Annotated in this window: 53 protein-coding genes (1 of these 53 only partly in view); 30 read left to right on the forward strand and 23 right to left on the reverse strand. The window is 65.0% G+C overall.

Translation table 11 applies throughout. The features are described from left to right. Positions 1-344, reverse strand: the 5' portion of a protein-coding gene (locus tag AC4NN3_RS10780; RefSeq protein WP_491927098.1) for an NADPH-dependent FMN reductase. 202 nt of this gene lie to the left of the window's left edge; the window shows 344 of its 546 coding nt (coding positions 1-344); the start codon lies at positions 342-344; its stop codon lies beyond the left edge, outside the window. Positions 345-454: 110 nt separating this feature from the next. Here AC4NN3_RS10780 and AC4NN3_RS10785 point away from each other — a divergent pair, with 110 nt between their 5' ends. After that, the gene (locus AC4NN3_RS10785; RefSeq protein WP_491927099.1) at positions 455-862 is read left to right on the forward strand and encodes a VOC family protein; all 408 of its coding nucleotides are present in this window, start codon (positions 455-457) and stop codon (positions 860-862) included. 113 nt (positions 863-975) lie between these two features. Here AC4NN3_RS10785 and dnaJ read toward each other — a convergent pair whose 3' ends face one another. The 5 genes from dnaJ to AC4NN3_RS10810 form a co-directional block, all read right to left on the reverse strand. Next, positions 976-2,112, reverse strand: a complete 1,137-nt coding sequence (dnaJ, locus tag AC4NN3_RS10790; RefSeq protein ID WP_491927100.1) for a molecular chaperone DnaJ — start codon at positions 2,110-2,112, stop codon at positions 976-978. 232 nt (positions 2,113-2,344) lie between these two features. After that, the gene (locus AC4NN3_RS10795) at positions 2,345-3,394 is read right to left on the reverse strand and encodes an alpha/beta hydrolase (RefSeq protein ID WP_491927101.1); all 1,050 of its coding nucleotides are present in this window, start codon (positions 3,392-3,394) and stop codon (positions 2,345-2,347) included. A 329-nt stretch (positions 3,395-3,723) separates the two neighbouring features. Further along, entirely contained in the window at positions 3,724-4,185 is a 462-nt protein-coding gene (locus AC4NN3_RS10800) for a hypothetical protein (RefSeq protein WP_491927102.1), read from the reverse strand. Positions 4,186-4,266: 81 nt separating this feature from the next. Beyond that, positions 4,267-6,180 (reverse strand): molecular chaperone DnaK, encoded by a 1,914-nt coding sequence (dnaK, locus tag AC4NN3_RS10805; RefSeq protein ID WP_491927103.1) that lies wholly within the window; start codon positions 6,178-6,180, stop codon positions 4,267-4,269. A gap of 250 nt (positions 6,181-6,430) precedes the next feature. Then, positions 6,431-6,763: a hypothetical protein gene (locus tag AC4NN3_RS10810; protein ID WP_491927104.1), complete on the reverse strand. Its 333-nt coding sequence runs from the start codon at positions 6,761-6,763 to the stop codon at positions 6,431-6,433. 130 nt (positions 6,764-6,893) lie between these two features. Here AC4NN3_RS10810 and pabB point away from each other — a divergent pair, with 130 nt between their 5' ends. The 3 genes from pabB to AC4NN3_RS10825 all read left to right on the forward strand — a co-directional run bounded on the left by pabB (position 6,894) and on the right by AC4NN3_RS10825 (position 10,039). Continuing rightward, positions 6,894-8,666, forward strand: coding sequence for an aminodeoxychorismate synthase component I (gene pabB, locus AC4NN3_RS10815; RefSeq protein WP_491927105.1), 1,773 nt, complete (start codon positions 6,894-6,896; stop codon positions 8,664-8,666). A gap of 19 nt (positions 8,667-8,685) precedes the next feature. Next, complete coding sequence (pncA, locus tag AC4NN3_RS10820) at positions 8,686-9,321, forward strand: bifunctional nicotinamidase/pyrazinamidase (protein ID WP_491927106.1); 636 nt, start codon at positions 8,686-8,688, stop codon at positions 9,319-9,321. Positions 9,322-9,466: 145 nt separating this feature from the next. Continuing rightward, complete coding sequence (locus AC4NN3_RS10825) at positions 9,467-10,039, forward strand: hypothetical protein (RefSeq protein WP_491927107.1); 573 nt, start codon at positions 9,467-9,469, stop codon at positions 10,037-10,039. A gap of 77 nt (positions 10,040-10,116) precedes the next feature. On the opposite strand, the gene grpE is transcribed toward AC4NN3_RS10825, so the two are convergent. Continuing rightward, positions 10,117-10,713 (reverse strand): nucleotide exchange factor GrpE, encoded by a 597-nt coding sequence (gene grpE / locus AC4NN3_RS10830; RefSeq protein WP_491927108.1) that lies wholly within the window; start codon positions 10,711-10,713, stop codon positions 10,117-10,119. Positions 10,714-10,806: 93 nt separating this feature from the next. Then, entirely contained in the window at positions 10,807-11,877 is a 1,071-nt protein-coding gene (hrcA, locus tag AC4NN3_RS10835) for a heat-inducible transcriptional repressor HrcA (RefSeq protein ID WP_491927109.1), read from the reverse strand. A 139-nt stretch (positions 11,878-12,016) separates the two neighbouring features. Between hrcA and rph the strand changes: the two genes are divergently transcribed. From rph to AC4NN3_RS10860, 5 genes are all read left to right on the forward strand, one after another. Beyond that, a complete protein-coding gene (gene rph / locus AC4NN3_RS10840) occupies positions 12,017-12,733 on the forward strand; it encodes a ribonuclease PH (protein WP_491927110.1) in 717 nt (238 codons plus the stop codon). Further along, positions 12,730-12,915, forward strand: coding sequence for a hypothetical protein (locus tag AC4NN3_RS10845; protein WP_491927111.1), 186 nt, complete (start codon positions 12,730-12,732; stop codon positions 12,913-12,915). The genes rph and AC4NN3_RS10845 overlap by 4 nt, the downstream gene beginning before the upstream one ends. Further along, on the forward strand, positions 12,912-13,553 hold the full coding sequence (locus AC4NN3_RS10850) for a non-canonical purine NTP pyrophosphatase (protein ID WP_491927112.1): 642 nt from the start codon (positions 12,912-12,914) through the stop codon (positions 13,551-13,553). Before AC4NN3_RS10845 ends, AC4NN3_RS10850 begins: the two co-directional genes overlap by 4 nt. Continuing rightward, positions 13,543-14,700, forward strand: a complete 1,158-nt coding sequence (hemW, locus tag AC4NN3_RS10855) for a radical SAM family heme chaperone HemW (protein WP_491927113.1) — start codon at positions 13,543-13,545, stop codon at positions 14,698-14,700. The genes AC4NN3_RS10850 and hemW overlap by 11 nt, the downstream gene beginning before the upstream one ends. Before the next feature lie 108 nt (positions 14,701-14,808). After that, complete coding sequence (locus AC4NN3_RS10860; RefSeq protein ID WP_491927114.1) at positions 14,809-15,162, forward strand: hypothetical protein; 354 nt, start codon at positions 14,809-14,811, stop codon at positions 15,160-15,162. A gap of 12 nt (positions 15,163-15,174) precedes the next feature. Here the strand turns inward: AC4NN3_RS10860 and AC4NN3_RS10865 are convergent, their stop codons facing one another. Further along, complete coding sequence (locus tag AC4NN3_RS10865) at positions 15,175-15,981, reverse strand: MBL fold metallo-hydrolase (protein ID WP_491927115.1); 807 nt, start codon at positions 15,979-15,981, stop codon at positions 15,175-15,177. Between the two features lie 57 nt (positions 15,982-16,038). Then, positions 16,039-17,253, reverse strand: a complete 1,215-nt coding sequence (locus AC4NN3_RS10870) for a type 1 periplasmic-binding domain-containing protein (RefSeq protein ID WP_491927116.1) — start codon at positions 17,251-17,253, stop codon at positions 16,039-16,041. Between the two features lie 109 nt (positions 17,254-17,362). Between AC4NN3_RS10870 and rsmI the strand changes: the two genes are divergently transcribed. Next, entirely contained in the window at positions 17,363-18,250 is an 888-nt protein-coding gene (gene rsmI / locus AC4NN3_RS10875) for a 16S rRNA (cytidine(1402)-2'-O)-methyltransferase (protein ID WP_491927117.1), read from the forward strand. Then, positions 18,219-18,602 carry a YraN family protein gene (locus AC4NN3_RS10880; RefSeq protein WP_491927118.1) on the forward strand — a complete coding sequence of 128 codons (384 nt, stop codon included), beginning with the start codon at positions 18,219-18,221 and terminating at the stop codon, positions 18,600-18,602. The genes rsmI and AC4NN3_RS10880 overlap by 32 nt, the downstream gene beginning before the upstream one ends. On the opposite strand, the gene AC4NN3_RS10885 is transcribed toward AC4NN3_RS10880, so the two are convergent. Then, positions 18,599-19,714, reverse strand: coding sequence for an endonuclease/exonuclease/phosphatase family protein (locus AC4NN3_RS10885; protein ID WP_491927119.1), 1,116 nt, complete (start codon positions 19,712-19,714; stop codon positions 18,599-18,601). The genes AC4NN3_RS10880 and AC4NN3_RS10885 overlap by 4 nt on opposite strands. Before the next feature lie 180 nt (positions 19,715-19,894). Between AC4NN3_RS10885 and gshB the strand changes: the two genes are divergently transcribed. Both gshB and AC4NN3_RS10895 read left to right on the forward strand, forming a co-directional pair. Next, positions 19,895-20,836 (forward strand): glutathione synthase, encoded by a 942-nt coding sequence (gene gshB / locus AC4NN3_RS10890; protein ID WP_491927120.1) that lies wholly within the window; start codon positions 19,895-19,897, stop codon positions 20,834-20,836. Further along, entirely contained in the window at positions 20,836-21,216 is a 381-nt protein-coding gene (locus tag AC4NN3_RS10895; protein ID WP_491927121.1) for a hypothetical protein, read from the forward strand. Before gshB ends, AC4NN3_RS10895 begins: the two co-directional genes overlap by 1 nt. Here the strand turns inward: AC4NN3_RS10895 and AC4NN3_RS10900 are convergent. After that, the gene (locus AC4NN3_RS10900; RefSeq protein WP_491927122.1) at positions 21,213-21,929 is read right to left on the reverse strand and encodes an HAD family hydrolase; all 717 of its coding nucleotides are present in this window, start codon (positions 21,927-21,929) and stop codon (positions 21,213-21,215) included. The genes AC4NN3_RS10895 and AC4NN3_RS10900 overlap by 4 nt on opposite strands. A gap of 107 nt (positions 21,930-22,036) precedes the next feature. Here AC4NN3_RS10900 and AC4NN3_RS10905 point away from each other — a divergent pair, with 107 nt between their 5' ends. Beyond that, entirely contained in the window at positions 22,037-22,669 is a 633-nt protein-coding gene (locus AC4NN3_RS10905; protein ID WP_491927123.1) for a MarC family protein, read from the forward strand. A 295-nt stretch (positions 22,670-22,964) separates the two neighbouring features. On the opposite strand, the gene AC4NN3_RS10910 is transcribed toward AC4NN3_RS10905, so the two are convergent. Together AC4NN3_RS10910 and AC4NN3_RS10915 are read right to left on the reverse strand one after the other, a co-directional pair. After that, positions 22,965-23,087, reverse strand: coding sequence for a hypothetical protein (locus tag AC4NN3_RS10910; RefSeq protein ID WP_269802206.1), 123 nt, complete (start codon positions 23,085-23,087; stop codon positions 22,965-22,967). A 109-nt stretch (positions 23,088-23,196) separates the two neighbouring features. Continuing rightward, positions 23,197-24,036: a glycoside hydrolase family 25 protein gene (locus tag AC4NN3_RS10915; protein WP_491927124.1), complete on the reverse strand. Its 840-nt coding sequence runs from the start codon at positions 24,034-24,036 to the stop codon at positions 23,197-23,199. Between the two features lie 182 nt (positions 24,037-24,218). Between AC4NN3_RS10915 and AC4NN3_RS10920 the strand changes: the two genes are divergently transcribed. Next, entirely contained in the window at positions 24,219-25,742 is a 1,524-nt protein-coding gene (locus AC4NN3_RS10920; protein ID WP_491927125.1) for a YifB family Mg chelatase-like AAA ATPase, read from the forward strand. A 63-nt stretch (positions 25,743-25,805) separates the two neighbouring features. Here AC4NN3_RS10920 and cfa read toward each other — a convergent pair whose 3' ends face one another. After that, on the reverse strand, positions 25,806-26,921 hold the full coding sequence (gene cfa, locus AC4NN3_RS10925) for a cyclopropane fatty acyl phospholipid synthase (protein WP_491927126.1): 1,116 nt from the start codon (positions 26,919-26,921) through the stop codon (positions 25,806-25,808). Positions 26,922-27,081: 160 nt separating this feature from the next. Here cfa and AC4NN3_RS10930 point away from each other — a divergent pair, with 160 nt between their 5' ends. Next, positions 27,082-27,711, forward strand: a complete 630-nt coding sequence (locus AC4NN3_RS10930; protein WP_491927127.1) for a DUF1294 domain-containing protein — start codon at positions 27,082-27,084, stop codon at positions 27,709-27,711. Between the two features lie 4 nt (positions 27,712-27,715). Here AC4NN3_RS10930 and aceA read toward each other — a convergent pair whose 3' ends face one another. Further along, a complete protein-coding gene (gene aceA / locus AC4NN3_RS10935; RefSeq protein ID WP_491927128.1) occupies positions 27,716-29,011 on the reverse strand; it encodes an isocitrate lyase in 1,296 nt (431 codons plus the stop codon). Positions 29,012-29,183: 172 nt separating this feature from the next. Continuing rightward, positions 29,184-29,411 (reverse strand): hypothetical protein, encoded by a 228-nt coding sequence (locus tag AC4NN3_RS10940; RefSeq protein WP_491927129.1) that lies wholly within the window; start codon positions 29,409-29,411, stop codon positions 29,184-29,186. Between the two features lie 151 nt (positions 29,412-29,562). On the opposite strand from AC4NN3_RS10940, the gene AC4NN3_RS10945 reads away from it, so the two are divergent. The 3 genes from AC4NN3_RS10945 to AC4NN3_RS10955 all read left to right on the forward strand — a co-directional run bounded on the left by AC4NN3_RS10945 (position 29,563) and on the right by AC4NN3_RS10955 (position 31,672). Then, positions 29,563-30,972 (forward strand): helix-turn-helix domain-containing protein, encoded by a 1,410-nt coding sequence (locus AC4NN3_RS10945; RefSeq protein ID WP_491927130.1) that lies wholly within the window; start codon positions 29,563-29,565, stop codon positions 30,970-30,972. A gap of 71 nt (positions 30,973-31,043) precedes the next feature. Next, the gene (locus AC4NN3_RS10950; protein ID WP_491927131.1) at positions 31,044-31,403 is read left to right on the forward strand and encodes a VOC family protein; all 360 of its coding nucleotides are present in this window, start codon (positions 31,044-31,046) and stop codon (positions 31,401-31,403) included. Beyond that, positions 31,400-31,672, forward strand: a complete 273-nt coding sequence (locus AC4NN3_RS10955; RefSeq protein ID WP_491927132.1) for an ArsR/SmtB family transcription factor — start codon at positions 31,400-31,402, stop codon at positions 31,670-31,672. The genes AC4NN3_RS10950 and AC4NN3_RS10955 overlap by 4 nt, the downstream gene beginning before the upstream one ends. Before the next feature lie 19 nt (positions 31,673-31,691). Here the strand turns inward: AC4NN3_RS10955 and AC4NN3_RS10960 are convergent, their stop codons facing one another. The 3 genes from AC4NN3_RS10960 to AC4NN3_RS10970 form a co-directional block, all read right to left on the reverse strand. Beyond that, the gene (locus tag AC4NN3_RS10960) at positions 31,692-32,408 is read right to left on the reverse strand and encodes a helix-turn-helix transcriptional regulator (protein ID WP_491927133.1); all 717 of its coding nucleotides are present in this window, start codon (positions 32,406-32,408) and stop codon (positions 31,692-31,694) included. 117 nt (positions 32,409-32,525) lie between these two features. Continuing rightward, positions 32,526-33,644, reverse strand: a complete 1,119-nt coding sequence (locus AC4NN3_RS10965) for an epoxide hydrolase family protein (protein ID WP_491927134.1) — start codon at positions 33,642-33,644, stop codon at positions 32,526-32,528. A gap of 173 nt (positions 33,645-33,817) precedes the next feature. Next, positions 33,818-34,828: an aldose epimerase family protein gene (locus tag AC4NN3_RS10970; RefSeq protein ID WP_491927135.1), complete on the reverse strand. Its 1,011-nt coding sequence runs from the start codon at positions 34,826-34,828 to the stop codon at positions 33,818-33,820. A 121-nt stretch (positions 34,829-34,949) separates the two neighbouring features. Here AC4NN3_RS10970 and AC4NN3_RS10975 point away from each other — a divergent pair, with 121 nt between their 5' ends. The 3 genes from AC4NN3_RS10975 (at position 34,950) to xylA (ending at position 38,853) form a co-directional block, all read left to right on the forward strand. Next, a complete protein-coding gene (locus AC4NN3_RS10975) occupies positions 34,950-35,993 on the forward strand; it encodes a LacI family DNA-binding transcriptional regulator (protein WP_491927136.1) in 1,044 nt (347 codons plus the stop codon). 92 nt (positions 35,994-36,085) lie between these two features. Beyond that, positions 36,086-37,549, forward strand: coding sequence for a xylulokinase (gene xylB, locus AC4NN3_RS10980; RefSeq protein ID WP_491927137.1), 1,464 nt, complete (start codon positions 36,086-36,088; stop codon positions 37,547-37,549). Further along, entirely contained in the window at positions 37,546-38,853 is a 1,308-nt protein-coding gene (xylA, locus tag AC4NN3_RS10985) for a xylose isomerase (RefSeq protein ID WP_491927138.1), read from the forward strand. The genes xylB and xylA overlap by 4 nt, the downstream gene beginning before the upstream one ends. Positions 38,854-38,891: 38 nt before the next feature. Here xylA and AC4NN3_RS10990 read toward each other — a convergent pair whose 3' ends face one another. Further along, a complete protein-coding gene (locus AC4NN3_RS10990; RefSeq protein ID WP_491927139.1) occupies positions 38,892-39,977 on the reverse strand; it encodes a PAS domain-containing protein in 1,086 nt (361 codons plus the stop codon). A gap of 149 nt (positions 39,978-40,126) precedes the next feature. On the opposite strand from AC4NN3_RS10990, the gene AC4NN3_RS10995 reads away from it, so the two are divergent. From AC4NN3_RS10995 to AC4NN3_RS11030, 8 genes are all read left to right on the forward strand, one after another. Further along, complete coding sequence (locus AC4NN3_RS10995; RefSeq protein WP_491927140.1) at positions 40,127-41,737, forward strand: glycoside hydrolase family 43 protein; 1,611 nt, start codon at positions 40,127-40,129, stop codon at positions 41,735-41,737. 147 nt (positions 41,738-41,884) lie between these two features. Continuing rightward, positions 41,885-42,700 (forward strand): DUF2189 domain-containing protein, encoded by an 816-nt coding sequence (locus AC4NN3_RS11000; protein WP_491927141.1) that lies wholly within the window; start codon positions 41,885-41,887, stop codon positions 42,698-42,700. 88 nt (positions 42,701-42,788) lie between these two features. Next, complete coding sequence (mutS, locus tag AC4NN3_RS11005; protein ID WP_491927142.1) at positions 42,789-45,494, forward strand: DNA mismatch repair protein MutS; 2,706 nt, start codon at positions 42,789-42,791, stop codon at positions 45,492-45,494. After that, positions 45,475-48,270, forward strand: a complete 2,796-nt coding sequence (locus AC4NN3_RS11010) for a [protein-PII] uridylyltransferase (RefSeq protein ID WP_491927143.1) — start codon at positions 45,475-45,477, stop codon at positions 48,268-48,270. Before mutS ends, AC4NN3_RS11010 begins: the two co-directional genes overlap by 20 nt. Before the next feature lie 15 nt (positions 48,271-48,285). Beyond that, positions 48,286-49,845 (forward strand): murein biosynthesis integral membrane protein MurJ, encoded by a 1,560-nt coding sequence (murJ, locus tag AC4NN3_RS11015; protein ID WP_491927144.1) that lies wholly within the window; start codon positions 48,286-48,288, stop codon positions 49,843-49,845. Between the two features lie 63 nt (positions 49,846-49,908). Then, positions 49,909-50,940 (forward strand): tryptophan--tRNA ligase, encoded by a 1,032-nt coding sequence (gene trpS, locus AC4NN3_RS11020; RefSeq protein WP_491927145.1) that lies wholly within the window; start codon positions 49,909-49,911, stop codon positions 50,938-50,940. 12 nt (positions 50,941-50,952) lie between these two features. Continuing rightward, complete coding sequence (locus AC4NN3_RS11025; RefSeq protein WP_491927146.1) at positions 50,953-51,423, forward strand: universal stress protein; 471 nt, start codon at positions 50,953-50,955, stop codon at positions 51,421-51,423. Between the two features lie 101 nt (positions 51,424-51,524). Continuing rightward, positions 51,525-52,091, forward strand: a complete 567-nt coding sequence (locus tag AC4NN3_RS11030; RefSeq protein WP_491927147.1) for a NifU family protein — start codon at positions 51,525-51,527, stop codon at positions 52,089-52,091. 163 nt (positions 52,092-52,254) lie between these two features. Here AC4NN3_RS11030 and AC4NN3_RS11035 read toward each other — a convergent pair whose 3' ends face one another. Together AC4NN3_RS11035 and pnp are read right to left on the reverse strand one after the other, a co-directional pair. Next, on the reverse strand, positions 52,255-52,884 hold the full coding sequence (locus AC4NN3_RS11035) for a L,D-transpeptidase (RefSeq protein ID WP_491927309.1): 630 nt from the start codon (positions 52,882-52,884) through the stop codon (positions 52,255-52,257). A 251-nt stretch (positions 52,885-53,135) separates the two neighbouring features. Beyond that, positions 53,136-55,268: a polyribonucleotide nucleotidyltransferase gene (gene pnp / locus AC4NN3_RS11040; protein WP_491927148.1), complete on the reverse strand. Its 2,133-nt coding sequence runs from the start codon at positions 55,266-55,268 to the stop codon at positions 53,136-53,138. Positions 55,269-55,319: the final 51 nt, after the last annotated feature.

The raw sequence follows: 55,319 nt of genomic DNA on the forward strand, positions 1-55,319 counted from the left end.
CTGACCCCGCCAATGCCGAAAATGGCGTGGCGGAACGGGCTCGGCTTCTGCCGGCTGATCCAGGTAATGGCATTGACCAGCAGCGGCGGCACCCCGCCATTATATTCGGGCGTGGCGATGAAGACGATGTCGTGGCTGCGCCACAGCGCCGCCAGCCGCACCGCCGCCGCCGGCACCTGGTCGGCCTCGAGATCCTCGTTGAAGATGGGCAGGTCGAAATCGCCCAGGTCGAGCGCGGTGACGGCGACCCCGGCGGCGTCGAGCTGGCGGCCCATATGGGCCTGCAATTTGCGGTTCTGCGAGCCCCTGCGGATGGAGCCCGAAAGCGTCAGTGCGGTCTTCATCTTGCATTCCTGTTGCGCAGATGTCGAAATTGACCGCTCTGGCGCGTCGCTGCAAGACAATTGGCAGGCCCGCGCTCATTCGGCAGCTTGCCACCACAGGGAGACCAGCAATGGCCGCTTCGATCTTCGTCAATATTCCGGTGCGCGACCTGCCCGCATCAATGGCCTATTACAAGGCCCTCGGTTTTGACCACAATGCCCAATTCAGCAACGAGACCGGCGCCTGTATCGTGTTCAGCGAGGCCATCTACTTCATGCTGCTGACGCATGAGAAATTTCTGAGCTTTTCGCCCGCGCCCATCCCTGATCCCAAGACGCACACCCAGGCACTTTATGCCTTGTCGCGCGACAGCCGGGAAGCGGTGGACGCCATCGCCGCGGCGGCGCTCACGGCGGGCGGCACCGAAGTGCGCGAGGCGCAGGACCATGGCTTCATGTATGGCCGCTCCATCGCCGATCTGGACGGCCATGTCTGGGAATATTTCTGGATGGAGTTCAGCCCGCAGCAGGGGGCGTGAAACGCTAAAGAGAAGCAAGGGGCCGGAAAGGGCGACAGCGTCGTGCCATTCGAGCCTGGCTCTCATGGCCTTGAGGCGGGAAATCGCTCCACCGGAGCGATTTCTCTTCCGCCTCAAGCCTCAAACATCTTCTTGAGCTTGTCGAAGAAGCCGCCCGAGGTCGGGTTGGTTTCCTGCGTTTCGAGCTTGGCAAATTCCTCCAGCAGCTCGCGCTGCCTGCGGCTGAGTGCCTGCGGCGTCTCGATATCGAGCTGCACATACATGTCACCGACATCCTTGCTGCGCAGCACCGGCATGCCCTTGCCCTTGAGCCGCACCCTTTGCCCCGGCTGGGTGCCGGCGGCCACCTTGACCTTGGCGCGGGCGCCATCAAGCGTCGGCACCTCGAACTCGCCACCAAGCGCCGCAGTGGTCATGGCGATGGGCACGCGGGCGAAGAGATCGGCGCCGTCGCGCTGGAACAGGTCATGCGGCCGCAGCGAAATGAAGATGTAAAGATCGCCCGGTGGGCCGCCGCGCAGCCCCGCCTCGCCCTCATTGGCCAGCCGGATACGGGTGCCGTCCTCGATGCCCTGGGGAATGTCGACGCTCAGCGTGCGGTTTTCCTGGCGCCGGCCCTGGCCACCGCAATCGGTGCAGGGCTGGTCCATCATCTGGCCGCGGCCCTGGCAAACCGGGCAGGTCCGCTCGATGGTGAAAAAGCCCTGGGCGGCGCGCACCTTGCCATGGCCATTGCACTGCCGGCAGGTATGGGTGCCGGTGCCCGGCTTGGCGCCCGAGCCCTCGCAGGTGGTGCAGCCCACCAGGGTCGGCACGTCGATCTCGACCGTGCGGCCCTCAAAGCTCTCTTCGAGACTGATTTCCAGATTATAGCGCAGGTCGCTGCCGCGCAGCTTGGCCGCGCCGCCGCCACCGCGCCGGCCGCCCCCACCACCCATGAAGTCGCCGAAGATATCGTCGAAGATATCGGACATCGAGGAGGTGAATTCCGGGCCGAAACCGGCCGGGCCGCGGCCACCGCCATTTTCGAAGGCGGCATGGCCGAACCGGTCATAGGCGGCCCGCTTCTGGCCGTCCTTGAGCGTGTCATAGGCCTCGCTGATTTCCTTGAACTTGGCCTCGGCTGCGTCATTGCCCGGATTGCGGTCCGGGTGATGCGCCATGGCAAGCTTGCGATAGGCGCTCTTGAGCGCAGCGTCATCGGCGCCCTTGTCGACGCCGAGCACCTCGTAGAAATCGCGTTTGGACAAGAAGCACGTCTCCAATGCATTGCCGGTCGCGACAGGCGCGCCCGACCAAACCTAGCCCCTAGATGGCCATCGCCCCCGCAGCCCGCAAGGGGCTCGGCGTCGCAACACTGCTTTCATCGCCCCGGATGCATTTTTGGGGCGGCAAGAGCCGTGTCGGCGCCAGAGGGTCAACCAATTCCCCGCTCTGTAGCAAGAGCGCGCGCCCTCTTCAACATGGCTGAGCAGGCTTTGGCTAACGCGCCGGCGGTGCAAAGGCCCGCGCCAGGGCGTCGGCCAGTTCGGCCTGGGCAAACAGTGCCTTGGTGACGATCTGGCCCAGCCCGAAAAATCCCTGCGTCACACCGGCATAGACCGTGCAGCTGACCGGCACACCGGCCTGTTGCAGCGCCGCCGTCAGCAGTTCGCCCTCCGAGCGCAGCGGATCGACCTGCGCCAGGATGATGCTCGCCGGCGGCAGGCCGGCCAGGTCGTGACGCGTCGCCAGATTGAGCAGCGGCTCGTCTTCGGGCAGGCCATCGGCAAAGAGCTGCCGCAGCCGCCAGCGCATGGCTGGCATGTCAATCGGCAGGGCCCGCAAGGTCTCGCCATAGGCGGGTGTGCTGAAATCGGTTCCGGCCATGGGGTGGATCAGGGCCTGATGGATGGGCCGGTGTCCCCGGCCATCGCGCGCCCGCAGCGCCACATGCACCGCCAGATTGGCGCCGGCATCTTCGCCCGCTACAGCCACCCGGCGCGGATCCCCGCCCAGGCGGTGGGCCTGATCGCCCAGCCAGGTCCAGGCCGCCCAGGCATCCTCATGGGCGCTTGGCCAGGCGTGTTCGGGCGCCAGGCGATAGTCCACCGCGAGCACGATGGCGCCGCTGCGCCGCGCCAGGCCGCGGGCCGAGCCGTCATGGCTGTCCAGATCGCCGGTGACAAAACCGCCACCATGGAAATAGAGCACCATCGGATTGAGTCGCGGCAGCAGGCCGGCCGGCCGATAGAGCCGCCCCGGCAGGTCGCCCGCCGCGCCGCCGATCGTCACGTCCTCGCTGACCACACCGTCGTCGTCGGCAACGGTCCCCGCCACGGCCATCAGCGCCGCCACGGCATCGGGCAGCCCCGGCTGCGCTCGGGCGGCCGATGGGGTCAATTGGTCCAGCCGCTGCGCGCCCAGCTGCGTCAGCATGTCCAGCACCGCCTTCATGTCGGCATCCAGGGCGGCCGTCGGATCGCCGCCGATCAGTTCGGCGAGGCGCCCGATCGAGTCCTGCGGATCGCCGGGAGAAGTGCTGTCGGTCATGGCGACGCCTTGTGGGTTGCGGTCCCCCTTTGGACAGGGGGAACCGGCCCGCAATTGGGCTCAATCATGAAGAATTTGCGGCAATGGGACCCGGCTCGGCGAGCTGGTCGGCCTGATTCACGTGAAACGCCGGGCAGGCCTTGGTAAATGCGCTGTGGCGCTCAACAGGGCGCGCCGGCAGGATGCAGGGGATTGACGGGCAGCGTCCGGCGCGCGGCGCCATGAGCGGAGGCGCGGGGGATGAACAGGCCGCCAGACCAGGATCCATTGGCAGCCCGTTGGGACCATCGTGGCCCTGCCCGTACGGCAGCGGCCACCTCGAAATGGACTTAGCCGGCGACGTCGGCGACGGCGACGCCCTTGTCCATCAGCTTCTTGCGCGCCGCATTGACCACGTCGACGCTGAAGGTGTCTTCGTGGCGCATCACAATGGCTTCGCCGGTCAGGTCGCCCCGGCCGTGCTCGACCAGCTTGTCAAAGCCGTCGCTGAGCGCGTCTTCCATCATCTGGTCGCTCAGCACCTTTTCGGCGCCGACGCGCTTGTGCTTGGCGCGCACCTTGACCAGGCGCGTTACCCGGCCATTGTCGGCGGTGCGCAGCTCTTCGGCCGCGGCCAGGCCGGTCCAGAACTCGCGTTCGACCGGGCTCTCATTGTGGGCGGCGCCCACCAGCTCGGCGATACGCATTTTGCATTGAAACGCCAAGTCGTCATAACCAAGGCGGACGGCATTGGCCATCAGCTTGCGCAACTTGTCGGGGTCGGTGAAGGTTTGGGGGTCTGGAATGTTCATGGATCACCATACCCACTTCTATTTCAAACAAAAAGGGGCCCGGCTGCTGCCGGACCCCTTTATCTGGTGGATTGACGCCGCTTAGGCGGACTTCTTGTCGTCGTCGTCGCTGACTTCTTCGAAATCGGCATCGACCACGTCGTCATCGCCGTCATCGTCCGAACCATTGGCCTTGGCCTCGGCTTCCGCCTGGCTGGCCTTGTACATGGCTTCGCCCAGCTTCATCGCGGCCTGGCCGAGCGCGTCGGTCTTTGCCTTGATCACTTCGGCATCGTCGCCGTCGAGCACGGCCTTGAGTTCGCCAATGGCGGTCTCGATGGCGGCCTTGTCCTCGGCCGACACCTTGTCGGCATATTCACTGAGCGACTTCTCGGTCGAATGAATCAGGCTCTCGCCCTGGTTCTTGGCTTCCACCGCTTCGCGCTTGCGCTTGTCGGCATCGGCATTGAGCTCGGCTTCCTTGACCATGGCTTCGATATCGGCGTCGCTCAGGCCACCCGAGGCCTGGATGCGGATCTGCTGCTCCTTGCCGGTGCCCTTGTCCTTGGCCGAAACCTGCACGATGCCGTTGGCATCGATGTCGAAGGTCACTTCCACCTGCGGCACGCCGCGTGGAGCGGGCGGGATGCCGGCCAGATCGAAATTGCCCAGCAGCTTGTTGTTGGCGGCCATTTCGCGCTCGCCCTGGAACACCCGGATCGTCACGGCGCTCTGGTTGTCCTCGGCGGTCGAGAAGGTCTGGCTCTTCTTGGTCGGAATGGTCGTATTGCGATCGATCAGCCGGGTGAACACGCCACCCAGGGTCTCGATGCCCAGCGACAGCGGGGTCACGTCGAGCAGCAGCACGTCCTTGACGTCGCCCTGCAGCACGCCGGCCTGGATGGCCGCGCCCAGCGCCACGACTTCGTCCGGATTGACGCCCTTGTGGGGCTCCTTGCCGAACAGTTGCTTGACGATTTCCTGCACCTTGGGCATGCGGCTCATGCCGCCGACCAGCACGACTTCGTCGATCTGGGCCGCGGTGACGCCGGCATCCTTCATGGCCATCTTGCACGGCTCGATGGTCTTCTGGATCAGGTCATCGACCAGGCTTTCCAGCTTCGACCGGCTCAGCTTGAGCGTCAGATGCTTGGGGCCCGACGCGTCGGCGGTGATGAAGGGCAGGTTGATTTCGGTCTGGGTCGAGCTGGACAGCTCGATCTTGGCCTTTTCAGCCGCTTCCTTCAGACGCTGCAGCGCCAGCTTGTCGGTGCGCAGGTCGATGCCCTGTTCTTTCTTGAACTCGTCGGCCAGATAGTCGACCAGGCGGTGATCGAAATCCTCGCCGCCCAGGAAGGTATCGCCATTGGTCGACTTCACCTCGAAGACGCCGTCGCCGATCTCAAGGATCGACACGTCGAACGTGCCGCCGCCAAGGTCATAGACCGCGATCGTGCCGGTATTGCGCTTGTCCAGGCCGTAGGCCAGAGCGGCCGCCGTCGGCTCGTTGATGATGCGCAGCACTTCGAGGCCAGCAATCTTGCCGGCGTCCTTGGTGGCCTGACGCTGGCTGTCGTTGAAATAGGCGGGCACGGTGATGACGGCCTGCGTGACGGACTCGCCGAGATAGCTTTCGGCGGTTTCCTTCATCTTCTGCAGGATCATGGCCGAGACCTGGCTCGGCGAGTACTTCTCGCCGGATGCCTCGACCCAGGCATCGCCATTGTCGGCGGCCACGATCTTGAACGGCACCAGATTCTTGTCCTTGCCCACGACCTTGTCGTCATAGCGACGACCGATCAGGCGCTTGACGGCAAACAGCGTGCCCTCGGGATTGGTCACGGCCTGGCGCTTGGCCGGCTGGCCGACCAGACGCTCGCCGTCCTTGGAGAAGGCGACCATGGAGGGGGTGGTGCGCGCACCCTCAGCGTTTTCGATAACCTTGGGATTGGCGCCGTCCATCACTGCGACGCAGCTATTGGTGGTGCCCAGATCGATACCGATGACTTTAGCCATTACTCTAGCCTCTCTATTCAGCAAACCCATGCTGGAGCCCCTCTCGCGAGGCAGTTCCGTGGCCCCGAAGGACCGGGTTCCTTGCAATTGAAATTGCGCCCATTGCCGGGCCTGTCGGGTATATAGGGGGGTCCCCGTACGGCTTCAAGCGCTCATAGGGTACATTTGCCGGCTGGCGCCGCATTGCGGCGGCTCTGGGCGCGGTCAGAGGCGCTGGGGGACCGGCCCGGCGGCCGGTCCCGCGTAAGGCCTAGTCCTGCAGCGTGTAGCTGTTGAGCGAACAGATATCGACGGCCATGACTTCAAGGATGGCGCCTTCGCCGGTCTCGAAGCGGAAATCATACTCGCACTGGTCCGAACCATCGCCGATGGTGACGGTGCCCTGCTCGCCGGGCTCCAGCGTGCCGTCCGGACCGAGCAGGTCGTCACCCCACTCCTCCATATTGCTGGGATTGGTATAGAAATAATGCAGCGACTGGCTGCTGCCATTGATCAGCGTGAACTCGACGGTCTCGGCCAGGGCCGGCACGGCACCGGCAAGCAGCACCAGGGCGACAAGGCTGCCCTTCAGGAAGGTATTCATGACAAAATGTCCCCAAAGCCGGGCGCATCGGCGGCCGGCACCGCACTATCTTCAGCGGCAGGAATTAATCAAGATGCCCGCGCCGGGCGGCGCACTTTTCTTTGCGCCTGCGAAGCCCTAGAACCACGCCATGTTCACGCCCGGCTCCATCCTGCTGCACGATACGCTCAATCCGGGCGCGACCAGCCTGCTGTTCACTGCACCAGGCGCGATGCTCGTGGCCCATGACGCCGATGGCGTGCGCGCCGCGCTGGCCCGACTGGAGCAGGCCCAGCGCCAGGGCCTCTGGGCCGCTGGCTACCTGGCCTATGAGGCAGGCCTGGTCTTTGAGGAGCGCCTGGCCGCTCTCTTGCCCGCGCGCAGCGCAACGCCGCTGCTGTGGTTCGGCCTCTATGAGGCCCCGCAGCGGCTCGATGCCGCCGCCGCCGCTGCCTATCTGGCCGATCTAGTCGGCACCCGCAGCGGCCGCGCCCGCGATATCGTCCCCAGCCTCAGCCTGGCGCAATATGCCAGGGCCTTCGAGCGGGTCAAAGCCCTGATTGCGGCGGGGGACACCTATCAGGTCAACCTCACCTTCCCGGCCGAGTTCCGGCTCGAGGGCGATCCGGTCGCGCTCTATCTGGCCTTGGTTCGCCAGCAGCAGGCAGCCTATGGCGCCCTGCTCAATACCGGCGAGCACTGGATATTGTCGCGCTCGCCCGAACTCTTCGTCGCCCGCCGGGGTGACCAGCTCACCGCAAGGCCGATGAAGGGCACGCGCAAGCGCGGCCGCAGCCTTGCCGAAGACCAGGCCGGCCGCGCCGCTTTGGCCGCCGACCCCAAGAACCGCGCCGAAAACCTGATGATCACCGATCTGCTGCGCAATGATCTGGGCCGCATTGCCGAGATCGGCTCGGTCAGGGTCACCGACCTGTTCACCGTCGAAACCTACCGCACCCTCCATACCCTGACCTCGGGCATTACCGCGACGGCGCGGCCCGGCATCGGCACCACGGCCCTGCTGGAAAACCTCTTTCCCTGCGGCTCGATCACCGGCGCCCCCAAGCTGCGCGCCATGGAAATCATCCGTGATGTCGAGGCCGGTCCGCGCGGCGTCTATACCGGCTCGATCGGCTACGTGGCGCCCAGTGGCGACCTGGAATTCAACGTCGCCATCCGCACCGCCATCATCGACGCTCAAGGACGCGGCAGAATCGGCATTGGCGGCGGCGTGGTCGCCGACAGCACGGCCGAGGATGAATATCGCGAGGCTTTGCTCAAAATGGCTTTCTTCACCAATCCCCCCGATCCGGTCACCCTGATCGAGACCCTGCTCTGGACGCCCGAATCGGGTTATGCCCTGCGCCAGCGTCACCTCGACCGCCTGGCCGCCTCGGCGGCTTTTTTCGACCTGCCCTGCGATCTGGCCGCGATCGACGCCCTGCTTGACGCCCAGGTCTTCACCCAGCCCATGCGGGTCCGTCTGACCCTCGACGCAAGCGGCCCGGCTTTGACCGCGGTGCCGCTGCCGCCCAATCCGCCGGTCTTCCGCTTCATGATCGCCGATGACCGCCTCGACAGCCAGAGCCTCTGGCTGGTGCACAAGACGACCAATCGCGATTTCTACGACGCCCCGCGCCAGCGGGCCCAGACGGAACATGGCGTGGACGAGGTGGTGTTCCGCAACGAGCGCGGCGAGCTGACCGAGGGCTCGATCACCAGTCTGTTTGTCGAACGGAACGGCATGCTGCTGACACCGCCCCTGACGTCGGGCCTGCTGCCCGGCACGCTGCGCGCCGAGCTGCTCGCGAAGGGCAAGGCGCAGGAAGCGGTTTTGACGCTTGCCGACCTTGAGTCCGCCGAGGCAGTCTGGCTGGGCAATTCGGTGCGTGGGCTTATGCATGCACAATGGGTGCAGATTTGATATTTTGGGAAGGCAAGCCATGACCATCGAAATTTCGCCGCGCGACGTGCTGCTCGTGGTCGATGTGCAATATGACTTCCTGCCCGGCGGCAGCCTGGCCGTGGCCGATGGCGATGCCGTGGTGCCGCTGATCAACGCCCTGGCCAGGAAGTTCACCCATGTCGTCTGCACCCAGGACTGGCATCCGGCCGACCATATCTCCTTTGCCAGCCAGCATCCCGGCAAGGTCCCTTTCGAGACGGTGCACCTTTCCTATGGCAACCAGGTGCTCTGGCCGGACCATTGCGTCTGGAACAGCCATGGCGCGGCGCTCTCGGCCGATCTCGACATTCCGCAAGCCCAGCTGATCCTGCGCAAGGGCTATAACCGCGCCATCGATTCCTATTCCGGCTTCCAGGAAGCCGACCGCGAGACGCTGACGGGACTGGCCGGTTATCTCAATGAGCGCGATCTCGGCCGGCTCTATGTGGTGGGACTGGCCACCGACTATTGCGTCGGCTGGACTGCCATCGATGGCGCGGCCGCCGGCTTTGACGTCACCGTCATCGAGGATGCCACGCGGGCCATCGACAATGATGGCAGCCTCGAAAGGGCTTGGGCGGACATGGCAGAGGCCGGTGTCGAGCGGGTGATGAGCCGGGAAATCCTGGGATAGTAGAGCCGCAGAAGACCAGAGTCGTATCAGCAAATGCTGCTTCCAAGGCGATAGCGGGCATTCTTCGTACAATTCAGGCCTCTAGCTGTGCTTTGCGTGTGGCAGTCTATTTTGTTATTGTGGCGTACACAGCGAGGGACGCCAAATGGATTACGTTGAACGCAGCGGTGAGTTTGCCGGCGGCAGCGGCGGCGTGGTCCCAGAACTTTGGGTTTTGCTTAATGCCGCCTACAGCACCGACTCCGTTCGGACAAAGCCATTGCTTGAGGTCCTGAATGCCTTCGACAAGTCGCTTGGCAAACATATCCGGATAAAGCTGCCGCACGATGGACTTGAGCAAAAGGATATCGACGCAGTCATCGCTCGCCCCTGGAGTAAACAACAGCGGGAAATAATTGCGCCGCCGCAGCTGCTTTTCTTGAACAATAGCCTTTCCGCTTTTGATCCAAGTCATTCACCCTGGGCCTTGATCGATCTGCACGGCTATTCGGGCAAAGACGACGGAACGCTGGCATTCAAGCCGCTTAATCACCTTTTCACCGCGATAAGGAAGGCGGTCATCAGCGGGACATCACTTGTTGATGCCGTAGAAGACTATCGGCTGGCATTCAACAGAGGCTTGTTCGCGGATTCGCTTGACCTCGAAGTCGGTATCAACCTCCTGATATTCAAGGCGACTTGGAAGATGCCAAAGGGGATGTCAAAGAAGGCACGGTAAGCCAGCTTTCCCTGCCCATAAAAAAATCCCCGCTGGCGCGGGGATTCACGTGAAACGCTGATGGTGGCTGAGTCAGATCAGACGCTCTTGTCGATCGCTTCGTCAGCCGGCGCGTGGCTCGGGCCGCCCTTGGCGACGCCGACCATGGCCGGGCGCAGGATGCGGTCGCCGATGGCAAAGCCAGCCTGCACCACCTGCACCACCGTGCCCTCGGGCTTGCTGGGATCGGGGACCTCGAACATGGCTTGATGCCGGTGCGGGTCAAATTTCTGCCCCTCCGCCTCGATCGGCTTGACGCCATGCTTGGCCAGGAGGCGCTGCATTTCGCGCTCGGCCATCTCGATGCCTTCGATCAGCGTCTTGGTGGTCGCGTCACCCGAATCGCGGGCTTCGGGCGGCAGCATCATCAGCGCGCGGCTCAGCGCATCGGTGGCGCTCAGCATGTCGCGCGCAAAGCCGGCAATGGCATAGGTGCGTGTATCGCTGACTTCCCGCTCGGTGCGCTTGCGCAGGTTTTCCATCTCGGCAACGGTGCGCAGCACGCGGTCCTTGAGCTCGCTGTTTTCCGCCCGCAGGGCCACGGTCGGATCGATGCTCTCGATGTTCTCATCGGTCTGTTCAACCGGGACTTCGACTTCAGGCACTTCGCCTGAGGCGGCGTTCTCGTCGCTCATCATTGCTGTTTCCGCACATACCAAAGGATTTGATCCGCATATCGGCTAATATCGGGGTGATTTCAACCCTGCCTGCGCCGATAGGCCTCCGCGTCACCGCTTGCGCGCCATCATCGCGGTGATGACATGGGCGGTGTAATCCACCACCGGCACGATGCGCGCATAGTTGAGCCTGGTCGGCCCGATCACCCCCAAGACGCCCACGACCTTGTCATTGGCATCCTTGTAGGGGCTCAGGATCACCGACGAGCCCGAGAGGGAAAACAGCTTGTTCTCCGAGCCGATGAAGATGCGCACGCCCTGCGCCTTGTCGGCATCGCCGAGCAGTTCGAGCAGCCCGTCCTTGCTTTCGAGCTCGTCGAACAATTGCCGCATGCGCAGCAATTCGTCTGATGCCATGGTGTCGTTGAGTAGATTGGCTCTTCCACGCACGATGACGGTCGGCGCGCTGGCGGGCGAACTCTGGCTGAGCGTGGCAATGCCGGCATCGACCAGCTTCTGCGTCAGCTCGTCGAGCTCGGCCCGCTGCTCGGCCCGCTGCGCCGCCAGCACCTTGCGCGCCTCGGCCAGGGTCCGTCCCACCACGTGATGGGCAATGAAATTGCCCGCCTGGGTCAGCGCGCTGGCGGTAAGCCCCGGCGGCGTCTCCATGATGCGGTTTTCCACCTGCCCGTCCTGGCCGACCAGGATGGCCATGGCCCGGGTCGAATCGAGCCGCACGAATTCGAGATGCCGCAGCACCATGTCAGCCTTGGTGGCGATCACCACGCCGGCGCCATGGCTGAGCCCGCTGAGCAGCTGGCTGGCTTCCGTCAGCACATCCTCGACCTGCCCCTTCTGGCCCTGGATAGACTGGGCGATCTGGCTGCGCTCGCTTTCATTGACCGCGCCCACTTCGAGCATGGCATCGACGAAAAACCGCAGCCCCTCCTGCGTCGGCGCCCGGCCGGCCGAGGTATGCGGCGCCGCGATCAGCCCGAGATCTTCGAGATCGGCCATGACATTGCGCACCGAGGCCGGCGACAGCCCGCCCTGCAGCATGCGGCTGAGATCGCGCGAGCCCACCGGCGCCCCGGTATCGAGATAGCGCTCGACGATGCGGCGGAAAATGTCCTGGCTGCGGGCATTGAGCACGCTCAGAAAGTCTTGCGGCAGCTGGCTCATGGTTTTTGCTAAAATCGTCCGCTTTAACTGTGGTCACTCATTTAGGCGCATTGCTGCCATCCGCCAAGCGCCCGCGGCTTGTGAGCAGGCTCAAGGAGGGTTAAGAGGCGGTTAACAGCAATTGCCAAGTGGAAAACTGATGCGGCCTTCCGGACGTCAACCCAACCAGCTGCGCGCCGTCGCCATCGAACGCAACGTCGCCATGAAGGCGGAGGGCTCCTGCCTCGTCTCGTTCGGCAATACCAAGGTACTGGTCACCGCCTCGGTCGAAACCAGCCTGCCAAGCTGGCTGCGCGGCAAGGGCCAGGGCTGGGTCACCGCCGAGTATGGCATGCTGCCGCGCGCCACCGGCAGCCGCAACCGCCGCGAGGCCACTGCCGGCAAGCAGACCGGCCGCACCCAGGAAATCCAGCGCCTGATCGGCCGCAGCCTGCGCGCCGTGGTCGACATGCAGGCGCTGGGCGAAGCCCAGATCACCCTCGATTGCGACGTGCTCGAGGCCGATGGCGGCACCCGCACCGCGGCCATCACCGGCGCCTATGTGGCGCTGGTCGACGCCATCAAGTGGATGGAGGAGCGCAAGCTCACCCGTTCCAACCCGCTGCGTGATTCGGTCGCCGCGGTTTCCTGCGGCATCTATCGCGGCGCCCCCGTGCTCGATCTCGACTATCTCGAGGATGTCGAGGCCCATACCGACGCCAATTTCGTCATGACCGGCAGCGGCAAGTTCGTCGAGATCCAGGGCACCGCCGAACAGGCTCCCTTCAGCCGCGATGAACTCAATTCTCTGATGTCCCTGGCCGAACAGGGCATTGCCGACCTTACCCTTCTCCAGCAAGCGGCGCTTTCAGCATGATCACCTGGTTCAAAAAGCTCGTTGCCGGCAAATCGGTCGCCCGTCAGGCTGGCCCCCAGCGGCAGGCCTCGCCGGAAAACTGCGCGCTCTGGCGCGACGTGGCCCGGGCACTCGATGCCAAGCCCAAGAATTCGACCATGAACACGACCATGAACACCTCCAAGATGGGTAGCGGCAAATGAGCCTGCCCCGCCTGCGTTCGGGCGATCGGCTGGTGCTGGCCACCCACAATGCGGGCAAGCTCACCGAATTCCGCGAGCTGTTCGAGCCTTTCGGTCTCGACATAGTTTCGGCCGGCGAGCTCGGCCTGCCCGAGCCGGAAGAGACCGGCACGACCTTCGCAGAAAATGCCCGGCTCAAGGCCCACGCTGCCGCCCAGGCCACCGGCCTCTTGGCGCTCAGCGATGATTCGGGGCTCTGCGTTGACGCGCTCAATGGCGATCCGGGCGTCTATACCGCCGACTGGGCCGGCGTGCCGCGCGATTTCAACCACGCCATGAAGCGGGTCGAAGATGCGCTGCAGGCCGCCAATGCCACCTCGCCCGGCCTCCGAGGCGCCTCGTTCAACGCCACCATGTGCCTGGCCCATCCCGATGGCCGCGACGTGCTCTATGTCGGCAAGGTCGAGGGCACCCTGGTCTGGCCGCCCCGCGGCGCGGTCGGCCATGGCTATGACCCGGTCTTCATGCCCAAGGGCTTTGACATCACCTTCGGCCAGATGCCGGCCGAGATGAAGCATTCCTGGGCCCCCGGCCAGCCCGGCCTCAGCCACCGCGCCCGCGCCTTCGCGCAGTTCTACGAGGCCCAGATTGAAAAATAACCCCAACGATCTGTTCGGGGTCTATGTGCACTGGCCCTTCTGCGCGGCCAAATGCCCCTATTGCGACTTCAATAGCCACGTCCATCGCGGCGCTTTTGACGAGGATGGCTATGTCGCCGCCTATGAGCGCGAAATCGCCTATGCCGCCCAGCTGGCGCCCGGTCGCGTCGTGCAATCGATCTTTTTCGGCGGCGGCACGCCCTCGCTGATGTCGCCGTCGAGCACGGCCCGGATCATCGACGCCATTGCCCGGCACTGGACCGTCGAGCCCAAGGCCGAGATCACGCTCGAGGCCAATCCCACCAGCGTCGAGGTCGATCGCTTCCGTGGTTTCCGCGCCGCCGGCGTCAATCGCGTGTCGCTCGGCGTACAGTCGCTGCGGCCCGGCCCCCTGGCCGAACTGGGCCGGCGTCATTCGGTCGAGGAGGCCGTGGCCGCCGTGCGCGTCGCGCAATCGGTGTTCGAGCGGTCAAGCTTTGACCTGATCTATGCACGGCCGCGCCAGACGCTTGAGGACTGGGAAGACGAGCTCAAGGAAGCACTCTGGATGGCCCAGGGCCATATCAGCCTCTACCAGCTCACCATCGAGCAGGGCACGCGCTATTTCGACCTGCAGACCGCCGGCAAGCTCACCATTCCCGGCGAGGACCTGGCCGCCGATTTCTATGAAATGACGCAGGAATTGACCGCGGCAGCGGGCCTGCCGGCCTATGAGATTTCCAACCATGCCCGCCCCGGCCAGGAGAGTGAGCACAACATGCTCTACTGGCGCTATGGCGAATATGCCGGCATCGGCCCGGGCGCCCATGGTCGGCTGATGATCAACAACCAGCGCCACGCCACCGCCGACGAAAAACTGCCCTTCGAGTGGCAGAAGCACGTGCTGGCCAAGGGCCATGGCATGGTGGTGGACGATGTGCTGACCTGGGAGGAGCAGGGCGACGAGTTCCTCGTCATGGGCCTGCGCCTCAAGGAGGGCATTTCCCCGGCCCGCTTTACCGCTTTGTCGGGCCGCCAGATCAACCCGGCCCAGATCGCCGCGCTCAAGGGCTATGGTTTTGTCGAGACCCTGCCCAATGGCAATCTGCGCGTCACCGACCGCGGCTGGCCGGTGCTCGACGCGGTGGTCGCCGACCTGGCAGCTTAGACATTTAGGCGGTCGGCAAGGACTAGCTCGGGGGACGCGGTGCTTTTCTTGGCCTCTTTCGAGATTTACAAATTGGCCACCCCCGCGGCACAGAGGTGCCGGCGGGCTGTGGAGCCGCTTCTCAACACCTTGTTCCAAGACAGTGGCCTTGCAGAATTTGACTGCAAGCTTCTCTATGTGCCGATCATCATGCCGCCGGAAATGGCGGTGCGGTATCCCGCCAGGTCAAGCGTTCGGAAGCGTGAGCGTGCGTGCGATTGTGCGCCCCAACTGGATTATGACGTCTTTGTCACCGGCGCGTTCGAGCAGCAATTAGCCGAATACGTGGCGGGTATCCGGACCTCTGCGCCACACCTGGCCAAACTCGGGGCGTCCCCGGCGCAGGTCGAAGAATTCGAGCAGCTCTTGTCGCGCGCGGTTGAGCACATTCTGGCAAACCAGCTTGATCAAACGCGGCATTGACCGCAAAGGCAGCTAGACCAGAGCTGCAATATAGCGTGCGGCCGAGCGGGCCACCGCGGCCTTGGCGTCGCTGGCAATGACCTTGTCCCACCAGCCGCCATAGATCCGGTCAAACGCCAGGTCAGCCACGCGGTCGGCGATGTCCCGCACCGTGTGGGCCGGCAGCGGGATCAGGTTGGGATAGGAGCGCATGAAGCTCACCCAGCCTGCGGCCGGGACGACCTGAATGGTGTCGCCGACCAGCAGCGCCCCCTGGCCATCGGCGCCGGCACCCCATTCCAGCACGCTGCTGCCCGCAAAATGGCCGCCCAGCCGATGCACGGTGACGCCGGGCAGGATGTCCAGGCGGTCTCCGCTCCAGGGTTCGATCAGCGGGCTGGGACGCATCACATGGGCCAGGTCCGCCTCGGGCAGCCGGATCGGCACGCCGCCCAGCGCCTCGCTCCATTCCACCATGCCGGTATAAAAATGCGGGTGCGAGAAGCATATCGCCTTGACCCCGCCCAGCGCCAGCAGGCGCGCCGCGGTGGTGTCGTCGAGCATCGGCACGCAATCCCACAGCACATTGCCATCCGGCGTTTGCACCAGCAGCGCCCGCTGGCCGATGGCGATGGTGGGCACGAGACCAATGCCGCTCAGTCCCGGTTCGACCTCGCGCCAGTCATTGGCATGACTGGCACAAAGGCTGTGGCGAGCAAGCCATTCCTGCCCGTTCGCACCGACATATTGCCGCTCGTCCAGACAGATGGCGCAGCCAGGCGGTGGCGCATCGCCAGGGGGGTGCTGGGCACCACAGGTCTTGCAGATCCAGACGGTCATCGGACATCTCCGGTTCGGGCCCAGATTACACGACGGCGGACACGGGAAAATACCCTGCTAGAGCTTTGCGCCCTCGACCTGTACCGCGCCGCCCGGCGCCACGCGCATGATGGCCAGCGCATAGTCGCTGCGCCCGTCGGCGCGGAAGCGGAACACCCCGTCGCGGCCATTAAAACCGGTCGGGCTCGTCAGCAGTGCCGCGCCATAGGGCGGATTGGCCAGCGACAGCGTGTTCACATTGGCCAGGATCGTTGCGGTATAGGCCAGGGTCGCCAGAGCGTGCGGCGCAGCGCCAAAGCGCGCCTGGTAGTCTGCCCGGATCGCGCCCAGGCCGGCCGGGTCGACCGCTGGATAGATCGCGCCCGCCAGGCCCGGGGTCGCCAGGATCGTGGTATCGCCCTGCCAGTCGGCCGAGCCGACGATCTGCACAGCGCTCGGGCTGACCCCGGCCTGGGCCAGCGCCGCGGCAAAGCCGGGCGCGCTCGCCCGGTCGGGCAGGAACAGCGTATCGATCATCCCCTTGTCGATCAGCGGCTTGGCCTGGGCGACGATCTGGGCCGCCTCGGCAGGGCTGCTGAACGTATAGACCGCGCTCGGCGCGAAGCCGGCCAGCATGGCCTGTTGCCGGAAGGCGGCCTGCTGCGCCTGGCCGAAGGCTGAGCCCGGAAAGGCCCCGGCCACGCCGCGCCTGCCGGCGGCCTTGACCGCGTCGAGCGCCCGCTTCATCTCCATGTCCGGCAACACGCTGAGCAGATAGACCCCGGGCACGGCGGCGCCTGGATTGTTGGAAAAGCCGATCAGCGGCACGCCGGCCGAGCGGGCCACGGCGCCCGCCGCCATCACCGCATCGCCCTGCAGCGGCCCCAGGATCAGCTTGGCGCCGCCAGCGATGGCCGCGCTGGTGGCGGCCGTCGCGCCGGCGACCGAGCCGCCGGTATCGCGCAGCGTGATGGTGGTATTTTCCGCAATGTTCGGATTGGCCTCGATAAAGGCCATGGCCAGCTGGCTGGCATTGGCCATCGATTGCCCGACGGCGGCAAGGCCCGGATCCCCGCTCAGCGGCAGCAGCAGGCTCACCTGTACCGGGCCGCGGCCGAATTGCTGGCTGGGTCCGGTCGGTGTCAGTGGCGTCAGGGCGGGGTTGGCCGGGGCCTGCTGGCTCGGGCCCAAGCCGAAATCGATGGTGCGCGAGGCAATATGGATCGGCGAACAGCCGGCCAGTACCAACAGGCCGACGGCGCCCAGCACCCGTGCTATGCCATCACCTGCCATTCGATCTAACGTCGCCTTTGGCCGTAAATTGCGAACAGTATGTTAACATTCTGGTCGCAATTGCTTAACCAAGTCTCAATGCCCTCTTGTTGCCAGGAAACCGTCGCGCATGGCTGATCCAACCCCCGGCTATTTCATCGCCGGCACCACCTTTGTCGCGCCCCCGCTCGCCCCCGGCCTCTATGTCGTGGCGACCCCGATCGGCAATCTGCGCGACATCACCATAAGGGCGCTGGAAACCCTGGCCGCCGTCGACGCCGTGCTGTGCGAGGATACCCGCATGTCGGCCCGCCTGCTCGATCACTATGGCATCCGCACCCGCCGCATCGCGATGCACGAGCACAATGAGCGGGCCAAGGCCGACGACATCGTCGCCCGCATCGCCGCCGGCGGCTGTTTCGCGCTGATCTCCGATGCCGGCACGCCGCTGCTCTCCGATCCCGGCTTCCCGCTGATCCGGGCCATGGCCGAAGCCGGCTTGCCCGTCTTTGCCATTCCCGGCGCCTCGGCTCTGCTCTCGGCTTTGGTCGTGGCCGGTCTGCCCACCGACGCCTTTGCCTTTCACGGCTTCCTGCCACCCAAGGCCGGCGCCCGCCTCAATGCGCTCAAGGCGCTCAGCGATTCACGTGAAACCATGGTGTTCTACGAAAGCCCGCGCCGGCTCGACGATAGCCTGGCTGCCATGGCCGAGGTCCTTGGTGATCGCCAGGCTGCCGTGGCACTGGAACTGACCAAGCGCTTCGAGCGCGTCCATCGCGGCACCCTGGCAGCGCTCGCCGCCGAGTTTGCCGGCACCGAGACCAAGGGCGAGGCGGTGGTCGTGGTGGCCGGTGCCGCCGCGCCAGCCGCCCCCGCGGTGGCCGACTGGCAGGCCGCGCTGGGGGCTGCGATGGCCGACCAGCCGCTGCGCGCCGCCGTTGACGCCATCGCCGCGCAATACAAGCTCAAGCGCAAGGATGTCTATGATGCCGCGCTCGCCCTTAAAGCCCGGCAATAAGGCGCGCATCGCCGCCTATCGCGGCGGCCACCGCGGCGAGGCGCTGGCCGCCTGGTATCTGCGACTCAAATTCTACCGCATCCTGGCCCGGCGCTACAAAACGCCCTTGGGGGAAATCGATCTCATCGCCGAACGCTGGGGCACCATCGTCTTTGTCGAGGTCAAGGCGCGCGCGAAGGCCGCAAGCCTGCTCGATACCCTCGAATCCATCAATGAGGGCCGCATCGTCCGGGCGGCGGACCACTGGCTGTCCCGCAACCCCAGTCGGGCCGCAGGCGACCGGCGCTTCGACGTGATCTTTCTCGTGCCTTGGCGCTGGCCCTATCACCTGGTCAACGCCTTTGGCGCCTAGTCGGCGATCTCGGCCCAGATCACATGATGGTCGCTGGCGGCATGGATCGGCTTTTCGAGCTCGGGGAACACTGCCCAGCGCGGTGGCCGCGAGCCTGGCCAGGCACCGCGCCGGAACAGGCCGGCCGCCGTCACCCGGTCGAACAAAGCCGGCGAGAGCAGCAGGTAGTCGATCTTGTTGCTGTCATTGCCCAGGCCATAGGTGCCCTTGCCGGCAAATTCGCCGCTCGAGAACCGAGCATGTTCCGAAACGTCACGCAGGTCGGTTCCCGCCAGCAACGGCTGCAGCGCGGCGGCATCGGGCGGATCGTTGAGATCGCCCAGCACCACGATCTTGTCCTGACCCTCGCTGCGCAGCCGCTGGTAGATCTCGGCGGTCCGTCGCGCCTGGGCCATGCGCTTGTTGGCCGAGCTCTGGTCATTGCCGCCATATTTGGATTTGAAATGGTTGGGCAGTACCCAGATGGCTTCCCCACCCGGCGTCAGCACCTCGAATTCGGGGCAGTCGCGCGAATAGACCCGCTCGCCATTGGGCAGCATGTCGGCAATATGGCTGCGCATCAGCCCCACCGAATAGCCATTGGTCAGCATCAGTCCGACATCGATGCCGCGCGTGTCATTGCCATCGATGAGCATGACCTCGTCATAGGGTTCGCCGCCCAGTTTCTTGAGCACCTGATCGGAGAACTGCAGCAGCGCCACCCGGTCTTCCGCCTCCACCACCGCCAGGATATCGGCCGCCACCGCCTGGATCACCCTGCCCGTATTCATCACCGCGCGGGCATTGTTATGCTCGGTCCGCAATTCCACCCAGCCCACCCAGTCGGCGCGGTGGTCGGCGACGATCTGCAGGGCGGCATTCTTGGGCTTTCTCCAGAACGTGCCGCGGATCTTGCGGAAGATGGCAAAGGGCGGATTGGGCTCGGTCAATTCGAGCTCGATGATCAGCTCGAGCATACGCGCCTTGTCGGCGGCACTGTAGTCGTCCTTGTTGATCAGGCGGTTGAGCTCGGCCACCGCGTCGGCAATGGCCGCGCCTTCGGCAGGGTCGTCGAGGTTGAACGCCCGTGGCCGGTCAAACAGATTTTCCACATTGAATGCTGCGATCTTCATGCTGTCCTCCCATTGCCAGCAGACCCATCATGCGCCCGCAATGTGACAATGGGCAGTCAGGGCAATCCCTGCCCGGCAGGGACGAGCCTTGCCCGAAAGCTCTTGCGCCGAAGGGCGGGTCGGGTCATGTCATGGTGCCCCTTGGGGCGTGTGTCGAAATCCCATAGCCAGGGGGCATAAATGCTCAAAGTCGCGGTCCAGATGGACCATGTCGCCACCATCAACCCCAATGGCGATTCCACCTTTGCCCTGATGCTCGAGGCGCAGGCGCGCGGCCATAAGCTGCTGCACTATACCCCCGATACCCTGGCGCTGCGCGACAATGTGGTGAGCGCGCTGGCAGCCCCGATCGAGGTCTTCGACAAGCCCAGGGGCGAGCACTTCACCCTGGGCGAGGCCAGCCGCGTGGATCTGTCGACCCAGGACGTGATCCACATGCGCCAGGATCCGCCCTTCGACATGAACTATATCACGCTCACCCACATGCTCGAGCGGCTGCACCCCAAGACGCTGGTGGTCAATCCGCCCGCCGCCGTGCGCAATGCGCCCGAAAAGATCCTCGTCACCGAATTCCCCGAATTGATGCCGCCCACTTTGGTGACGCGCGACCGGGCCATGATCCACGCCTTCCGCCGCGAGCATGGCAATATCATCGTCAAGCCGCTCTACGGCAATGGCGGGGCCGGCGTGTTCTTCATCCAGGAGGGTGACCATAACCTGGCCAGCCTGCTCGAACTGTTCGAGCAGAATTACCGCGAACCCTTCATGATCCAGAAATATCTGCCCGACGTGCGCAAGGGCGACAAGCGGATCATCATCGTCGATGGCGAGCCGGTGGCCGGGCTCAACCGCATCCCTGCCGATGGCGAGGCGCGTTCCAACATGCATGTCGGCGGCCGACCGGAACTGAGCGCCCTGACCGCCCGTGAGCGGGAAATCTGCGCCACCATCGCCCCCGCGCTCAAGGAGCGCGGCATGATCTTTGTCGGCATCGACGTCATCGGCGACTACCTCACCGAGATCAACGTCACCTCCCCTACCGGCATCCGCGAGATCAAGCGCTTCGGCGGCCCCGACATCGCCGTGCTGATCTGGGACGCCATCGAAAAGCGCCGCGCCTGATGGCGCTGCTGGCCGGGCTGGTCCTGGCGGCCCTGTCCTGGTTTCTGTTCCGCCGCTGGCGACGCAACCAGCCGGCCAGCCAGACGCTGACCCTGCCCTATTGGCGCAATTCCGCCGCCATGACCGGCGCCTATCTGCTGGTCATCCTGCTCGGCGCCGGCATCACCCGCATCATGGTCGGCTTCAACCGGTCCGGCTGGGCCGATCTGGTCATGGTGGCCTTCTTTGGCGTCTGGGTGCTCTATGGCGCGCTCTGGCTGGTCCGCTTCCTGCCCACCACCCGGCCAAGGCCGGCCTGGCTCGGCCGCTCGCGCGGCTGGCTCGATGCCCTGGCCCTGCTCGCTCTGGCCGGCCTGGCGACGCTGGCACGGCTGCTCTAGGCGCCGGCAAACAGCGTCGGCAGGTCGGCAATGCTGTCGACGATGATATCGGCCAGCCCCGCGAGCTCTGCCCACGTGCTGTTTCCCGACAGCACGCCGATGGCCAGCCCGGCGCCGGCGGCATGGGCCATGTCGAGATCGTGGCTGTTGTCCCCCACCATGGCGATGGCGCTGGCCGGCAGGCCGGTGCGGGCGGCAAACAGCGCCAGCTGGTCCGGCCAGGGCTTGGGCCGGGCCACGCAATCATAGCCGATAATGCTGGCAAAGTGTGCGCTCACCCCCAGCGCTGCGGCCGTGGCCCGCGCGCCGGCCAGCGAATCATTGGTGGCAATCCCCAGCAGCAGGCCGCGTTGCCCCAGCGCGGTCAGCGTTTCGTTCAAAGGACCAATGCCGACGGCCCGGCGGCTGCCCTCGCTGACCGCGACGGCGTCATAGGCGGCGATACGGGCGGCCCGCTCGGACCCGGCCAAGGTCGGGTGCCAGAGATCGACGAGATCCTCGATCGTGCCGGCCGCCACTACCGAACCGCCGACAAATTTCTGCTGGCTCCAGTCATAGCCGCCCTGCCCTATCAGCACGCGTGCGGCGCTGTCATTCCCGCCGCTGGCCTGATGGGCCAGAGCGGTGATGATGCAAAGCCAGGTCTGGTTGAAGTCGATCAGCGTGCCGTCCTTGTCGAACAGGATGCCGCGGATTTCGCCAGTTTCACGCATCTCGAGGCTCCGGCTGATCAGCCCCGACCCTAGGAGCGGCGACTGCAACTGGCAAGGTTGGCCGCGTGTCGCAAATGCCGTAGAAGGGAGAAAACCGGAGCAGCGTCATGCCCACCACGACCTTCCTGGCCGCCTTTGCCACCCTGTTTGCCACGGTGGGCGTGGCCGATATCGCCTTCATTTTTGCCGCGCTGACCAAGCACAATACCGCCAAGCAGCGCTTTGCCTTCGCCACCCGCGGCGTCATCATAGCCGGCGTCATCCTGCTGCTGTTTGCCGTGCTGGGGAACGGCATTCTGGGTGTCTTCGGCATCACCATTCCGGCCTTGCGCACCGCGGGTGGCCTGCTGCTGTTCCTGATCGCCATCGACATGGTGTTTGCCCGCCATTCCGGCGGCACCGACATTACCGACGAGGAAGAGGTCGAGGCGCGCTCGCGCGACGACATCGCCGTTTTCCCGCTGGCCATGCCGCTGCTGGCCGGACCGGGCGCCATCAGCGCGGTGATCCTGCTGAGCACGGGCACGCGGTCGCCTGCCGAGTTCTGGGCCGTGCTGGCCGCGGTGGTGGTGATTCTGTTCCTGGCCTGGCTGACGCTGCTGCTGGCCATTCCCATCCAGCGCCTGCTCGGCGTCACCGGCCTGGCCGTGGTGTCCCGCGTCGTCGGCATCCTGCTGGCGGCCCTGGCCGTGCAGTTCGTCTTTGACGGCATCCGCTCCAGCGCGCTGTTTGGCGCCTGAGGCGACCGGGTCGGCAGCGTTAAGCAAGTCTTAAGGCCGGCGTTGACCGGGCGGGTCGATCGGTTCAAATCAACGGACCTGCCGCAACGCAAGGTGCCCTCATGCGAATTGCCGTCGTCCTGACCCTGTTGATTCTGGCGCTCTGCGCTGCCAATGCCGGCTCGGTGGCGGCGCCACGCTCGGAAATCCTGCTGCCGCCGATGAGCAGCGGCGGCTGAATACGGCATGCCGGCCCGGCGCTGGTCGGCAAAAAGGGCGATCGACCCCGTCGACCGCCCCCCAATCTTCCGCAGACCTACTTCTTGGCCGAATTGCCGGCGCTGCCTGAACCCAGACCGGTGACCTGCTTGACGGCAGCCACCTTGTCCTTCTTGGGCTTCTTGGCTTCCTTGTTGCTCTTCATCTGACCCTTGGCCATCGCTTGTCTCCTCAGTGCGGGCCACAGGACCCGCATCAATACCGTTTGACGCTAGCCCTGCCCCCCAGCGCTGGCAAGGCCTGCCTTGCCCGCTGGTTCGCACGTCGGCCTACTTGGACGGCAGGCAACGCCCGGTTGGCGCCAGACTGGCTATGGCGCGCGGATCGCAGCCGGTCATCAGGAAGGTCAGCCAGTCATTCTGGTTGCCATAGAACGCGTTGCGGTCGACCTCGCCGCGCACGCCGCGCACCACCCCGGTCTGCGTCCACTGCCAGAAGGTCCAGGTGCGGTTGCTGTAGCGCTCATGCGGCTCGGCCGCAGTCGAGCGCAGCCAGAACGCATTGGGGAAATACTCGTTTTCCAGTACTTCGCGGTGGAAGGTCATGTCGGTATAGATGATCGGCAGCTTGCCGGTATGCCGCTCCATGGCGTCCAGCATCACCCGGATCTTCTCGAGCGCATCGGCCCGGCTCGGCTTGGCCTTGCAGCTCGACAGGTGATTCCACTCCAGGTCGAGCACCGGCGGCAGGGCATCGGGATCATTGGGCACATTGGCGGCGAACCAGGCGGCCTGTTCGGAGGCCAGCGAACACCAGGCCATGAAGTGATAGGCGCCGCGCGGCATGCCGGCCTCGCGCGCCCGGGCCCAGTTGCTGCGGAAATTGGGGTCGATGTAATCCTTGCCCTCGGTCGCCTTCATGAAGACGAAATGGATGCCGGACTGGAAGGCGGCGCGGAAGTCGATGTTTTCCTGGTAACGCGCCACGTCGATCCCCTGCACCGGCATGCCGCGCGCCCGGTCGACCCCGGCATGGGGGCGGTTGTCGCCCTGGATCGGGCCATAGAGCCCGCCGCCCGAGGAGCAGGCGATCAGAATGCCGGCCAGCAGCGCCCCCAGCACACCCTTTGCGATCGTGACGGACGAGGGAAAAGGACGGCGGAACTTCATGAGGGCAGCACTCTACGCGGAACGGGAACCTGTCTTTCAATCAACATGTCGCGGTTAATGGAAGCTTAGGTTAACCCTTGTGGCAGCTGCCGTGGTTAACAGGCCATTTTTCGTTCGCTCTACGTTCTTGTTTGCCGGAACCGGCTTTGCTAGATTTGCCAGCGGGCTCAGAGGGAACAGGCATGGTCACCCGTGTCGCCACCGTTGCATTTGAGGGTATCGAGGCCGTGCCGGTCGACGTCCAGGTGCAGATTGCGCCGGGCAATGCCAACTTCATCCTGGTCGGCCTGCCCGACAAGGCGGTCAAGGAATCGGGCGAGCGGGTGCGCGCCGCTTTGTTCGCTTCCGGCATCGGCCTGCCGCCCAAGCGCATCACCGTCAATCTGGCGCCCGCCGACCTGCCCAAGGAAGGCAGCCATTACGACCTGCCCATTGCCCTGGGTGTCATGGCGGCCATCGGCGCCATTCCCCAGGATGCGCTCGATGGCTATCTGGCGCTGGGCGAACTGGGGCTGGACGGGCGGCTCGCCCATGTCGGCGGCGTGCTGCCGGCCGCCATCGCCGCCCAGTCCCGCGAGCTGGGGCTGATCTGCGCCGCTCCTTCCGGTCCCGAGGCCGCCTGGGCCGGCGAGAACCTCGACATCGTTGCCGCCGAAAGCCTGCTGGCTCTGGCCAATCACCTGACCGGCCACCAGCGCGCGCCCCGCCCGCTGCCGGCTCGGCACGTGCCCGGCGCTGCCCTGCCCGACCTCAGCGAGGTGCGCGGCCAGCTGGTGGCGCGACGGGCGCTCGAAGTCGCCGCGGCCGGGGGCCATAACCTCTTGATGATCGGCCCGCCCGGCGCCGGCAAGTCCATGCTGGCGGCGCGGCTGCCCTCCATCCTGCCGCCGCTCAATCCGCGCGAACTGCTCGATGTCTCGATGATCCAGTCGATTGCCGGCGAACTGGTCGGCGGGGCGATTTCCGACCGCCGGCCGTTCCGCGCCCCGCATCACTCCGCCTCCATGGCCGCCCTGGTGGGCGGCGGGCTCAGGGTTCGCCCCGGCGAGGTCAGCCTGGCCCACAATGGCGTGCTGTTCCTCGATGAACTGCCCGAATTCGCCCCCGGCGTGCTCGACAGCCTGCGCCAGCCGCTCGAATCGGGCGAGACCGTGATTGCCCGGGCCAATGCCCGCATTTCCTATCCCAGCCGCGTGCAGCTGATCGCCGCCATGAACCCCTGCAAATGCGGCCTGGCCGGCACGCCTGGCCATACCTGTCGCCGCGGCGCCGCCTGCGCCCACGATTACCAGGCCCGCGTTTCCGGCCCCTTCCTCGATCGCATCGATATCCGCATCGACGTGCCCGCGGTCACGGCGGCGGACATGATCGCGCCGGCAGCAGCCAGCGAAAGCTCGGCTTCTGTCGCCGCCCGGGTGGCTGTCGCGCGCGACCGGCAGCGCCAGCGCTTCCTCGAGCACGGCGCCACAAGCCTGCATACCAATGCCGCTGCCGGCCCCAGCCTGATCGAGGAACTGGTCAATCCGGACCGCGAAAGCCAGACTCTCTTGTTGGCGGCCGCCGAACGCTTCAACCTCTCCGCCCGCGCCTATCACCGCGTGCTCAAGGTGGCGCGCACCCTGGCCGACCTGGCCGGGAGCGACCCCGTCACCCGCCCGCATATCGCCGAAGCGCTGAGCTACCGGCTCAATCTGGGGCCGGCATGAACGAGCCGGCGCCCGCGGCCCTCTGTGCACAAGCTGTGCATAAGTGTTTCACGTGAATCGGCCTCAACGCAGGCTGCCATAGCCGCCCAGCACGCCCTTGGGAGAGAGCACCACCTGCCAGAGGCTGATCTGGCGCGCCCGGAACGAGGCGGCAAAGACGTTGAGATAATAGCGCCACATCCGGTAGAAGCGCTGGTCGTAGCGGCTGGCCAGTTGCGGCCAGGCGGCCTCGAAACGCGCCAGCCAGGCCATCAGCGTAGTGTCGTAGTCGGCGCCGAAATTGTGCCAGTCCTCCATCATGAACAGCCCCTCTATGGCGCGGCCGATCTGCGCGACCGAGGGCAGCATGCCATTGGGGAAGATGTATTTCTCGCTCCAGGGGTCGCCATGGGTGGTGCTGGCATGGCCGCCGATCGTGTGCAGCAGCATCAGCCCGTCCGGCACCAGCAGGTTGGCTGCCTTCTCGAAATAGGCCCGGTAATTCTTGTAGCCGACATGCTCGAACATGCCGATCGAGATGATGCGGTCGAAGCTGCCGTCGAGCGCCTGGTAGTCGAGCAGCCGCGTTTCCACCGGCAGATGTGCCATGCGCGCATTGGCCAGCGCCGCCTGTTCCTTGGAGACGGTGACGCCGACGCCGGAGACGCCATAGCGCTCGGCGGCAAATTGCAGGAAGCCGCCCCAGCCCGAGCCGATATCGAGAATGCGCATGCCCGGCGCCAGCCCGATCTTGCGGCAGATCAGGTCGAGCTTGGCCTCCTGCGCGGCGTCCAGGTCGCTGGCGTGCTTCCAGTAGCCGCACGAATAGATCATGCGCCTGTCCAGCATGGCGGCGTAGAGGTCATTGCCGATGTCATAGTGTTTCTCGGCCACCTCGGTGACGCGCCGCCGCTGCAGGTTGAGCAGCTTGCCCCGCGCCAGGCTCCACATCACCGCCAGATCCTTGGGAAAGGCCTTCTGCACATCGGCCCGGATCAGCCGGAAGAGGCACTGGTCGAGCGCTGCGGCATCCCACCAGCCATCCATATAGGCCTCGCCCAGTCCCAGCGTGCCGTCGCGCAGCACCCTGCCCCACAGGGCCTCATTATGGATCTGCGGATCGGCGGGATCGGGGCCGTTGGGCACGAGCCCCGTCCGCTCGAGCTGGCTGATGACAAAACGCTTGGCAGATTCTGACATGGCAACGGCAATGAATGGTTGAACCGCTCGGCAATTCGACGCAATGACTGGCAGACAGCAATGGCCCAAGCCTAACGCCGGACAACGCGCGCAATCAAGCCCCCGCGCAGACCGCGTTGACGCCGCCGCCCGGCTTGCCGGCTGATATACGAAGGATGCTATGCGGCGCTCTGGCGAACTGGTGCAGTGGAACAACAAGGGTGGCTTCGGCTTCGTGCGCGATGCTGCCGGCAACGACTTCTATGTCCATATTTCCAAGCTGGCCGAGGGCCAGTCGCGCCCGCGCATCGGCGACCTGCTGTCCTATGACATTGCCACCGGCCGCAATGGCCGCCCGGCGGCGATCAATGTGGCGGTGGCCACCGCCGCGCCGCTGACCGAGCGCAGCATGGCCGACATCAAGCGGCCGTCCGGTGCGGTGTCGCGCTACAAGGTGGGCCTGCGCACCGCCGCCGCCACCATGATGACGTTGCTGATCCTGCTGGCCATCGGCACCCACCGGGTGCCGGTCTGGCTGGGCGGCACCTATGCCCTGATGGGCGCCGCCTCGGCGCTACTCTATCGCTTCGACAAGCTTTACGCGCTCAACGGGCGGTGGCGCGTCAGCGAGCTCAACCTGCATGTCGTCGATTTCTGCTTCGGCATTATCGGCGGCCTGGCGGCCCAGGAAGTCTATCGCCACAAGACGGTCAAGCCGCGCTTTGTCGCCACCACCTGGGCCATCGCCCTGGTCCATGTCATCGGCCTGGCGGCGCTGGCCCTGGGCTGGGTCAGCGTCGCCCTGCCCTAGGCGCCTAGTGGAACTGCGCCGTTTCGGTGCTTTCGCTCATGGCCGTGGTCGCACTCTTGCCCTCGCTGACGGCCATCGCGACGGCGTCGAAATAGCTGGTGCCCACCTCGCGCTGGTGCCGCACGGCGGAAAAGCCGTGCTTTTCGGCGGCAAACTCCGCCTGTTGCAGCCGGCTGTAGCCGGCCATGCCCTCTTCCTTGTAGGCCCGGGCCAGCTCGAATGTGGTCAGGCTCAGATTATGGAAGCCCGCCAGCGTGATGAACTGGTACTTGTAGCCCATAGCCGCGATCTCGCGCTGGAACGACGCCATCGCCGCCTCGTCCATATGCTTGGCCCAGTTGAAGCTGGGCGAGCAGTTATAGGCCAGCATCTGCTCGGGATGCACCTTGCGCACCGCCTCGGCGAACTTGCGCGCTTCGGCCAGGTCCGGTTTTGAGGTCTCGCACCAGATCAGGTCGGCATAGGGCGCATAGGCAATGCCCCGGGCAATGGCCGCATCGATGCCGCCCTTGAGCTTGTAAAAACCCTCCGGCGTGCGCTCGTCGGTGACGAAGGGCGCGTCATAGGGGTCGATATCGGAGGTGATCAGCCGGGCTGCCTCGGCATCGGTGCGCGCCATGATCAGCGTCGGCACGCCCATGACGTCCGCCGCCAGCCGCGCCGCATTGAGCGTGCGGATGAACTGGCTGGTCGGCACCAGCACCTTGCCGCCCAGATGGCCGCATTTCTTCTCGCTGGCCAGCTGGTCCTCGAAATGCACCGCCGCGGCCCCCGCCTCGATCATCGCCTTCATCAGCTCGAAGGCATTGAGCGCGCCGCCAAAGCCGGCTTCGGCATCGGCAATGATCGGCACGAAGAAGTCGAGATCGGTGGTGGCCACGCCCTCGGCCTGTTCCATGGTCTGGATCTGGTCGGCGCGCTGCAGCGCCTTGTTGATGCGCTTGACCACGCTGGGCACGCTGTCGACCGGATAAAGGCTCTGGTCGGGATACATATTGCCCGAACTATTGGCATCGGCCGCCACCTGCCAGCCGGAAAGGTAGATGGCCTTGAGCCCCGCCTTGACCTGCTGCACCGCCTGGTTGCCGGTAAACGTCCCCAGTGTCGGCACGAAATCCTCGCTTCTGAGCAGTTCCCAGAGTCGCTGCGCCCCGTTCTCGGCCAGCGTGTGCCGGATCGGCAGCGAGCCGGCCAGCCGGGTCACGTCCGCCGGACCATAGCTCCGTTCGATCAGGCGCCAGCGATCGGGCGCATAATCGGGGGTGGGGAAGGCATGGGGCAGTATTGGCTTGTCGAGCATGTCGGTTCTCCTCGGTTTGGACATGGCTCCGCCGGTCCGGTGGGCCGGCGGTGTTGCTGATTCACGTGGAACAAGGGGTTAGGCGGGCCCGTCCTGAGCCTGTCGCAGACGAGGCCGTGTTACGCCCTCCTGGTTCGCCAGGCTCACCATCAGGGCTGTTGAAAGCTGGCTTCTAGCCGGCCACCCGCCGGCTGAAGGTGGCGGCGATCAGCCCTTCGCCGGAAAACAGCGTGCTGCTGCCCTCGGCGCCGACCAGCGAAAACTGGTGCCGGCCGATCTTGCCGGCAATGGCATAGCCCTGCGCGGCCAGGTCCCGCGCCTTGAACTGGGCCATGGCCGCACTGGCCGTGGGGGCGATGATGGTCAGATATTCTTCGCGTTCACTGCTGGCTGGGCTCATCCTAAAGTCTCCTCACGCTGTTGCTGTAAATATTTGACAAGCGGCGGTGATATGCAAGAAATAAGCGCCACGGGCCCAGTAAAGCTGTAAATCGCCGCACAAGATGGCAGGCAGATTTGTAAAGCCTGTAAAGAGTGGCGAGGAGGCCAGCATGAACCAAAGCCCGGACAGCCAGATTGGCGGCGCCATCAAGCGGCTGCGCCGCGCCCGACACCTGGCCCAGGCCGACCTGGCGGCGGGGCTGGGCATTTCGGCCAGCTATCTCAACCTGATCGAGCACAATCGCCGCAAGGTCACCGTGCCGCTGCTATTTGCCATTGCCGGCTATTTCGGCGTCGAGCCGGGCGAGCTGGTCGACAGCGACGAGGGCAGGTTGCTGGGCGACCTAATGGAGGCCTTCGGCGATGACCTCTTTGCAGATAGCGACGTGACCAATCTCGACATCCGCGACCTCGTCCAGGCCAATCCGGCCGCCGCCCGCGCCATGCTGCGGCTCTATGACCGCTACCGCCTGGTGGCGCGCACCGGCCCGGCGCCAACGGTGGCGGGTGCCGCCGAACCCTTTCATCTCGCCACCGACGCCATTTCCGATTTCCTGCAGGAGCATGCCAACCACTTCCCGGCGCTCGAGGCCGCCGCCGAGCGCATCCGCGCCGATATCGATCGTGCCGCCGACAATCTCGAGCTCGGGCTGCGCAGCTATCTGCTCAATGTCTTTGGCATCGAGCAGCGCCTGGCCTCGCTCCCCCATGGCATTGCCCGCCAGTTCGACCCGCAGCGCAACCATCTGCTGATCTCCGACATCCTGCCCGCCGAATCGGGCCTGTTCCTGACCGCCCACCATCTGGGCCAGCTGGCCGCCAGTACCGAGATCGATTCCATCATCGCCGCTGCCGAGCTGCCCGAGGGCGACGCGCCGGCGCTGGCGCGCAATGTGCTGGCCGCCTATTTCGCCGCGGCTTTGCTGATGCCCTATGCCCCCTTCCTGCGCGCCTGCCGCGACTATCGCTATGATATCGAACGCATCGGCCGCCGGTTCGGCGCCAGCTTCGAGCAGGTCTGCCACCGCATGACCACGCTGCAGCGCCCCGGCGCCGCCGGCATTCCCCTGCACCTGGTGCGCACCGACATTGCCGGCAATATTTCCAAGCGCTTCTCGCTGTCGGGCATCCACATCCCGCGCCATTCCGGCGCCTGCCCGCGCTGGAACATCTACTCGGCCTTCCTGGCGCCCGAGCGCATCAACCTGCAATTGAGCCAGATGCCCGATGGCCAGCGCTATTTCTGCATCGCCCGTACCATCGTCAAAGGCGACCACCGCTACAACGCGCCGCGCCGCTACATGTCGATCGGCCTGGGCTGCGCCATCCAGCACGCCAGGGAAATGATCTATGCCGACGGCATGGACCTGGCCGGCGACAGTCAGCTGGTGCCTATCGGCGTGGGCTGCCGCATCTGCCCGCGCCTGCAATGTGGCCAGCGCGCCCACCCCCCCGCCGATCACCGTTTCGAACTCGATGCCAATATCCGGCCGGAAAGCCTCTATGGCCGCATGGCCTAGACGTTGACAGTTCGGTAAAAGACGAGCTATCTGGTGGATATTTCGGCTCTATACGAACTATGGAGATTGCTATGGCGCAGGCGCCGCAAAAACCCCATGTCATCAACGGTTTCGGCCATTTCGACATTGCTGGCCCCGAGCTTAAACCGCTGCAGCGCTTCTATACCGCGCTGTTTGGCTGGGACATCACGCCCCGCGGGCCGGGCTATGCCATGGTGGCCACACCGGCAGGCGGCCCCGATGGCGCCCTTGTCGAAACCCCGACCGCATCGCTGACCTTCGGCGTGGTTGTGGCCGACCTGCCGGCAGCCCTGGCTCTTGCCGAGCGCCAGGGCGGGCAGGTCGTGCTGCCCGCGACCGACAATGGCTGGGTGAAAAAGGCCCGCATCGCCGATCCCGCCGGCAATGTCCTGACCCTGATTCAGGCGTGACCGATATCGATCTCGATGCCGTGTTGCGGGCGCTGTCGCATCCCGATCGCCGGCTGTTCCTGCGCGCCTGCCGCGACCGGCCGCGCGCCGCCGGGGAACTGGCCGACCTGTCCAGCCTGGCGGTAGCCACCATATCCGAGCATTTGCGGGTGCTGCGCACGGCCGGCCTGCTGCGGCTCGACAAGCAGGGACGAAACTGGTTCTACCGCACCGATCCGGCCGTGCTCAAGGCGGCCCGGCGCGCCCTCAAGGGTATCCTCGCCGATTGATCGCGGCGCTGGTCGAGGCCTAGCGCCCCTGCCCGCCATTGCCGGGGCCTTCATGCTGCCAGCTATCGCGCCATTCGCGCTCCAGCACGGCGCGGCGCTTGCCATAGCGCTCCTCGGTCACCGTCAGCGCGACGATGCGGTCGGTGCGGAAATTGCGGAAGGCCTCGCGCAGGCAGCACCAGGCGGCAATGGTCTGCTTGCCCTCGTAATAGGCCAGCTGCACCGGCCAGATGACCCGCTCGCTGGGGGTGCCGGCCTCGTCCTGATAGGATATCTGCAGTGCCTTTTCCGTGCGCATGGCCTGGCGCACCTGACCCAGGATCGGCATCGGGCGTCGTGAATTTGCGCTCCATACCGCCACCGGCCACAGGCCGGTATCATTGATGCGGTCGCGCAGATCCTCGGGCGAAGCGGTGGCGATCTTGGCCAGGGCGTTTCGTGCCGCCGCCCCCAGCCCGTCATCGGGCTGCGCCCCCACCCAGCGCGCGCCCAGCACCAGGGCCTCGAGCTCTTCGGGGGTAAACATCAGCGGCGGCAGAAAAAAGCCGGGTTTCAGCATATAGCCGACCCCCGCCTCGCCATCGATCGGCGCGCCCAGACCGATAAGCGTCTGCACGTCGCGATAGAGCGTGCGCACCGACACGCCCTGCTCTTCGGCAAGGCTGGCCGCGGTGACCGGCCGGCGATGGCGCCGCAGCGCGTCCATGACGGCAAACAGGCGCTCGGTCTTGTCCATGTTTCGTTCTCCCGCCCGAACTGGATGCCAGATTCTGTGCGTGGGGCCAACACCCCCACCCTCCCCTGCCGCTTTGTGGCGAGGGAGCCAGGGTAGGGTCCAAGCCCCCACAGCTGGCTAAGAAATCTGCCCATGGAACGCCCGGATGTCATGGGCCATGGCCTCTGGCACTTCAAGCGCCGGGAAGTGGCCGCCTTGATCGAGTGCCGTCCAGCGCACGATATTGCGCAGATGCCGTTCGCCCCAGGCGCGCGGCGCCGGATTATCGGCGGGCGGCAGCAGCACGGCATGCGGCACGTCGTGTTCGAGCGCTTTCTGGGTCAGTTCGCTATCGGCAAAAGCTTCCTTGTAGAGCCGCACCGAACTGCCAATGGTCTGGGTGAACCAGTAGACTGAAAGAATCGTCGCCAGGTCTTCGAACTCGAAGGCATTGGCAATGTCCCCGCCATCATCGCTCCAGCTGCGATATTTCTCGAGGATCCAGGCGGCCAGCCCGGCCGGGGAATCATTGAGCCCCACGGCAAGCGTTGCCGGCTTGGTGCCCTGGATCATGGCATAAGCGCTCTCGGCAAAGGTCCAATAATCGACCTTGCCGAAATAGGCCTGTTCTTCGGCTGTCGGCTCGTCCGGGCGCGGAAAGCCCGAATAGACGTTGACATAATGCGCCCCGATCAGCCGCTGCGGAAAGTCGCGCACCAGCGCCATTTCGGTGCCGCCGCCCATATCCGAACCGGATATGAGGAATCTTTCATAGCCCAGTCGCGTCATCAGCTCGGCCCAGAGCGGCGCCACGGCGCTGAGATTCATGCCGGGCCGGGTCGGCTGGCCTGAAAAGCCAAAGCCGGGCAGCGAGGGAATGACGACATCGAAGGCCATGCCATCCACCGGCTCGGTCAGCAGCGGCACCAGCGGCAGCAGCTCGACGAAATTGGACGGCCAGCCATTGGTGAGCAGGATCGGCACATTGGTCTGGCCGCGGCCGCGTATCTGCACGAAATGCACCGTCTCGCCATCGATCTCCTCGAGGAAATGCGGAAAACTGTTGAGCCGAGCCTCGGCAGCGCGCCAATCGTACTCATTGCCCCAATAGGCGACGAAGCGGCGCAGGAAGTCGTCCTCGATGCCATAATTCCAGCCGACGCCTTCCAGGACCTGCGGGAAACGCGTTGCCGCAAGGCGGGCTTTCAGGTCGGCAATCTCGGCGTCGGGGATGGCGATGGTGAAGGGCTTGGGCATGGTGTCTCTCCGGTTTGTTGGAGAGACGATGCCCCATGGCCCTGACAGGCGGTGGCAGCAAGCCTGCTGACAGGATCTGGCAGCATGCTCTTCCCCCTCCCTGATGGACAAAAGCCCGCCCGCAGCACGCGTGGACCATGCCGCTCCCCCAAGGGGAGGGAAACAACCGCTGCCTAGCCGATCTCGATCTCGCACCAGTGGCTATAGGGCCGCTCGGGCGAATAGATCACATGGGGGAAGTGCGGATTATGCACCGCATCGGCAAGGGCCTGGTCTTCGAGGCAGAAGCCGGCATGCTTCTTGTAGCTCCTACCGCCCAGGCCCGGCACCGGGATATCGGTCCAGACGCCGTTATAGACCTGCACGCCCGGCCGGTCGCTCCATAGCTTGAGCGTCAGTGCCTGGTCGGGCCCGACCACGGTGGCGATCGGATCGGCCAGCTTGCGACCGGTATCGAGCACCAGGCCCATGTCGTAGTCCACCGGCTGTCCGGCGCCGTCGCGCATGCTGCGCGGCTTGCGCAGGTCATAGATGGTGCCGCGCGAGGGCAGAATGGCGCCGGTCGGCGCCAGGTCGGCGCCCAGTTCGGTATAAGCGCTCGAATTGACCGCGATACTATGGTCGAGCACGGTGTCGGTGGTGCCCAGGTTGAAATACTGGTGCTGCACCAGGCTGATCGGCGTCGCCATGTCGGTGGTGGCGTAAAGCTCGAGCCGCAGCACATTGCCCTTGAGGCTATAGGTCGCCGAGAAATTCACATTGCCCGGATAGCCCATGGCGCCGTCGGGCGAAAAATGCGTGAAACGCACCGCATTATTAGCCTCGTCGGCCTGCCCCTTCCACACCTGCCGCCCCAGGCCCTCGCTGCCGCCATGCAGCTGCAGGTCTCCCGCATTGGCCGGTAGGCGATAGGTCATGCCGTTGAGGTCAAAGGCCGCGCCCTTGATGCGGTTGGCGACGCGCCCGGCCAGTGCGCCGAAATGCGGGCTGTGCTCGACATAGGCGTCGAGGCTGTCAAAACCCAGCACCACCGTGCGTTCGCCGCCCGCTACCGGCACGCGCCAGTCCCGCACCGCCACGCCATAGCCGATCACGTCGACGCTGACCCCGGTGTCGCTGACCAGGGAAAACTGGTCTACCCGCTTGTCGTCCTGCATGCCGAAAGTTGATACCGCAATGGCCATGGTCTGCTCCCCCATCAATTGGCGCAATGCTGTAGCCTGCTTTTCTGTCCCGCTGCAACGTTGCCCTTGACCTTTTGTCGAGCCCTGCCAAAGCTCGCGCCAGACAACCCAGGGAGTTCGCGTGAACGAAATCGGTCTGCAACGCCGCGCCACCGTGCATGATGTGGCCCGCGCCGCCGGCGTCTCGCTGGCCACGGTCGATCGCGTGCTCAACGGTCGTCCCGGCGTGCGCCCGGCCACGGCGGAAAAGGTGGAGGCCGCGATTGCCGAGATCGGCTTCCAGCGCGACCTGGGCGCCTCGCTGCTGGCCCGGGCCCGCGACCTGCGCATCACCTTTGTCATTCCCGATGGCTCCAATGAATTCATGGCCAGCCTCGCCGATGCGGTGGCGCGCCGGGCCGGTCCGGCCCTTACAGAGCGCATGCATGTCCAGACCAGGCGCATCCGCGCACTTGATGGCCGTGCCCTGGCGCAGAGCCTTGACGGCCTTGATCCGCGCGACTGCGACTGCGCCATCATCGTTGCCAGCCAGGAGCCGGTCGTGGTCGCCGCGGTTGACGCCGCCAGCCGGCGCGGCGTCGTCGTCATGACCCTGGTATCGGACCTGCCCGGCACGCTGCGCCGCCATTTCATCGGCATCGACAATATCGCCGCCGGCCGCACCGCGGCGGCGCTGCTGGGGCGCTTCCTGCCCCAGGGGGGCACCATTGCCGTCATTGCCGGCTCGCTGCATCTGCGCGATCACGCCGATCGCCTGGCCGGCTTTGCCGCCGCATTGGGCGAGGCATTTCCCGCCATCACCCTGATCGGCCCCATCGAGGGCCATGACGAACGGCGTGAAACCGAGGCCCTGGTCGGCGACCTGCTGGCCCGTCGCCCCGATCTCGGCGGCCTCTACAATCTGGGGGCCGGCAATGGCGGCCTCGTCACGGCGGTGGAGGCCTCCGGCCGTGCCGGGCGCCTGCGCGTCATCGCCCATGAACTGACCGAGCCGACCCGGCGCGGCCTGCAATCGGGCGCCATCGACGTGGTGCTGGACCAGAATCCCGACGGTGAAATTCGCGCCGCGCTGGCGGCCGCCCGGGCCCTGGCTTTGGGCAGTCATGGCAGCGTCACGGCCGACCCTATTGAAATCGGTATTTTCCTGCGCGACAATCTGCGCTAGTAACAGCGCCAATCAACCAGACTGGCGGGCCCGAAAACGGGCCGGGAGGACCTTCACATGCAGTTGTTGCCCTTGTCTGAGGTACGTGCCTCATGACCTATCTCGGCATTGATATCGGCACCTCCGGGGTCAAGGCGCTGCTCATCGACGAGCATGGCCGCGCCTTGGGCGAAGCCACCGCCGCCGCGGTCGAGCCCGTCCGTCCGCATCCCGGCTGGTCCGAGCAGAACCCTGCCGACTGGTGGACCGCAACGCTGGCCGCCGTGGACAAGCTGTCCAAATCCCATCCGACCGAGCTGGCGGCCGTGCGCGGCATCGGCCTTTCCGGTCACATGCATGGCGCCACCCTGCTCGACAGAAACGACGATGTCCTGCGCCCCTGCATCCTGTGGAATGACGGCCGCTCGGCCGCCGAGTGCCGGGAAATGGAGGCCGCGCTGCCATCCCTGCGGGCTCTGGCCGGCAATATCGCCATGCCGGGCTTTACCGCCCCCAAGATCGCCTGGGTGCGCAAGCACGAGCCCGAGATCTTTGCCCGGATCGCCAAGGTCCTGCTGCCCAAGGCCTATATCCGCCTGCTGCTGACCGGCGAGCATGTCGAGGACATGAGTGACGCCGCCGGCACGCTCTGGCTCGATGTCGGCAAGCGCGACTGGTCCGACGAGCTGCTGGCCGTCACCGGCCTCAACCGCAGCCACATGCCGCGCCTGGTCGAGGGTTCCGATCCATCGGGCACGCTCAAGCGCGACTTCGCCCAGCGCTGGGGCATGGATGCCAGCGTCGTGGTCGCCGGGGGCGCCGGGGATAATGCCGCGGCCGCCTGTGGCATCGGCGCCATCCGGCCCGGCGAGGGCTTTGTCTCGCTGGGTACGTCCGGCGTGCTCTTCGTTTCCAACGACAAGTTCCGCCCCAATACCGAGGGCGCCGTGCACGCCTTCTGCCACGCCGTGCCGGAGACCTGGCATCAGATGGGGGTAATCCTGTCGGCCACCGATTCGCTGAACTGGCTGAGCAAGATCACCGGCGAGCAACAGGCCGCGCTGTCGGGCGCCGCCGAGGCCCAATTCACCGGCCCGGGCGAGGAAATCTTCCTGCCCTATCTATCGGGTGAGCGCACGCCGCATAACAATGCCGCCGCTCGCGGCAGCTTTGTCGGGCTCAGCCACCTCTCCGATCCGGCGCGCCTGGCCCAGGCGGTGATGGAGGGCGTGACCTTTGCCTTCCGCGACAGCCAGCGCGTGCTGGCCGATGCCGGCACGAAAATCGATCGGCTGCTGGCGGTGGGTGGCGGCTCCAAGTCGGCGCTATGGCTGAAAATGATCGCCACCAATCTGGACATGGAAATCGCTTTGCCCGAGGACGGCGATTTCGGTGGCGCGCTCGGTGCGGCCCGCCTGGGCCTTTGCGCAGCCGAGGGCGCCGAGCCCGCCAGCGTCATGACCATGCCGACAATCAAGACCGTCATCAGCCCGGATAAAAACCTGTCGGCAGCCTATGCCGATCAATATGCGCGCTACCGTGCACTCTACCCCGCCATCGAGGAGGCAATTTCGTGAGTGATTTTTTCAAGGGCATTTCGCCGGTCAAGTTCGAGGGCGCCAATAGCGTCAATCCGCTGGCTTATCGCCACTACAACAAGGACGAAATGGTCGCCGGCAAGACCATGGAGGAGCATATCCGCCCCGCCATCGCCTACTGGCATACCTTTGCCTATGAGGGCGGCGATCCGTTTGGCGGCCGCACCTTCGATCGCCCCTGGTATGATACCGGCATGGATGGCGCCAAGCTCAAGGCCGAGGTCGCTTTCGAGTTCTTCGACCTGCTCGATTCGCCCTTCTTCTGCTTTCACGATGCCGATATCGCCCCTGAAGGCGCGACGATCGCCGAGAGCAACCGCAATGTGCGCGTGATCGGCGACATCTTTGCCAAGAAGATGCAGTCCAGCCGCACCAAGCTGCTCTGGGGCACCGCCAACCTCTTCTCCAACCGCCGCTACATGGCCGGCGCCGCCACCAATCCCGATCCTGAGGTCTTCGCCTATGGCGCCGCCCAGGTGAAGAACGTGCTCGAGCTCACCCATGAACTGGGCGGCGAGAACTATGTGCTCTGGGGCGGTCGCGAGGGCTACGAGACCCTGCTCAACACCAAGATCGGCCACGAGCAGGACCAGATGGCCCGCTTCATTCACCTCGTGGTCGAGCATGCCGAAAAGATCGGCTTTACCGGCCAGATCCTGATCGAGCCCAAGCCGCAGGAACCCAGCAAGCACCAGTATGACTTCGACGTCGCCACGGTCTATGGCTTCCTCAAGAAGTACGATCTCGATACCAAGGTGAAGTGCAATATCGAGGTCGGTCACGCCTTCCTCGCCAACCACTCCTTCGAGCACGAGCTGGCTCTGGCCGCCTCTTTGGGCATGCTGGGCTCCGTCGACGCCAACCGCAACGACATCCAGTCCGGCTGGGATACCGACCAGTTCCCCAACAGCGTTCCCGAGACCACGCTGGCCTTCTACCAGATCCTCAAGAATGGCGGTCTGGGCAAGGGGGGCTTCAACTTCGACGCCCGCGTCCGTCGCCAGTCGCTCGATCCGGCCGACCTGCTGCATGGCCACATCGGCGGCCTCGACGTGCTGGCCCGCTCGCTCAAGGCGGCACAGGCCATCATCGACGACGGCAGCTATGACAAGATCGTCGACGCGCGCTATGCCGGCTGGAGCCAGGGTCTGGGCAAGGATATTCTGGGCGGCAAGCTCAGCCTCGCCGATCTGGCCGCCAAGGTGGAAGCCGAGAACATCAACCCGCAGCCCAAATCGGGTCAGCAGGAATATCTCGAAAACCTGATCAACCGCTTCGTCTGATGCTCAACCCGACCCGGGGCGCCCTGCGCTCCGGGTTTCTATTGCAGCAGCGCCGCCGGCGGAATGCTGACGACAAAGGCAGTCCCCTTGTCCAGCCGCTCTACCGAAAGGGTAGCGCCGATATGGTCGATCTCCCGCAACAGCATGCGCATGCCAAAACCGCTGACCCGGCGGGGGTCGAAATCGGGGCTGACGCCGCGCCCGTCATCGCGCACCGACAGCCTGATGCCACCGCTGTCGCGTCGCGCCGTCACCGCGATAATGCCGCCATCCTCACTGTCATAGGCATGCTTTTGCGCATTGGTCACCAGTTCAGAAACGATCAGCGCGATGGGCGTCACCAGCGCCTCGCCAATCTCGATCCGGTCCGACGAGGCCGCCACATGCGCCCGGCTGATATGGTCGAGCTTGGCGCAGATCGAGCCGATGATCTCGCTGACCTCAAGTTTGGTATCGAGTTCGACATGCTCAATGATGCGCTGGATTTCCACGATGGCGCCGATGCGGCTCAGCGCCCCGATCAGGGCATTGCGCGCGGTATCGTCCTTCAGGCTCGACAGCTGCATGCGCAGCATGGCCTGGATCAGGGCCAGCGAATTGCGCACGCGATGGGTCATTTCGCGCGCCATGTGATGGGTCTGCTCGGCCTGGTCGCGCAACGCCTCGGTCTTGGCGTCGAGAGCCACGCGCAGATCGTTCTGCCGCTGCACGCGATCGGTCACATCCACCTGCGTGGCAATGTAGTAGAGCAGTTCGCCGCGGTCATCGAGCATCGGCGCGATGTGCAGCTCGTTCCAGAACGCGGTGCCATCCTTGCGATAGTTGAGAATTTCCAGGCTCGTGGTGGCGCGATCCTGCAGCGCCGCACGAATGGCGGCGCGGTCCTCCGGGCGCGTGTCCTGCCCCTGCAGGAACCGACAGTTGCGCCCCAGCACGTCATCCTCGTCATACCCCGTCAGGCGCAGGAATGCCTCATTGACGAAGACCAGCGGCTCGTCCGGCTCAAACGGATCGGAGATGGCGATCGGCACCGCGCTCGATTCCACCGCATGCACAAAAGGCTGCAGCCGCATCTTGGATTTGACGTTCTTCCAGTAGCTCAGCTCACGAATATGATGATCCAAATTCCGTTCTCATTTCTGCCGCCGGCGTACCACAGCCGGTCTTTGAATTGCCGTTCCTGACCGGGCCAGTCCAGTCAGCCAAGGCAATTTCCACCCCACAACCCTCAACAATGCGTGAGGGACCCCATCAGTCGCACCGAGGAGCAAAAATGCCCCAGCTTACCAATCCCATCCTGCCCGGCTTCAATCCGGATCCGTCCATTCTGCGGGTCGGCGACGACTATTATATCGCCACCTCGACCTTCGAGTGGTTCCCCGGCGTGCAGATCCATCACAGCAAGGACCTCGCCAACTGGGCGCTGGTAACCCGTCCGCTGACCCGCAAGGCCCAGCTCGACATGCGCGGCGATCCCGACAGCTGCGGCGTCTGGGCGCCTTGCCTCACCCATGACGGCGAGAAATTCTGGCTGGTCTATACCGACGTCAAACGCAAGGACGGCTCGTTCAAGGACGCGCACAACTACATCATCTGGGCCGACCGGATCGAAGGCCCATGGAGCGACCCGGTCTATACCAATAGCTCGGGCTTTGACCCCAGCCTGTTCCACGATGATGACGGCAAGAAGTGGTTCGTCAACATGATCTGGGACCACCGAGTCCGCCCGCTGCTGTTTGCCGGCATTGCCCTGCAGCAGTTCGATCCTGAAGCCGGCAAGCTGGTTGGGCCGGTCAAGAATATCTATCAGGGCACCGATCTCAAGCTCGTCGAAGGTCCCCATCTCTACAAGCGCAACGGCTGGTATTACCTGCTGACCGCCGAGGGCGGCACGGCCTATGACCATGCCTGCACCTTTGCCCGCTCGCGCAATATCGATGGGCCCTACGAGACCCATCCCGACAAGCATATCCTGACCTCCAAGGACGCGCCCTTTGCTGCTCTGCAACGCGCCGGTCATGGCGATATCGTCGAGACGCCGGACGGCAAGACCTTCCTCGTCCATCTTACCGGCCGCCCCACTACCCAGGAGCGCCGCTGCGTGCTGGGCCGGGAAACCGCGATCCAGGAGGCCTATTGGGGCGAGGACGACTGGCTCTATGTCAAGAACGGCCCGGTACCGTCGCTGCATGTCGAGGTGCCCGGCACCCGCGACGAGGAAAAGTACTGGGCCGAACAGCGCTACAGCTTCGAAGCGGGACTGCCGCTCGACTTCCAGTGGCTGCGTACCCCCGAATCCGAGCGGATATTCTCCCTTCAAGACAACAAACTACGTTTGTTTGGCCGCGAGTCCATCGGCTCCTGGTTCGAACAGGCGCTGGTTGCCCGCCGGCAGACGCATTTTTCCTATGATGCCGAGACGGTGGTGGAGTTCACTGCCACCGACGAGCGCACCATGGCCGGGCTCACCGCCTATTACAGCCGCTACAATTTCTTCTACCTGGCGGTAACGGCCCATTCGGATGGCCAGCGTGAACTGCTGATTCTGGCCTCCGAAATGAGCTGGCCCGACGGCAGGCTGAATTTCCCCGCCGCGCCGGTACAAATTCCCAATGGCGGCAAAGTCAGGCTGGCTTTGACTGTGCGTGGCCGCGACCTGCAGTTCTTCTATGCCTTGGAGGGTGAGGAACTGCAGCCCATCGGCCCGGTGCTCGATGCCAGCCTGCTCTCGGACGAATGCGGTGGCCACCAGGCCCATGGCAGCTTTACCGGCGCCTTTGTCGGTGTCGCGGCGCAGGATCTCAACGGCACGGCCAGCCCGGCCGACTTCGACTATTTCACCTACCGACCGGTGCATCACCACAGCGATCGCTACGAAGTCTGAGCTAGATCACGTTTTCCTGAACCAGGGGCGACAAGCCCCCGGTTCAGGCCTAGTCTTGCCACTCGCAGACCGCGTTCGCTTTCGCGCCGCCCTGTATGCCTCCCGGCCGAACCGACGAGCGCCCTCGCAGCGAGAGGGAGAATAGTCATGGCCCATTTTCACGTCATTACCGGCACCGGCGACAAGCTCGACCTGCCCATCATCCGCAGTATCACCATCGCTGACCTGGGTGATGTGCTGCGTCGCGGCGCCGCCGACTTCTGGGAGCGACCGAGCCACTATGCGATGCTGGCCGTCATCTATCCCATCATCGGCATCGTGCTGACCGTGTGGATGAACGGCTATCACACCTGGCCGCTGCTCTATCCGCTGATCGGCGGCTTTGCCCTGATTGGCCCCTTCGCCGCCATCGGCCTGTATGAAATCTCCCGTCGGCGCGAAGAGGGGCTGGACACGTCCTGGCGCCATGCCTTCGGGGTGCTGAAGTCGCCCGCCATCGGCGCCATCATTGCCGTGGCGGCCATGCTGCTGGTGGTCTTCACGCTCTGGCTCACCGCGGCCCAGGCGCTCTATGAAAGCCTCTTCGGCGCCGCCACCCCGCAGACCCTGGGCGGCCTGCTCAACCAGATCCTGACCGAGCCGGGCGGCGTCACCCTGATGATTGCCGGCACCCTGATGGGCGCCGTCTTCGCGCTGGTGACGCTGTGCACCACTGTCATCGCCTTTCCGCTGCTGCTCGACCGCGATGTCGGGGCCTTTGTCGCGGTCGAGACCTCGTTTCGCGCCGTGCTGAAAAACCCGCTGCCGCTGCTGGCCTGGGGCTTTGTGGTTGGGGCTGGCCTGATGCTGGGCGCGGCGCTGCTGTTTGTCGGTCTGGCCATCATCATCCCGATTTTCGGCCACGCCACCTGGCACCTCTATCGCAAGCTGGTTGAACCGGCCTCGGCCATTCGCGGTCTCTGATCGGACGGGCAAAGCCGGTTTCCCCCGGTTGGAATTTGTTGCCAAAGCCCATATGGTCTCGGCTTCCGCGCCGAGACCTGTTGCTTTGATGGATCAGTCGACAATCGAACCCGCCCAGCCCCCGGCCCTGACGCCGATGATGGCGCAGTTTTTCGAGATCAAGGCGGTCAATCCCGGCTATCTGCTGTTCTATCGCATGGGCGACTTCTACGAGCTGTTCTTCGAGGACGCCGAGATCGCCAGCGCCGCTTTGGGCATCGTGCTGACCAAGCGGGGCAAGCATCTCGGTCAGGATATCCAGATGTGTGGCGTGCCCATCCACGCCGCCAACGATTATCTCAACAAGCTCGTCAAGCTGGGCCATCGCGTCGCCCTCTGCGAGCAGATGGAGGACCCCAGGGAAGCCAAGAAGCGGGGCGCCAAATCGGTGGTCCGCCGTGGTGTCGTGCGGCTGATCACCGCCGGCACGCTGACCGAGGACGAGCATCTCAATGCAAGGGCCTCCAATTTTCTCGCGGCTTTGGCCATGGTGCGGCATGGCGAGACCGATTTTGCCCTGGCCTGGGCGGATGTCTCGACGGGCGAGAGTTTCACCGCCGACCTGGCGGCCGAACAGCTGGCCGACGAGCTGGCCCGCATCGATCCGGCCGAACTGCTGCTGAGCGACGCGACCCGGGCGGCGCTGGTGGAGCGGCATCTGTTTGCCCCCGCCTGGACCGCTATCGCCCATGCGGCGCCGGCCGAGAGCTTTGACAGCGAAGCGGCCTCTGCCACGCTGCGCCAGGCTTTTCCCGACGATCAATTTGACGCCTCCATCCTCTCGCGCGCCAGCCGGTCGGCGCTGGGCGCCATTGTCGCCTATGTGCGCGACAGCCAGAAGGGTGTCGGCATTGCCCTGCGCGCTCCGCGGCGCCAGAGCGCCAGCGCCTTTCTGGTCATCGACGCAGCTACCCGCGCCAGTCTCGAGCTGCACCAGACCCAGCGCGGCCAGGCCCGCGGCTCGCTGCGCGATGTCATCGACCTGACGGTCACCGCCCCCGGCTCGCGCCTGCTGGCAGCCCGGCTTGCCGCGCCGCTGGCCGATGCCGCCCCGATCAATGAGCGGCTCGATGCCGTGGCCCTGCTGGCCGACGACACCATGCTGACCGGGCGCCTGCGGGCCGAGCTCAAGGCCGTGCCCGACCTGGCCCGCGCTTTGACCCGACTGGTGCTCGAGCGCGGCGGGCCGCGCGACCTGGCCGCCATCGGCAAGGCAGTCAGCGCCGCGGCGGCGCTCTCGACCCATCTGACCGGCCTGCCCGAGCGCCCCGCCATCCTCGAGCGGCTGGCCGGGACCCTGGCGGCGGCGCCGCTGCCGCTGGCCAGCCAGCTGGCGCTAGCGCTCGACGACGAGCTGCCCCTGCTCAGCCGCGACGGCGGCTTTGTCCGCCGCGGCTACGACCAGGCGCTGGACGATGAACGGGCACTGGCCAGCCAGACCCGCGACGTCGTGGCCGCGCTGCAGGCCCGGCTGATCGATGAGACCGACGTCCGCTCCCTCAAGATACGGCACAATGGCGTCCTCGGCTATTTCGTCGAGGTGCCCGCGGCCCATGGCACCCGCCTGCTCGAAGAGCCGCATCGCCAGAGTTTCATCCACCGCCAGACCATGGCCAATGCCATGCGCTTTACCACCAGTGAACTGGCCGATCTCGAGGGCCGCATCGCCCGGGCGCACGAGGCCGCGCTCGATATCGAGGTCAGGATCTTTGCCAGCCTGCGCTATGAGGTGCTCGGCCGTACCGACGAGCTGCGCGCTTTGGCCGATGCGCTGGCCGAGCTGGACGTTACGGCGGCCCTGGCCCATCTGGCCGCCACCCGCCGCTATACCCGGCCCGAGGTCGACAATTCACTGGCCTTTGCCATCGCCGATGGTCGCCATCCGGTGGTCGAGGACATGGTCATGGAACAGGGCCAGAGCTTTGTCGCCAATGACGCAGACCTATCGGGTGATGACGCCAGCGGCGGTGGCCGGCTCTGGTTGGTGACCGGCCCCAATATGGGCGGCAAGTCCACCTTCCTGCGCCAGAACGCGCTGATCGCCATCCTGGCGCAGATGGGCAGCTTCGTGCCGGCCAGTTCTGCCCATATCGGCGTCATCGACCGCGTCTTCTCGCGCGTCGGCGCCAGCGACGACATTGCCCATGGCCGCTCCACCTTCATGGTCGAAATGGTCGAGACCGCCGCCATCCTCAACCGCGCCACAAGGCGATCCCTGGTAGTACTCGACGAAATCGGCCGCGGCACCGCCACCTTTGACGGGCTCTCGATCGCCTGGGCGGCGGTGGAGGCCCTGCACGAAACAACCGGCTGCCGGGCCTTGTTTGCCACCCATTTCCATGAACTGACCAGCCTGGCCAAGACCCTCAGCCGCGTCGCCAATGTCACCATGAAGGTGCGCGAATGGCAGGGCGACGTGGTGTTCCTGCACGAGGTCGGGCCCGGCGCGGCCGACCGCTCCTATGGCATCCAGGTGGCGCGCCTGGCCGGCCTGCCCGAACCGGTGCTGGCCCGGGCCCGCCAGGTGCTGACCGTGCTCGAGCAGCGCTCGGCCGGAACCGCCTCTTCCAGCCAGAAAGCCAGCGTGTTAGATGATTTGCCACTCTTTGCGCACCAGCCCTCCCCTGCACCGGCGCAAACCGATCCCGTCCTCACAGCGCTCGACGCGGTTCGCCCCGACGAGATGACCCCCAAACAAGCGATCGAAGCGCTCTACGAACTGAAGAAAATCCGCGATGACGCTCGTCGAAGCTGAAGCCAAGCCGCGAAAATCGCTGTTCGCCCTCAAAACCGCCGAAACGCTGCTCGACGAGTTCGATGCCGCCATTGGCGAGCATGCGCCCAAGTCGACCGCCGCCCGCGCCGCCGTGCTGGCCCATATTCGCCTGACCCTGGCGACCGCGCGCCTGGAGGCCGAGGCCGAACTGCTGGCCAGCGGCAAGGGCCTGCGCTGCGCCCACAACCTGAGCAATGCCCAGGACGAGATCATCACCGCGGTGCACCTGTTTGCCACCCGCCGGGTCTATCCGGTCGACAATCCCTCCGGCGCCGAGACCATCGCGCTATCGGCCGTCGGCGGCTATGGCCGCGGCACGCTGGCCCCGGGCAGCGACATCGACCTGCTGTTCATCCTGCCCTACAAGCAGACGCCCTGGGGCGAGCAGGTCACCGAATATATTCTCTACATGCTCTGGGACCTTGGCCAGAAGGTCGGCCACGCCGTCCGCTCGGTGGACGAGTGCATCCGCATGGCCCGCGCCGACATGACCGTGCGCACCGCCACCCTCGAATCGCGTTTCCTCACCGGCGACAGGACGCTGTTCAACCAGCTGGTGCGGCGCTTTGAAACCGAGATCATGCCGCGCACCGGCCCCGAATTCATTGCCGCCAAGATGGCCGAGCGCGACGAGCGCCACAAGGCCATGGGCAATACCCGCTATGTCGTCGAGCCCAATATCAAGGACGGCAAGGGCGGGCTGCGCGACCTCAACACGCTGTTCTGGATCGGCAAATATTTCTACCAGGTCAAGACCAGCCACGAACTGGTCGGCAAGGGCGTGCTCAGCGCGGCCGAGAACCGCATCTTTTCGCGCGCCGAGGATTTCCTCTGGGCGGTGCGCTGCCACCTGCATTATGCCACCGGCCGCTCGGAAGAAAAGCTGACCTTCGACATGCAGCCCGAACTGGCCCGGCGCATGGGCTATGCCCAGCGCATCGGCATGCTGGGCGTCGAGCGCTTCATGAAGCGCTATTTCCTCGTCGCCAAGGATGTCGGCGACCTCACCCGCATCATCTGCGCCAGCCTCGAATTCAACCATGCCAAGGATATGGATCTGGTCGGCCGCGTGCTGGCCCCGTTCCGGCCGGGCCGGAGCAAGATCCGGGGCGAGACCGACTTTGTGCTCGATACCGGCCGCCTCAACATTGCCGGCCCCGATATCTTCGAAAAGGATCCGGTCAACCTCATCCGCATGTTCCTGGTCGCCGGGCGCGAGCAATTGCTGTTTCACCCCGACGCGATCAAGCACATTTCCCGCTCGCTCGGCCTGATCGACCGCACGCTGCGCGCCAGTCCCAAGGCCAATGAGTTTTTCCTTACCATCCTGACCGCGCCGCAGTCGGTCGAGCGCATCCTGCGCCAGATGAACGAGAGCGGCGTGCTGGGCAAGTTCGTGCCCGAATTCGGCAAGATCGTCGCGCTGATGCAGTTCAACATGTATCACCACTATACGGTGGACGAGCACCTGATCCGCTCGATCGGCGTCATGGCCGATATCGCCAATGGCGGACTGGCCGACCAGCTGCCGCTGACCCACGAACTGCTGCCCCAGCTCAATGACAGCCGCCTGCTCTATGTCGCCCTGTTCCTGCACGACATCGCCAAGGGCCGTCCGGAAGACCATTCCATTGCCGGCGCCCGTATTGCACGCCGCTTCTGCCCGCGGCTGGGCCTGTCAGCCGCCGAGACCGACACCGTCGCCTGGCTGGTCGAATACCACCTGCTGATGAGCGAAATCGCCCAGGCGCGCGACATCCAGGATCCCGAGACCGCCAAGGCCTTTGCCGATGTGGTGCAGTCGCCCCAGCGCCTGGCCCTGCTGATGATCCTGACCGCCTGCGACATCCGCGCCGTCGGCCCCGGCGTGTGGACCGGCTGGAAGGGCAGCCTGCTGCGCGCGCTGTTTTACGCCACCGAGCCGCTGCTCTCGGGTGGCCACAGCCAGGTGACCCAGTCCGACCGCATCAACCAGGCCCGCCATGACCTGTCCGAGGCGCTCGCGGCCTGGCCCGAGGCCGAGGTGCAGACCTATGTGGCGCGCCACTATGACCATTACTGGCTGCGCGCCGAGCCCGAACTGCAGGTCGAACATGCCCGCATGATTCGCCTGGCCGACAAGACCGACGAACCCTTTGCCGGCTCGATCCGCATCAAGGCCTTTGAGGGCATTACCGAGGTCAGCTTCTATACCCCTGACCATCCGCGCCTGCTCTCGCTGATCGCCGGGGCCTGTACCATGCAGGACGCCTCCATTATCGGGGCGCAGATTTTCTCGACCCGTGACGGCCGCGCCATCGATACGTTCCGCCTGCGCCGCGCCTTTACCAGCGACGAGGATGAAAAGGTCCGCGCCACCCGCATCATCGACACCGTCAAGGCGCTGCTGCAGGGCAAGCGGCATATCCTGATCGATCTGGGCAAGGACAGCCGTCTAAACCGTCGTCTCAAGCCCTTCGCCCTCCCCACCCAGGTCACGGTGTCCAACGCCCTGTCGGAAAAATTCACCGTCATCGAGGTGTCCGGCCTCGACCGCACCGGCCTGCTGCATGCGCTGACCCGCGAGATTGCCGATCTCAACCTCACCATCGGCTCGGCCCATATCGGCACCTATGGCGAAAAGGCGGTCGACGTCTTCTACGTCACCGACTTGACCGGCCAGAAGATTGTTAGCAAGCCGCGCCAGCGCAAGATCCACGATGCGCTGATGGCGGTGTTTCACCCCAAGGCCGAGGTCAAAGTGGCCAATGGCTAGCCAAATCCCGACCCGATGAGCCTCTATCGCAATTTCCTCTCGGTGGGTGGGCTGACCCTGCTCTCGCGCCTGGCCGGCTTTGTCCGCGATGCGCTGATGGCGGCCGTGCTGGGCATTGGCCCCACGGCCGACGCCTTCAACGCCGCCTTCCGCTTTCCCAACCTGTTCCGGCGGCTGTTTGCCGAAGGCGCTTTCAACACCGCCTTCGTGCCCATGTTTTCCACGGCGCTCGAAAATGATGGCGCCGACAGCGCCAGGGACCTGGCGGGCCGCATCATGAGCTGGCTGGTGGCGGCCATTCTCGTCGTCACCGTGCTGGCCGAGATCTTCATGCCGCAGCTCATGCTGCTCTTCGTGCCCGGCTTTGTCGACGATCCGGCGAAGTTCGAGCTGACGGTCTTCCTGACGCGGCTGATGTTCCCCTATCTGGCCTGCATGTCACTGATGGCCGCCTATGGCGCCATTCTCAACAGCCTCGATCGCTATTTCGCTGCCGCCTTCGCGCCGGTGCTGCTCAATATCGTCAATATCGCCGTGCTGGTGCCGCTGGCGGTGCTGACGCTGGAAAACCCGGCTGATGTCGCCTTCTGGATGGCCATGGCGGCCCTGGCCGGCGGGGTGGCGCAACTGGCCCTGGTCTATGGCGCCATTCGCCGCTCCGGCTTCACGCCGCGCTTTTCCTGGCCACGCTACGATGGCGATGTGCGCCGCTTCTGGATCCTGGCCATCCCCGCCATCCTGGCCGGCGGCATTACCCAGATCAATATCTTCGTGGGCACCATCATCGCCTCGGGCGCCGACGGCGCCATTGCCATCGTCTACAATGCCGACCGGCTCTACCAGCTGCCTTTGGGCATTATCGGCATTGCCATCGGCACGGTATTGCTGCCCGAGCTCAGCCGGCATCTGGGCGCCGGCCGCGAGGTCGAGGCGCGCGCCACCCAGAGTCAGTCGCTGCTGCTCTCCATGCTGTTTTCCCTGCCGGCCGCCGCGGCACTGATCGCCATTCCGGTGCCCATCGTCCGCGTGCTGTTTGAACGCGGCGCCTTCGATGCCCTCGCCACCGAACAGGTTGCCGCTACGCTGGTCGGCTTTGCCGTCGGCCTGCCGGCCTTCGTGCTGATCCGGGTGCTGCAGCCGGGCTATTTCTCCCGCAAGGATACCCGAACCCCGACGATCTTTGCCGGCATATCGGTGGTCGTCAACATCGCGGTATCGCTGCTGCTCTTCCCCAGCCTGCAGCATGTCGGCATTGCGCTGGCCACCTCCATTTCGGCCTGGATCAATGTCGCCTGCCTCGCTTTCTTTTTGGCCCGGCGCGGCCACTTCACCCTGACTGGCCGCGAACTGCGCCAGCACGGCCTGCTGCTGTTCGCCAGCGCCGTGATGGGCGCGACGCTGTATGTGCTGGCCACGCGGGCCCATTCCATCATGGCGCCGGGGGCCTTCTTTCCCATCCAGGCGCTGGCGCTGCTGGCCATCTGCGTCTTCGCTACCGCCACCTATTTCACCCTCGTCCACATCACCGGCGCCCAGCCCCTGGGCCAGCTGCTGGCCCGCCTGCGCCGGCGCTGACTTGCATCCACCCCGCCCGCCGGTGTAATTCGGCAGGCGCTAATCCTGATGGGTACTTCTCCTATGGCTTTTACTCCCCGCGTCTTTTCGGGCATCAAGCCTTCGGGCGACCTGCATCTGGGCAACTATCTCGGCGCCATCCGGCGTTTTGTTCCACTGCAGGAGACGCATGAGACCATCTATTGCGTGGTCGACATGCACGCCATCACGGTCTGGCAGGACCCGGTCGACCTCAAGCGCTGGACCTATGAGATCGCCGCCGCCTATATCGCGGCCGGGCTTGATCCGAAGAAATCCATCATCTTCAACCAGTCCCAGGTCATGGAACATGCCGAGCTGAGCTGGATCTTCAACTGCGTCGCCCGCATGGGCTGGATGGAGCGGATGACCCAATTCAAGGACAAGGCCGGCGAGAACGCCGAGAATGTCTCGCTGGGTCTGTTTGCCTATCCCAGCCTAATGGCCGCCGATATCCTGCTCTACCAGTCCACCGCGGTGCCGGTGGGTGAGGACCAGCGCCAGCATCTCGAACTGACCCGCGACATTGCCAAGAAGTTCAACCACGACTTCAAAAAGCAGATCAAGGCCAACGGCCACAAGGGCGACTTCTTCCCCATTACCGAGACCCTGGCCACCGGCCCGGCCATGCGGGTCAAGAGCCTGAAGGACGGTTCCAAGAAGATGAGCAAGTCCGATCAGTCGGACCTCTCCACCATCTACATGATGGACGGCGCCGATCTGATCGCCAAGAAGATCAAGCGCGCCACCACCGATGCCGAGGCCCTGCCCAGTGAGGTGGCCGGCCTTGCGGGGCGCCTGGAGGCCGAAAACCTCGTCGGCATTTTCGCCGCCCTGGCCAATCGCAGCGTCGATGACGTGCTCGGTGAATATGGCGGCCAGGGCTGGGGCAGTTTCAAGCCGGCCTTGGCCGACCTGGCCGTGGCGGTGCTCTCCCCCATTGCCGAGGAAATGCAGCGCCTGGTTGCCGATCGCGGCGAAATGGATGCTATTCTGCGTGACGGCGCCCGGCGTGCCCGGGCGATCGCCCAACCCGTCATGGACGATGTCCGCAACATTGTCGGCTTTGTCCGCTAAGGAGGTCCGGCCATGTACGAGACCGAATACAAGCGCAAGTTCCTGGTCGTCATCGACGAGACGGTCGAATGCGATCGGGCGCTGACCTTCGCCGCCTATCGCGTCAAGCGTACCGGCGGCACCGTGGTGCTGATGAGCATTGTGCAGACGCCCGAATTCATCGGCCTGGGGGTCGAGGACGTGCTGCGGGCCGAGGCGGTGGAAGAGGCCGAGCGCAACCTTGATGCCCGTCTCGCCCGTCTGCGTGACCTCGGCGAGGTCAAGGTGGAATCGGTGATCCGCGAAGGCGAAGGCCCCGAACAGATCGAACGGGTCATCGCGGAGGATCGCGACATTGCCATCCTGGTGCTGGCGGCATCCTCCATGGGCGAAGGTCCGGGCCCCCTGGTGACCCACTTCGCCATGCGCGCCCATGCCTTGCCCATTCCGCTGACCGTCGTGCCCGGCCGCATGAGTGACGCCGAGATCATCGACATCTGCTGATCGGGCCGGGCGCATCGCTGCCCTTCGTCCAAAGCCCTTGCGCTCAGCCGCTAAAAGACTATTTTAGAAGCGTTCTAATTGCATTTTTCCGAGGCAGACCGATGTTTATCCAGACCGAAGCCACCCCCAATCCGTCGACCCTGAAATTCCTGCCCGGGCGTGACGTGCTGGTGGGCGAGCCCCGCGATTTTCGCAGCCTGGAAGCCTCGGCCAATTCGCCGCTGGCTACCGGCCTGTTTGCCATTTCCGGCGTCACCGGGGTCTTCATGGGCGCCGACTTCATTTCGGTGACCAAGGACGATACGAACTGGGCCCATATCAAGCCGGCCATCCTGGGCGTGATCATGGATCACTTTCTCTCGGGCAAGCCAGTCATCGTTGAGGGCGGCGTCGAGGTGGCCAATCTCGACGAGGTCGACGAGTTCTTCGAGGAAGACGACAGCGAGACCGTCGAGGTGATCAAGGAATTGCTGGCCACCCGCGTGCGCCCGGCCGTGGCCATGGATGGCGGCGACATCACCTTCAAGGGTTTCCGCGACGGTACCGTATTCCTGCACATGCAGGGTGCCTGTTCGGGCTGCCCGTCCTCGACCGCCACGCTCAAGAGCGGCATCGAGAACCTGCTCCGCCATTTCGTGCCGGGCGTGGAATCGGTCCAGCAGGTCTGAGTTCTGCGGCCCCTCATCAGCAAAAAGCCCCGATGCGTCTGCATCGGGGCTTTTTTGTCTGTGATCCGGGCCAGTGTCGCGACAGCAGTGAATAACGCCCCGGTGACTACGGAATCCGAAGCGAGGCCCCCCGCTGCCGCGGCATTGACCCGGAAGGCGGCAATCAGGCGTTGATCACCACCACCTTGGCCCCGGTGGGGACGCGGCGATAGAGGTCGATAATGTCCTGGTTCATCAGGCGGATGCAGCCCGACGAGACATTGGTGCCGATCGTATAGGGCTCGGTGGTGCCATGCAGGCGGAACAGCGTGTCGCGGCCATCCTTGTAGAGATAGAGCGCGCGCGGCCCCAGGGGGTTCTCCGGGCCGCTATCCATGCCGCCGGCAAACGGGCCGTAACGGTCGGGCTCGCGCTCGATCATCGAGCGCGTCGGGGTCCAGCGCGGCCATTCGGCCTTGCGGCCCACCGTGGCGGTGCCCCGGAACACCAGGGCTTCGGTCTTGCCGACGCCGATGCCATAGCGCAGCGCCCGGCCGCCTTCCATCACCAGATAGAGGAAGCGATTGGGCGTATCGACCACCAGCGTGCCGGCGCGCTCGGACGTGACATAGGGCACTTCCTGGCGCCAGAACTGCGGATCGACGCGGCGCAGGTCGGTGGCTTCCACCGGGAACGTGCCGCTGTAATCGGCGCCATACATGGCCTGGTAATAGGGATCAATCTGTGGCTCGGTGACGACCGGGGTACGCGTACCCGAGCAGGCGGCCAGTGCAGTGGCCGACAGGCCCACCATAAACAAACGACGAGAGATCAAGGCTATACCCTAAAACAGAAACTGACGCGGAATGGTCTGCGAGAGCAATGAGCTATGCCGGGACCAGAGGCTGCGCTAGTGCAGGAAAGCCTCACTGCGCCAACGCCTGACGGACCAGGGGGTTCCTCGCGTCAATGTGATGAATCATCGCCGTGTTGCCATTCTGCCACGGCAAAAAAGGCCCGGATCGCTCCGGGCCTTGGCATTTGCATGCGGCTTGCGCCAGCGGATTATTCGGCGGCGGCGCCGTCGATTTCCTTGCCGGTAGCCTGGTCGATGATCTTCATCGACAGGCGAACCTTGCCGCGCTCGTCAAAGCCGAGCAGCTTGACCCAGACCTTGTCGCCCTCCTTGACCACATCGGTGGTCTTGGCAACGCGGGCTTCGGCCAGCTGGCTGATATGCACCAGGCCGTCCTTGGCGCCGAAGAAGTTCACGAAGGCGCCGAAATCGGCGGTCTTGACCACGGTGCCCTGGTAGATGGCGCCCACTTCGGCTTCATCGGTGATCGACTTGATCCACTTGATGGCCGCTTCGATCTGGCTGCCGTCCGAGGACGAGATCTTGATCGTGCCGTCGTCATCGATATTGATCTTGGCGCCGGTCTTCTCGACGATCTCGCGGATCACCTTGCCGCCGGTGCCGATCACTTCACGGATCTTCTCGGTCGGGATCTTGATGGTCTCGATGCGCGGCGCGAACTCGCCCACTTCCGAACGGGACGCGGTGATGGCCTTGGCCATTTCGCCCAGGATGTGGATACGGCCGCCCTTGGCCTGCTCGAGGGCGATCTTCATGATCTCCTCGGTAATGCCAGCGATCTTGATGTCCATCTGCAGGCTGGTAACGCCTGCTTCGGTACCGGCCACCTTGAAGTCCATGTCGCCCAGGTGATCTTCGTCACCCAGGATGTCGCTGAGCACGGCGAACTTTTCGCCTTCCATGATCAGGCCCATGGCAATGCCGGCCACCGGACGTGCCAAGGGCACACCGGCATCCATCAGCGCCAGCGAAGTGCCGCAGACGGTTGCCATCGAGGACGAGCCATTGGACTCGGTGATCTCGGAGACGACGCGGATCGTGTAGGGGAACTCTTCCGCCGATGGACGCACCGGGTTGATGGCGCGCCAGGCCAGCTTGCCATGGCCGATTTCGCGACGGCCGGGCGAACCCATGCGGCCGGCTTCACCCACCGAATAGGGAGGGAAGTTGTAGTGCAGCAGGAAGTTCTGCTTGTAGGTGCCTTCGAGGCTATCGATATACTGCTCGTCGTCACCGGTGCCCAGCGTGGCCACGACCAGCGCCTGGGTTTCGCCACGGGTAAAGATGGCCGAACCATGGGTCCGCGGCAGCACGCCGACTTCCGACATGATCGGGCGCACGGTGCTCAGATCGCGGCCGTCGATGCGCAGGCCGGTATCGAGCACGTTCCAGCGCACGACCTTGCCCTGCAATTCCTTGAACACGGCGCCGACGTCTTCGGCGGTGATGTCACCGGCTTCGACACGGGCTGCGAAATGCGCCTTGGCAATTGCCTTGACGGCATCCACGGCAGCATAGCGCTCTTCCTTCTTGGTCTGCTTGTAGGCAGTACGCAGATCGGCTTCGATCACGCTCAGCATTTCGGCTTCCAGCGCCGACGTGTCATGCGGTTCGAAATCGCGCGCATCCTTGGCAGCCAGTTCGGCCAGCTTGATGATCGCCTGGATCACCTTGCGGCTTTCGGCATGGCCGAACATCACGGCGCCCAGCATGACCTCTTCGCTGAGTTCCTTGGCTTCCGATTCCACCATCAGCACGGCGTCGTCGGTGCCGGCCATGACCAGGTCGAGCTTGGAGTCGGCGCGACGGTCAACGGCCAGGTTCAGCACATATTGCCCATCGACATAGCCGACGCGGGCAGCGCCGATCGGGCCCATGAAGGGGACGCCCGAAATGGTCAGCGCGGCCGAAGCGGCCACGATCGCCAGCACGTCGGGGTTGTTTTCCATGTCATGCTGCAGCACGGTGATGACCACCTGGGTCTCGTGCTTGTAGCCGGCGGGGAACAGCGGGCGGATCGGGCGATCGATGAGGCGGCTGGTGAGCGTCTCGTTCTCGGTCGGGCGGCCTTCACGCTTGAAATAGCCACCCGGGATCTTGCCGGCGGCAAAGTACTTTTCCTGGTAGTTGACGGTCAGCGGGAAGAAGTCGATGCCGGGCTTGGCGGTCTTGGCGCTGACCACGGTGGCCAGCAGCACGGTTTCGCCCAGCGTGGCCAGCACGGCGCCATCGGCCTGGCGGGCCATCTTGCCGGTTTCCAGCGTCAGGGGCTGACCGCCCCAGTTGAGCTCGACCTTGTGGTGATCAAAATTGATCGTCATCTGTTTCGTCTTTCCATTTCTGCCGGCTGAGCGGTAACGCAGGGGCGTAGG

It is taken from the genome of Devosia sp. MDV22-iso42 (genome assembly GCF_058629155.1).

What these genes read in the sequence shown, in the direction of transcription:
- AC4NN3_RS10870 (WP_491927116.1), bottom strand. Translation starts at nt 17,253, where the DNA reads ATGGCAGGTGATGGCATAGCACGGGTGCTGGGCGCCGTCGGCCTGTTG.
- mutS (WP_491927142.1), top strand. Translation starts at nt 42,789, where the DNA reads ATGGATCAGTCGACAATCGAACCCGCCCAGCCCCCGGCCCTGACGCCG.
- AC4NN3_RS10900 (WP_491927122.1), bottom strand. Translation starts at nt 21,929, where the DNA reads ATGCGTGAAACTGGCGAAATCCGCGGCATCCTGTTCGACAAGGACGGC.
- AC4NN3_RS10940 (WP_491927129.1), bottom strand. Translation starts at nt 29,411, where the DNA reads ATGAGCCCAGCCAGCAGTGAACGCGAAGAATATCTGACCATCATCGCC.
- AC4NN3_RS10950 (WP_491927131.1), top strand. Translation starts at nt 31,044, where the DNA reads ATGGCGCAGGCGCCGCAAAAACCCCATGTCATCAACGGTTTCGGCCAT.
- AC4NN3_RS10885 (WP_491927119.1), bottom strand. Translation starts at nt 19,714, where the DNA reads ATGAAGATCGCAGCATTCAATGTGGAAAATCTGTTTGACCGGCCACGG.
- AC4NN3_RS11030 (WP_491927147.1), top strand. Translation starts at nt 51,525, where the DNA reads ATGTTTATCCAGACCGAAGCCACCCCCAATCCGTCGACCCTGAAATTC.
- pabB (WP_491927105.1), top strand. Translation starts at nt 6,894, where the DNA reads ATGTTCACGCCCGGCTCCATCCTGCTGCACGATACGCTCAATCCGGGC.
- hrcA (WP_491927109.1), bottom strand. Translation starts at nt 11,877, where the DNA reads ATGAGCCAGCTGCCGCAAGACTTTCTGAGCGTGCTCAATGCCCGCAGC.
- AC4NN3_RS10810 (WP_491927104.1), bottom strand. Translation starts at nt 6,763, where the DNA reads ATGAATACCTTCCTGAAGGGCAGCCTTGTCGCCCTGGTGCTGCTTGCC.
- AC4NN3_RS10915 (WP_491927124.1), bottom strand. Translation starts at nt 24,036, where the DNA reads ATGAAGTTCCGCCGTCCTTTTCCCTCGTCCGTCACGATCGCAAAGGGT.
- AC4NN3_RS10845 (WP_491927111.1), top strand. Translation starts at nt 12,730, where the DNA reads ATGATCACCTGGTTCAAAAAGCTCGTTGCCGGCAAATCGGTCGCCCGT.
- AC4NN3_RS11035 (WP_491927309.1), bottom strand. Translation starts at nt 52,884, where the DNA reads ATGGTGGGCCTGTCGGCCACTGCACTGGCCGCCTGCTCGGGTACGCGT.
- AC4NN3_RS10995 (WP_491927140.1), top strand. Translation starts at nt 40,127, where the DNA reads ATGCCCCAGCTTACCAATCCCATCCTGCCCGGCTTCAATCCGGATCCG.
- trpS (WP_491927145.1), top strand. Translation starts at nt 49,909, where the DNA reads ATGGCTTTTACTCCCCGCGTCTTTTCGGGCATCAAGCCTTCGGGCGAC.
- cfa (WP_491927126.1), bottom strand. Translation starts at nt 26,921, where the DNA reads ATGTCAGAATCTGCCAAGCGTTTTGTCATCAGCCAGCTCGAGCGGACG.
- AC4NN3_RS10905 (WP_491927123.1), top strand. Translation starts at nt 22,037, where the DNA reads ATGCCCACCACGACCTTCCTGGCCGCCTTTGCCACCCTGTTTGCCACG.
- AC4NN3_RS10880 (WP_491927118.1), top strand. Translation starts at nt 18,219, where the DNA reads ATGCCGCGCTCGCCCTTAAAGCCCGGCAATAAGGCGCGCATCGCCGCC.
- AC4NN3_RS10795 (WP_491927101.1), bottom strand. Translation starts at nt 3,394, where the DNA reads ATGACCGACAGCACTTCTCCCGGCGATCCGCAGGACTCGATCGGGCGC.
- AC4NN3_RS10785 (WP_491927099.1), top strand. Translation starts at nt 455, where the DNA reads ATGGCCGCTTCGATCTTCGTCAATATTCCGGTGCGCGACCTGCCCGCA.
- dnaK (WP_491927103.1), bottom strand. Translation starts at nt 6,180, where the DNA reads ATGGCTAAAGTCATCGGTATCGATCTGGGCACCACCAATAGCTGCGTC.
- grpE (WP_491927108.1), bottom strand. Translation starts at nt 10,713, where the DNA reads ATGAGCGACGAGAACGCCGCCTCAGGCGAAGTGCCTGAAGTCGAAGTC.
- AC4NN3_RS10970 (WP_491927135.1), bottom strand. Translation starts at nt 34,828, where the DNA reads ATGGCCATTGCGGTATCAACTTTCGGCATGCAGGACGACAAGCGGGTA.
- rsmI (WP_491927117.1), top strand. Translation starts at nt 17,363, where the DNA reads ATGGCTGATCCAACCCCCGGCTATTTCATCGCCGGCACCACCTTTGTC.
- AC4NN3_RS11025 (WP_491927146.1), top strand. Translation starts at nt 50,953, where the DNA reads ATGTACGAGACCGAATACAAGCGCAAGTTCCTGGTCGTCATCGACGAG.
- AC4NN3_RS10965 (WP_491927134.1), bottom strand. Translation starts at nt 33,644, where the DNA reads ATGCCCAAGCCCTTCACCATCGCCATCCCCGACGCCGAGATTGCCGAC.
- aceA (WP_491927128.1), bottom strand. Translation starts at nt 29,011, where the DNA reads ATGCTCGACAAGCCAATACTGCCCCATGCCTTCCCCACCCCCGATTAT.
- AC4NN3_RS10910 (WP_269802206.1), bottom strand. Translation starts at nt 23,087, where the DNA reads ATGGCCAAGGGTCAGATGAAGAGCAACAAGGAAGCCAAGAAGCCCAAG.
- AC4NN3_RS10895 (WP_491927121.1), top strand. Translation starts at nt 20,836, where the DNA reads ATGGCGCTGCTGGCCGGGCTGGTCCTGGCGGCCCTGTCCTGGTTTCTG.
- pnp (WP_491927148.1), bottom strand. Translation starts at nt 55,268, where the DNA reads ATGACGATCAATTTTGATCACCACAAGGTCGAGCTCAACTGGGGCGGT.
- xylB (WP_491927137.1), top strand. Translation starts at nt 36,086, where the DNA reads ATGACCTATCTCGGCATTGATATCGGCACCTCCGGGGTCAAGGCGCTG.
- AC4NN3_RS10930 (WP_491927127.1), top strand. Translation starts at nt 27,082, where the DNA reads ATGCGGCGCTCTGGCGAACTGGTGCAGTGGAACAACAAGGGTGGCTTC.
- AC4NN3_RS10920 (WP_491927125.1), top strand. Translation starts at nt 24,219, where the DNA reads ATGGTCACCCGTGTCGCCACCGTTGCATTTGAGGGTATCGAGGCCGTG.
- murJ (WP_491927144.1), top strand. Translation starts at nt 48,286, where the DNA reads ATGAGCCTCTATCGCAATTTCCTCTCGGTGGGTGGGCTGACCCTGCTC.
- AC4NN3_RS10825 (WP_491927107.1), top strand. Translation starts at nt 9,467, where the DNA reads ATGGATTACGTTGAACGCAGCGGTGAGTTTGCCGGCGGCAGCGGCGGC.
- rph (WP_491927110.1), top strand. Translation starts at nt 12,017, where the DNA reads ATGCGGCCTTCCGGACGTCAACCCAACCAGCTGCGCGCCGTCGCCATC.
- AC4NN3_RS10960 (WP_491927133.1), bottom strand. Translation starts at nt 32,408, where the DNA reads ATGGACAAGACCGAGCGCCTGTTTGCCGTCATGGACGCGCTGCGGCGC.
- AC4NN3_RS10850 (WP_491927112.1), top strand. Translation starts at nt 12,912, where the DNA reads ATGAGCCTGCCCCGCCTGCGTTCGGGCGATCGGCTGGTGCTGGCCACC.
- gshB (WP_491927120.1), top strand. Translation starts at nt 19,895, where the DNA reads ATGCTCAAAGTCGCGGTCCAGATGGACCATGTCGCCACCATCAACCCC.
- pncA (WP_491927106.1), top strand. Translation starts at nt 8,686, where the DNA reads ATGACCATCGAAATTTCGCCGCGCGACGTGCTGCTCGTGGTCGATGTG.
- AC4NN3_RS11010 (WP_491927143.1), top strand. Translation starts at nt 45,475, where the DNA reads ATGACGCTCGTCGAAGCTGAAGCCAAGCCGCGAAAATCGCTGTTCGCC.
- AC4NN3_RS10865 (WP_491927115.1), bottom strand. Translation starts at nt 15,981, where the DNA reads ATGACCGTCTGGATCTGCAAGACCTGTGGTGCCCAGCACCCCCCTGGC.
- AC4NN3_RS10800 (WP_491927102.1), bottom strand. Translation starts at nt 4,185, where the DNA reads ATGAACATTCCAGACCCCCAAACCTTCACCGACCCCGACAAGTTGCGC.
- AC4NN3_RS11000 (WP_491927141.1), top strand. Translation starts at nt 41,885, where the DNA reads ATGGCCCATTTTCACGTCATTACCGGCACCGGCGACAAGCTCGACCTG.
- AC4NN3_RS10945 (WP_491927130.1), top strand. Translation starts at nt 29,563, where the DNA reads ATGAACCAAAGCCCGGACAGCCAGATTGGCGGCGCCATCAAGCGGCTG.